At 58.6% G+C, this 57,159-nt stretch carries 52 protein-coding genes (2 of these 52 running past the window's edge); 21 read left to right on the top strand and 31 right to left on the bottom strand.

Features of this window, described 5'->3' with window-relative positions:
• A protein-coding gene (gene queA, locus SOM48_RS15580) for a tRNA preQ1(34) S-adenosylmethionine ribosyltransferase-isomerase QueA (RefSeq protein WP_320512287.1) crosses the window boundary here: on the bottom strand, nt 1-754 show its 5' portion. The gene continues 311 nt to the left of window position 1, outside the view; only the first 754 of its 1,065 coding nucleotides appear in the window; its start codon is at nt 752-754; its stop codon lies off the left edge, out of view.
• Nucleotides 755-847: 93 nt separating this feature from the next.
• Here queA and acpH point away from each other — a divergent pair, with 93 nt between their 5' ends.
• Nucleotides 848-1,429, top strand: coding sequence for an ACP phosphodiesterase (acpH, locus tag SOM48_RS15575; RefSeq protein WP_128483529.1), 582 nt, complete (start codon nt 848-850; stop codon nt 1,427-1,429).
• Between the two features lie 237 nt (nt 1,430-1,666).
• Here acpH and SOM48_RS15570 read toward each other — a convergent pair whose 3' ends face one another.
• From SOM48_RS15570 to phoB, 7 genes are all read right to left on the bottom strand, one after another.
• On the bottom strand, nt 1,667-3,034 hold the full coding sequence (locus tag SOM48_RS15570) for a DUF3999 domain-containing protein (protein WP_320512286.1): 1,368 nt from the start codon (nt 3,032-3,034) through the stop codon (nt 1,667-1,669).
• Nucleotides 3,031-5,739 carry a DUF2339 domain-containing protein gene (locus SOM48_RS15565; RefSeq protein WP_320512285.1) on the bottom strand — a complete coding sequence of 903 codons (2,709 nt, stop codon included), beginning with the start codon at nt 5,737-5,739 and terminating at the stop codon, nt 3,031-3,033. The genes SOM48_RS15570 and SOM48_RS15565 overlap by 4 nt, the downstream gene beginning before the upstream one ends.
• Before the next feature lie 55 nt (nt 5,740-5,794).
• The gene (gene malZ / locus SOM48_RS15560; RefSeq protein ID WP_320512284.1) at nt 5,795-7,612 is read right to left on the bottom strand and encodes a maltodextrin glucosidase; all 1,818 of its coding nucleotides are present in this window, start codon (nt 7,610-7,612) and stop codon (nt 5,795-5,797) included.
• Nucleotides 7,613-7,956: 344 nt separating this feature from the next.
• A complete protein-coding gene (proY, locus tag SOM48_RS15555; protein ID WP_094419484.1) occupies nt 7,957-9,306 on the bottom strand; it encodes a proline-specific permease ProY in 1,350 nt (449 codons plus the stop codon).
• A gap of 85 nt (nt 9,307-9,391) precedes the next feature.
• Nucleotides 9,392-10,711, bottom strand: coding sequence for a branched-chain amino acid transporter carrier protein BrnQ (gene brnQ / locus SOM48_RS15550; protein ID WP_054804601.1), 1,320 nt, complete (start codon nt 10,709-10,711; stop codon nt 9,392-9,394).
• A 407-nt stretch (nt 10,712-11,118) separates the two neighbouring features.
• On the bottom strand, nt 11,119-12,417 hold the full coding sequence (gene phoR, locus SOM48_RS15545) for a phosphate regulon sensor histidine kinase PhoR (RefSeq protein ID WP_139965539.1): 1,299 nt from the start codon (nt 12,415-12,417) through the stop codon (nt 11,119-11,121).
• A 21-nt stretch (nt 12,418-12,438) separates the two neighbouring features.
• Nucleotides 12,439-13,128, bottom strand: coding sequence for a phosphate response regulator transcription factor PhoB (gene phoB / locus SOM48_RS15540; RefSeq protein ID WP_023481914.1), 690 nt, complete (start codon nt 13,126-13,128; stop codon nt 12,439-12,441).
• A 197-nt stretch (nt 13,129-13,325) separates the two neighbouring features.
• On the opposite strand from phoB, the gene sbcD reads away from it, so the two are divergent.
• Both sbcD and sbcC read left to right on the top strand, forming a co-directional pair.
• Nucleotides 13,326-14,528: an exonuclease subunit SbcD gene (gene sbcD, locus SOM48_RS15535; RefSeq protein WP_320512283.1), complete on the top strand. Its 1,203-nt coding sequence runs from the start codon at nt 13,326-13,328 to the stop codon at nt 14,526-14,528.
• Entirely contained in the window at nt 14,525-17,665 is a 3,141-nt protein-coding gene (sbcC, locus tag SOM48_RS15530; RefSeq protein WP_320512282.1) for an exonuclease subunit SbcC, read from the top strand. The genes sbcD and sbcC overlap by 4 nt, the downstream gene beginning before the upstream one ends.
• Before the next feature lie 616 nt (nt 17,666-18,281).
• Here sbcC and mak read toward each other — a convergent pair.
• A complete protein-coding gene (gene mak / locus SOM48_RS15525; RefSeq protein ID WP_094419482.1) occupies nt 18,282-19,190 on the bottom strand; it encodes a fructokinase in 909 nt (302 codons plus the stop codon).
• Nucleotides 19,191-19,289: 99 nt separating this feature from the next.
• Between mak and rdgC the strand changes: the two genes are divergently transcribed.
• Complete coding sequence (gene rdgC / locus SOM48_RS15520; protein ID WP_023478948.1) at nt 19,290-20,201, top strand: recombination-associated protein RdgC; 912 nt, start codon at nt 19,290-19,292, stop codon at nt 20,199-20,201.
• 76 nt (nt 20,202-20,277) lie between these two features.
• Here rdgC and ppnP read toward each other — a convergent pair whose 3' ends face one another.
• From ppnP to SOM48_RS15495, 5 genes are all read right to left on the bottom strand, one after another.
• Entirely contained in the window at nt 20,278-20,562 is a 285-nt protein-coding gene (ppnP, locus tag SOM48_RS15515) for a pyrimidine/purine nucleoside phosphorylase (protein WP_054804570.1), read from the bottom strand.
• Nucleotides 20,563-20,648: 86 nt separating this feature from the next.
• Entirely contained in the window at nt 20,649-21,329 is a 681-nt protein-coding gene (locus tag SOM48_RS15510; protein WP_034812323.1) for an AroM family protein, read from the bottom strand.
• A 224-nt stretch (nt 21,330-21,553) separates the two neighbouring features.
• A complete protein-coding gene (gene yaiA / locus SOM48_RS15505; protein WP_034812321.1) occupies nt 21,554-21,745 on the bottom strand; it encodes a protein YaiA in 192 nt (63 codons plus the stop codon).
• 50 nt (nt 21,746-21,795) lie between these two features.
• Nucleotides 21,796-22,320 (bottom strand): shikimate kinase AroL, encoded by a 525-nt coding sequence (aroL, locus tag SOM48_RS15500; RefSeq protein WP_034812317.1) that lies wholly within the window; start codon nt 22,318-22,320, stop codon nt 21,796-21,798.
• Between the two features lie 214 nt (nt 22,321-22,534).
• The gene (locus SOM48_RS15495) at nt 22,535-22,996 is read right to left on the bottom strand and encodes a YaiI/YqxD family protein (protein WP_320512281.1); all 462 of its coding nucleotides are present in this window, start codon (nt 22,994-22,996) and stop codon (nt 22,535-22,537) included.
• Between the two features lie 130 nt (nt 22,997-23,126).
• Here SOM48_RS15495 and proC point away from each other — a divergent pair, with 130 nt between their 5' ends.
• Nucleotides 23,127-23,933: a pyrroline-5-carboxylate reductase gene (gene proC, locus SOM48_RS15490; RefSeq protein ID WP_042712193.1), complete on the top strand. Its 807-nt coding sequence runs from the start codon at nt 23,127-23,129 to the stop codon at nt 23,931-23,933.
• A gap of 37 nt (nt 23,934-23,970) precedes the next feature.
• Here proC and SOM48_RS15485 read toward each other — a convergent pair whose 3' ends face one another.
• The 6 genes from SOM48_RS15485 to SOM48_RS15460 all read right to left on the bottom strand — a co-directional run bounded on the left by SOM48_RS15485 (nt 23,971) and on the right by SOM48_RS15460 (nt 30,103).
• Nucleotides 23,971-25,494: an FAD-dependent oxidoreductase gene (locus tag SOM48_RS15485; protein WP_128483536.1), complete on the bottom strand. Its 1,524-nt coding sequence runs from the start codon at nt 25,492-25,494 to the stop codon at nt 23,971-23,973.
• A gap of 178 nt (nt 25,495-25,672) precedes the next feature.
• Entirely contained in the window at nt 25,673-25,993 is a 321-nt protein-coding gene (psiF, locus tag SOM48_RS15480) for a phosphate starvation-inducible protein PsiF (RefSeq protein ID WP_042712197.1), read from the bottom strand.
• A gap of 90 nt (nt 25,994-26,083) precedes the next feature.
• Complete coding sequence (gene phoA, locus SOM48_RS15475; protein WP_320512280.1) at nt 26,084-27,499, bottom strand: alkaline phosphatase; 1,416 nt, start codon at nt 27,497-27,499, stop codon at nt 26,084-26,086.
• Between the two features lie 101 nt (nt 27,500-27,600).
• Nucleotides 27,601-27,861 (bottom strand): anti-adapter protein IraP, encoded by a 261-nt coding sequence (iraP, locus tag SOM48_RS15470; RefSeq protein WP_076769455.1) that lies wholly within the window; start codon nt 27,859-27,861, stop codon nt 27,601-27,603.
• Between the two features lie 191 nt (nt 27,862-28,052).
• Entirely contained in the window at nt 28,053-29,249 is a 1,197-nt protein-coding gene (locus tag SOM48_RS15465; protein ID WP_076769454.1) for a multidrug efflux MFS transporter, read from the bottom strand.
• 170 nt (nt 29,250-29,419) lie between these two features.
• Nucleotides 29,420-30,103 carry an extensin-like domain-containing protein gene (locus SOM48_RS15460; RefSeq protein ID WP_054804563.1) on the bottom strand — a complete coding sequence of 228 codons (684 nt, stop codon included), beginning with the start codon at nt 30,101-30,103 and terminating at the stop codon, nt 29,420-29,422.
• Between the two features lie 105 nt (nt 30,104-30,208).
• On the opposite strand from SOM48_RS15460, the gene ddlA reads away from it, so the two are divergent.
• The gene (gene ddlA, locus SOM48_RS15455; protein ID WP_320512279.1) at nt 30,209-31,309 is read left to right on the top strand and encodes a D-alanine--D-alanine ligase; all 1,101 of its coding nucleotides are present in this window, start codon (nt 30,209-30,211) and stop codon (nt 31,307-31,309) included.
• Between the two features lie 3 nt (nt 31,310-31,312).
• Here ddlA and SOM48_RS15450 read toward each other — a convergent pair whose 3' ends face one another.
• The gene (locus SOM48_RS15450) at nt 31,313-31,531 is read right to left on the bottom strand and encodes a DUF2754 family protein (RefSeq protein ID WP_042712209.1); all 219 of its coding nucleotides are present in this window, start codon (nt 31,529-31,531) and stop codon (nt 31,313-31,315) included.
• Nucleotides 31,532-31,799: 268 nt separating this feature from the next.
• Here SOM48_RS15450 and SOM48_RS15445 point away from each other — a divergent pair, with 268 nt between their 5' ends.
• Entirely contained in the window at nt 31,800-32,111 is a 312-nt protein-coding gene (locus tag SOM48_RS15445; protein WP_320512278.1) for a DUF2755 family protein, read from the top strand.
• Here SOM48_RS15445 and SOM48_RS15440 read toward each other — a convergent pair.
• The 3 genes from SOM48_RS15440 to SOM48_RS15430 all read right to left on the bottom strand — a co-directional run bounded on the left by SOM48_RS15440 (nt 32,108) and on the right by SOM48_RS15430 (nt 35,104).
• The gene (locus SOM48_RS15440; RefSeq protein WP_320512277.1) at nt 32,108-33,217 is read right to left on the bottom strand and encodes a DUF1615 domain-containing protein; all 1,110 of its coding nucleotides are present in this window, start codon (nt 33,215-33,217) and stop codon (nt 32,108-32,110) included. The two genes, SOM48_RS15445 and SOM48_RS15440, sit on opposite strands and share 4 nt — an antisense overlap.
• Nucleotides 33,218-33,229: 12 nt before the next feature.
• Nucleotides 33,230-34,450 carry a peptide antibiotic transporter SbmA gene (gene sbmA / locus SOM48_RS15435; RefSeq protein ID WP_139965549.1) on the bottom strand — a complete coding sequence of 407 codons (1,221 nt, stop codon included), beginning with the start codon at nt 34,448-34,450 and terminating at the stop codon, nt 33,230-33,232.
• Nucleotides 34,451-34,570: 120 nt separating this feature from the next.
• On the bottom strand, nt 34,571-35,104 hold the full coding sequence (locus tag SOM48_RS15430) for an isochorismatase family protein (protein ID WP_320512276.1): 534 nt from the start codon (nt 35,102-35,104) through the stop codon (nt 34,571-34,573).
• Nucleotides 35,105-35,294: 190 nt separating this feature from the next.
• Between SOM48_RS15430 and ampH the strand changes: the two genes are divergently transcribed.
• The 9 genes from ampH (at nt 35,295) to SOM48_RS15385 (ending at nt 45,453) form a co-directional block, all read left to right on the top strand.
• Entirely contained in the window at nt 35,295-36,452 is a 1,158-nt protein-coding gene (ampH, locus tag SOM48_RS15425; protein ID WP_320512275.1) for a D-alanyl-D-alanine-carboxypeptidase/endopeptidase AmpH, read from the top strand.
• Nucleotides 36,453-36,570: 118 nt separating this feature from the next.
• Complete coding sequence (hemB, locus tag SOM48_RS15420; protein WP_034812298.1) at nt 36,571-37,542, top strand: porphobilinogen synthase; 972 nt, start codon at nt 36,571-36,573, stop codon at nt 37,540-37,542.
• Nucleotides 37,543-38,198: 656 nt separating this feature from the next.
• Nucleotides 38,199-39,917 (top strand): bifunctional ornithine lipid synthase OlsF, encoded by a 1,719-nt coding sequence (gene olsF / locus SOM48_RS15415; RefSeq protein WP_320512274.1) that lies wholly within the window; start codon nt 38,199-38,201, stop codon nt 39,915-39,917.
• 611 nt (nt 39,918-40,528) lie between these two features.
• On the top strand, nt 40,529-41,029 hold the full coding sequence (locus SOM48_RS15410) for a hypothetical protein (protein WP_054804673.1): 501 nt from the start codon (nt 40,529-40,531) through the stop codon (nt 41,027-41,029).
• Nucleotides 41,030-41,039: 10 nt separating this feature from the next.
• Nucleotides 41,040-41,489 carry a DUF421 domain-containing protein gene (locus SOM48_RS15405; RefSeq protein ID WP_023478242.1) on the top strand — a complete coding sequence of 150 codons (450 nt, stop codon included), beginning with the start codon at nt 41,040-41,042 and terminating at the stop codon, nt 41,487-41,489.
• A gap of 57 nt (nt 41,490-41,546) precedes the next feature.
• Nucleotides 41,547-42,083, top strand: coding sequence for a 2-oxo-tetronate isomerase (locus SOM48_RS15400; protein ID WP_320512273.1), 537 nt, complete (start codon nt 41,547-41,549; stop codon nt 42,081-42,083).
• A gap of 85 nt (nt 42,084-42,168) precedes the next feature.
• Nucleotides 42,169-43,125 carry a D-2-hydroxyacid dehydrogenase gene (locus SOM48_RS15395; RefSeq protein WP_320512272.1) on the top strand — a complete coding sequence of 319 codons (957 nt, stop codon included), beginning with the start codon at nt 42,169-42,171 and terminating at the stop codon, nt 43,123-43,125.
• Nucleotides 43,126-43,234: 109 nt separating this feature from the next.
• Entirely contained in the window at nt 43,235-44,617 is a 1,383-nt protein-coding gene (locus SOM48_RS15390; RefSeq protein WP_076769449.1) for a D-arabinono-1,4-lactone oxidase, read from the top strand.
• Entirely contained in the window at nt 44,614-45,453 is an 840-nt protein-coding gene (locus tag SOM48_RS15385; RefSeq protein WP_320512271.1) for a glycosyltransferase family 8 protein, read from the top strand. Before SOM48_RS15390 ends, SOM48_RS15385 begins: the two co-directional genes overlap by 4 nt.
• A gap of 623 nt (nt 45,454-46,076) precedes the next feature.
• On the opposite strand, the gene SOM48_RS15380 is transcribed toward SOM48_RS15385, so the two are convergent.
• From SOM48_RS15380 to SOM48_RS15360, 5 genes are all read right to left on the bottom strand, one after another.
• The gene (locus SOM48_RS15380; protein WP_320512270.1) at nt 46,077-46,856 is read right to left on the bottom strand and encodes a heme ABC transporter ATP-binding protein; all 780 of its coding nucleotides are present in this window, start codon (nt 46,854-46,856) and stop codon (nt 46,077-46,079) included.
• Nucleotides 46,849-47,844 carry a FecCD family ABC transporter permease gene (locus SOM48_RS15375; protein WP_320512332.1) on the bottom strand — a complete coding sequence of 332 codons (996 nt, stop codon included), beginning with the start codon at nt 47,842-47,844 and terminating at the stop codon, nt 46,849-46,851. Before SOM48_RS15375 ends, SOM48_RS15380 begins: the two co-directional genes overlap by 8 nt.
• Entirely contained in the window at nt 47,844-48,662 is an 819-nt protein-coding gene (locus SOM48_RS15370) for a heme/hemin ABC transporter substrate-binding protein (RefSeq protein ID WP_054804075.1), read from the bottom strand. The genes SOM48_RS15375 and SOM48_RS15370 overlap by 1 nt, the downstream gene beginning before the upstream one ends.
• The gene (locus tag SOM48_RS15365; protein ID WP_128483548.1) at nt 48,659-49,711 is read right to left on the bottom strand and encodes a hemin-degrading factor; all 1,053 of its coding nucleotides are present in this window, start codon (nt 49,709-49,711) and stop codon (nt 48,659-48,661) included. The genes SOM48_RS15370 and SOM48_RS15365 overlap by 4 nt, the downstream gene beginning before the upstream one ends.
• Nucleotides 49,712-49,776: 65 nt before the next feature.
• A complete protein-coding gene (locus tag SOM48_RS15360; RefSeq protein WP_320512269.1) occupies nt 49,777-52,131 on the bottom strand; it encodes a TonB-dependent receptor domain-containing protein in 2,355 nt (784 codons plus the stop codon).
• 205 nt (nt 52,132-52,336) lie between these two features.
• On the opposite strand from SOM48_RS15360, the gene SOM48_RS15355 reads away from it, so the two are divergent.
• Complete coding sequence (locus tag SOM48_RS15355; protein ID WP_320512268.1) at nt 52,337-52,624, top strand: Rdx family protein; 288 nt, start codon at nt 52,337-52,339, stop codon at nt 52,622-52,624.
• Between the two features lies 1 nt (nt 52,625).
• Here SOM48_RS15355 and hutX read toward each other — a convergent pair whose 3' ends face one another.
• Together hutX and SOM48_RS15345 are read right to left on the bottom strand one after the other, a co-directional pair.
• Nucleotides 52,626-53,114 (bottom strand): heme utilization cystosolic carrier protein HutX, encoded by a 489-nt coding sequence (gene hutX, locus SOM48_RS15350; protein WP_054804074.1) that lies wholly within the window; start codon nt 53,112-53,114, stop codon nt 52,626-52,628.
• 697 nt (nt 53,115-53,811) lie between these two features.
• Entirely contained in the window at nt 53,812-53,985 is a 174-nt protein-coding gene (locus SOM48_RS15345) for a con-10 family general stress protein (protein WP_023478999.1), read from the bottom strand.
• A gap of 346 nt (nt 53,986-54,331) precedes the next feature.
• On the opposite strand from SOM48_RS15345, the gene zinT reads away from it, so the two are divergent.
• The 4 genes from zinT to SOM48_RS15325 all read left to right on the top strand — a co-directional run.
• On the top strand, nt 54,332-54,970 hold the full coding sequence (gene zinT / locus SOM48_RS15340) for a metal-binding protein ZinT (protein WP_320512331.1): 639 nt from the start codon (nt 54,332-54,334) through the stop codon (nt 54,968-54,970).
• Nucleotides 54,971-55,303: 333 nt separating this feature from the next.
• Complete coding sequence (locus tag SOM48_RS15335; RefSeq protein ID WP_320512267.1) at nt 55,304-55,975, top strand: hypothetical protein; 672 nt, start codon at nt 55,304-55,306, stop codon at nt 55,973-55,975.
• Between the two features lie 292 nt (nt 55,976-56,267).
• Nucleotides 56,268-56,822, top strand: a complete 555-nt coding sequence (gene paoA / locus SOM48_RS15330) for an aldehyde dehydrogenase iron-sulfur subunit PaoA (protein ID WP_414672793.1) — start codon at nt 56,268-56,270, stop codon at nt 56,820-56,822.
• Nucleotides 56,819-57,159: the start of an FAD binding domain-containing protein gene (locus SOM48_RS15325; RefSeq protein ID WP_320512266.1), read on the top strand. It continues 610 nt past the right edge of the window; the window shows 341 of its 951 coding nt (coding positions 1-341); the start codon lies at nt 56,819-56,821; its stop codon lies off the right edge, out of view. Before paoA ends, SOM48_RS15325 begins: the two co-directional genes overlap by 4 nt.

Here is a 57,159-nt window from a genome sequence, read left to right as displayed (position 1 = left end):
CCACGACGCGGTTGCCGCGCGCTTTTGCCGCCAGCACCGCATCAACCACCTCTTGCGGCACTTCGGCATATTCGGAGTGCATGATGTGATCTTCGATGCTATCAACGCGCACCGGCTGGAAGGTGCCGGCACCGACGTGCAGCGTGACAAAAGCCATTTCAATGCCTTTCTTGCGCAGGCGCTCAAGCAGCGGCTCATCAAAGTGCAGGCCTGCGGTCGGCGCGGCAACGGCACCAGGCTTCTGGCTATAGACCGTTTGATAGAGTTCGCGGTCGGCGTCTTCATCCGGGCGATCGATATAGGGCGGCAGCGGCATATGGCCGATGGTGTTGAGAATATCGAGCACCGGGCGCTCATCGTGGAATTCCACTTCAAACAGCGCGTCGTGGCGGGCGACCATGGTAGCCTGAATATCTTCCGCGTCGCCCAGCAGCAGCTCGGCACCCGGCTTCGGCGCTTTTGAGGCGCGAATATGTGCCAGAATACGTTTATCGTCGAGCATGCGCTCAACCAGCACTTCAATCTTGCCGCCGCTGGCTTTACGCCCGAACAGACGCGCCGGAATAACGCGGGTGTTGTTGAACACCAGCAGGTCGCCCGGGTTGAGCTTATCGAGCAGATCGGTGAAAGTACCGTGCGTCAGCGCGCCTGTTGGGCCATCCAGCGACAGTAAGCGACAGCTGCTGCGCTCAGGCTGTGGATAGTGGGCAATCAGGGATTCGGGTAACTCAAAGGAGAAATCGGTAACGCGCATGACACTGACTCGAGACATAAAATAAGAGGCGGGTAGTCTAGTGCCCACGCCCCTTCGCTGCAACCGTTAGCCGCTTTTGGATAAATAATAGAGATGAATTTTTTAGCACACCTGCACCTTGCCCACCTGGCGAACAGCTCCCTTGCCGGTAACCTGCTGGCGGATTTTGTTCGCGGCAACCCGGAAAACCTCTATGCACCGGAGGTAGTGGCGGGGATCCATATGCATCGCCGTATTGATGTGCTGACCGACAATCTGCCGGAGGTGAAGGTCGCCCGCGAGTGGTTTCGCCCCGAAACCCGGCGGGTTGCACCGATTACGCTTGATGTGATGTGGGACCACTTCCTCTCGCGCCACTGGGCAAAGGTTTCGCCCGATATCGAACTGGTGGATTTTATCCGCTACGCCCATTCGCAGGTGGCAACTATTCTGCCCGATTCGCCGCCGCGTTTTATCAATCTGAACAATTACTTATGGTCGGAGCGCTGGATGGAGCGCTACGGCGAAATGGCGTTTATCCAGAATGTGCTCAACGGCATGGCGAGCCGCCGTCCGCGGCTGGAGGCGTTGCGTGACTCATGGCTGGATCTTGATGCCAATTATCACGCGCTGGAAACGCAGTTCTGGACGTTTTACCCACGCATGATGGCGCAGGCGCAGGCGGGGACGTTGTAAACATCGTCACGTTTGGCATGGCATTGCCGGATGGCGGCTTACGTCTTATCCGGCCTACGGGTTGGGTGCGATCTGCATCGCCGGATGGCGGCTCGCGCCTTATCCGGCCTACGGGTTAAGTGCGGTCTGCATTGCCGGATGGCGGCTTACGCCTTATCCGGCCTACAAGATGGTGCAACGCAGGTTTTGTAGGCCGGATAAGCGCAGCGCCATCCGGCACTTTATCGGTGTCACACCTTAGCGGCTCTGCGCTTCGCGCCAGATGCGGATCGCCATCCACGCCAGCACCGCGACGCCCAGCACTAAAGCCCCCCACACCAGCAACGTTTTCCACATCCCCTGCTGTTCGGTGACGGAGGTCGCCGTCATGCGCGCCTCTCCACCCAGCTTGACGTTTTCTCCCACAAACGCATCAGGAATCGACGCGGGATCGAGCTGCTTACGCAGATCCGGCGGGATCAGCGTATCCGGCGTGACGGCGGCAGGCTGTGCCGCTTTATTTCCCCACGCCAGCATAAACGGCCCTTTCCCCTGGGCGTTAAACACCAGCGCCAGCCGATCGCGGCTGCCGGAGACCTCAGGAAGCGTATCAGGCAATCGCGCGTCCAGCGTGGTGATGCGCACCGCCTGTACCGTCTCGCCCGCCAGTTCCACCGGTGCGGATCGCTGCCCGTTACGTTGCCAGAGCACGGTTTTGGTCAGCGGCTGCCACGGTGAGGTAGCTGTGCGGCGAATGGCAATCTCTGCCGGCAACACCGCATCGTCGTTAAAGCCAACCGAGAGTGAGCGGAACGGCTGTGGCTGCGGCCATTGATATTGCGCCTCGGTCGGTGAAATCTGCCGCCCGTTGCCGGTCATCTCCATTTTCTCTAGCGGTGCAGGCTGGTGGCCAGGCATGGCTGTCGCCTCGGAGATGGTGACCGGCAGGTTTGGCGTATCAAACACCAGCAGCAGATAATGGCTGCCATCGGGTAACTGCATTTTCGGGAGCTGTATACGATCGAGCCTGAGCTTGTCGTTCCCGCTCGCCAGCGCCATCACCGGAGCATCATCCTGCAACGTATCCCAGCTGCGCATATCGCGGCTCACCAGGACGGAGACTTTGCTGCGCCAGTTCTGGCCGTTTTCCTGCCAGCCGAGTTTGATCTCGCCAAGAGTAAACGTGTTGGGCAGAGTAGAAGGCAGCACCAACAAATAGCTCTTCCCGACCGGTTTTGAGGCGTCACCTTCAATACGGATCTCTACCCCGGACGGCGCCTGGAGGCGCACAACATTCTCCTCCTGTGCCGCGCCGCCTGCGGGCGACGCATCCAGCGGAAAGACGCGCAGCGGCACCGCTTCAGGAGTCGTGGTTTTGGTACTTTGCGTTTCAAGAGCGAACGGTACCCGCTCACCGTCCTGGTTAAACACCCGCACATCGCGCAGATCTGGCCATGCGCTATGGGCATAGACCTCCTGGGGCAGATCGACGCGATACCATGAGGAGGGCTGCGGCACATCCAGCATTACGCCACGGGCATAATCCTGCGGTTTTTCAGGGAGATCTGCAGCGCCCGCCGGGGTGCAAAGCAGCGTACTTAACAGTAATCCGTACAGCCTTTTCATTGTCCTTCTCCCTCGTTCTCTGCCCGCGCCGCTTTGGGCGGCAGGGGTGAAAAATAGCCCACAATCAGCACCAGCACCGCGACGCCGATAAAGGCGATGGCGCGCGCCAGCCCGCCGCCGCCCGCGCTGTCGACCAGCATCAGTTTCAACAGCACAACGCCCAGTAACCCTCCACCAACCAGCCACTGCTGGCGGGCCTGCCGACGCGTCGCGCGGATCATCACCACCAGCGCAATCAGCATCCAGAAGAGAGCAAACGTCGTCTGGATAAGCCGCGACGCCCACAGGCTTTCCGCACTCCACGTCACCTCGCCATAACAGGAGAGCGCGCGCAGCAGGATGCCATTCAGCCACCAGAAAGCCAGCGCAGCGAGCGCCCACGGGCGGGCGCTCCAGAGATCGGGCGCGAAATGGGGATAGTGTTTCCAGGCGAACTGGGTATAGAGCCACACGCCGAGCAGCGCGAACGCCGCGCCCTCTTCCATCGGATTGAGCAGCGGCAGGTACGGCATGCCCATCACCTTGCCGTCGTTCAGGTTGGCAAACAGCAAGGCGATGATGAGCAGCGGCACCAGCGGTGCCAGCGCCTGCGCGCCATAAAGCGCAGGCCAGACGCGGAACGGCCACAGATTACGGCGCACCGCCGCCAGCGTCAGCATAATCACCGCGCCGCCCGCCGCCATCGGCAGCCCCCAGCGCCACGGCGCGTTACCCCACGGCAGCGCGTCTACAAACCACCACAACTCGCTACCAGCCGCGATCAACAGTAGCCAGAAAAGGGAGATGTGCAGCCCTTGCGACAGGCGCGGTAACAGCGCGCTGCCCGCTTTACGCAGCAGTAATAGCGCGGAAGGCAGCGCCACGCACCAGACCAGGTTTTGCCAGCCAGAGGCCAGCAGGTGCCCCTGAGCAACCAGACGCTCGCCGATTAACAGCGCCATCGCTGGCCACAGTAACCACTGGGCAAGCCCAAGCTCCGGCCAGGCAAAACGCAGGCTGCCTGCACGCCATAGCCATACAGAGAGCGCCACCAGTAGCAGCAGACCAAAGCCCACCTGCATCGACTGCGGCAGTATCAGCTCTGCCGCGCCCGCCAGTGCGACAATCCAGAAGAGGATACCGCCCGCCAGCAGCAGCCGGCTCCCCTCGCGGCGAAGAGTGCGCCACAGCCACGCGCCAATCAGCCAGCTTGCGCTGAGTACGGCAAAGATCATCAGCGTCGAGAGCGCATTGATGCCGTCAGCGGCGGCCCACAGCGCACTAAAGAGCGCCAGCAGTAACAATGCAGTGCCGCTGTAGCTCATGCGGCGCTGCTGTTGCTGCACACCGAGCCACAGCACGCCCAGCCCCTCAAGTGACCAGGCCATCGCCGTCCAGCGCGCGGACAATGCCAGCGGAATAGCGAGCGTAGCGAACGCGCCGCCCAGCGCCAGCGCGGCGAGCACCAGCGGTTTACCGGCAGCCGGGAAGCGTTTAAGGGCAACGGCGGCCAGCGTCAGGTAGAAGAGACCAAACCCAAGGGCGCTGAACGCCGGGCCGTAGGTCCAGTGCTGGGTCATGGCGTACTGCATGCCAAAACCCGCCAGCGGCGGTGCAAACAGCAGCACACCGTCAATAATGCGTTCGCCCCGGCGCTGGGCGCGCAGGGAAAGGCCGACGCTGAAGACGCCGAAAATCAGCAGATTAGCGATCAGGAAGAGCTGGCAGCTGAGGTAATCTTCCGGGCGATAGCTGGCAATGCCCCACAGGGCGGCCACGCCAAAAGTGAAGAACATGCCGAGGATATTCAGCTCGCGCCAGTGCTGCCATACGCTGATGGCGAGAATACCGACGGAGAGCAGAAGATAGAACGAGAAGAGCGCGATATGGCTCCCGCCGCCGGTTGAGAGCAGGATCGGCGCGAGATAGCCGCCGAGGCTTGCCAGCAGCGCCAGGCTCAGCGCGCGTTGCAGCACCGCAAGCCCGACGCTCGCGGCGCAGATCACAATCAGCAGCGCAAAGGCGAGCGTCATCGGCAGCATCTGCCAGAGGCGAAACGCGCCAAACACCGTGAGATAGAGTGCGCCGACCGCCCCGCCCTGCAGAATAAGGGCAAAGACCGTCTGTTTATGCCGCAATCGCCAGCCGAGAACCAGCAGCACCAGCGCGACAACCGCCACGGCGACAAGCCGTAACTCCAGCGGGAAGAGCGCATATTCGACGCTGTAACGCAGCAGGAAAGAGAGACCGATAAAGAGCAGCACCACGCCAAGTTTCGCCAACGGGTTGCCTTGCATAAACCAGCGCACCAGCGCGGTAACCACGCCCCAGGATTCGCCATCCGATGCTTTCGCCTCTTCACGTTCGCGCACCACAGGTGCAGGCGTCGGCTCTGCCGTCGCGACTTTGCGTCCCCAGACATTGGGTGCGGGTTGCGGCTGTGCAGGGGTGATTTCGCTTGCCGCAATCGGCTGCGGCTCAGGAGGTGGCGGTGGCGGTGGCACCTCAGGCGCTGCGCTTACCGGCTCGTTTATCGGCTCAACGGCCGGCTCCTCGCTTGCCGCAGGCACAATTGCCCGTTGTTCGAGTATGCTGACGCGCTGGCGCAGCAGTTGCAGTTCGACCTGCGTGGCAAGGCTGCGCCGCCAGGCGACAATCGCCATTATCGGCACCACGACCAGCGCCAGAATCAGCACGATGACACCGAATATCAGAAGACCATCCATGTACTTTCGCCTTCGCTAAAGGGGAGACGTTACGCCCGCCTCCCCGCACGCAGGCTCAGGAGGCAGACCAGACAGAAGCGCTGATAGCTGAAAGCGTCAGCACGCCGTCCTGTAGGTTACCTGTACCTTCCAGAAGCCGCCACTGTTTCGCTTGCAGCAGCGGTGAATCTTCCAGCACTACGTCACACGCCTCGCCACGGTTGATGGCAATCAGCACCCGCTGCTGGCGATAAACGCGCAGAAAAACCAGCACATCCTGCCGGGCATAGACCACCAGACAGCCACCGTGACGCAGCGCCTGGCTGCGGGCGCGCAGCTTCGTCATCCGCTGGTAGAGCGCCAGCAGGTGGCTATCCTGCTGCGTTTTATCCCACGGGAAGGGCTTGCGGCAGAAGGGATCGTTCGCGCCATCCAGCCCCACTTCATCACCGTAGTAGATGCACGGCGTACCGGGCCAGCAGAAGAGCCACACCACCGCCAGCGGCAGGCGGGCGATATCCTTGCCAAGAATGGTTTTGAAGCGCGGCGTATCGTGGCTATCGAGCTGGTTAAACATCCGTAGCTGCTGCTGATGCGAAAGCGCAGCGCGGTAGTTATCCATCCACGCGGCGCAGGTCTGGGCATCGATACTCTGCGGATCGAGGGAGATATCGGTATTGGCGAGAAACGCCCACACCGGCAGCGTAAAGCCGCGGTAGTTCATCGCCGCATCTTCCGCATCCGCCTGCAGCCACTGGCGCGCGTCACCAAAGTGTTCGCCCACTACATAGGCCTGCGGCTGGGTCTCTTTCGCCGCCCGGGTGATGCCGCTTACATGATGCAGGTTATTTCGCGCCCCGCCGTTTTCACCCAGCATATGCACCACGTCAAGCCGCCAGCCGTCCATATTCCACGGCGCTTTCAGCCAGTGGCGCACAATGCTCTCCTCACCCTGATAGATCTCCTCAATCAGCGACGAAGAGCGGTAGTCGAGTTTCGGCAGGCTGGCGTAGCCCAGCCAGTCATGGGCGTAGCCATTCTCATCAAAGTTGTACCAACTGCGCCAGCGCGAATCGGGGTTATGGCAGGCCCCGCCGGTGGCGCGGTTATGGCGGTCAAACCAGGCATGGGAGTCGCCGGTGTGGTTAAAGACGCCGTCGAGGATCAGGCGTATGCCGTTCTCCTGGGTGTTATGGCGCAGACGCAGCAGCGCCTCGTCGCCGCCAAACTGCGGGTCGACGTGGCGGTAATCTTCGGTGTCATATTTATGCACGCTGGGCGCGACAAACACCGGGTTGAGGTAGAGCGCGGTGACGCCGAGCTTTTTCAGGTACGGCAGCTTTTCGCTGATACCGTCCAGATCGCCGCCGTAAAAGGTCGACCCGCCCGCCTCGCCGGTAAGCGGCTCATCCCAGTCACAAAAACGAATTTCGCGCCCTGCGGCATGGTGCCAGTAACGCTGGTCCTGCTGTGCGGTGCGTGCTTCGCTACGGGCAAAGCGATCCGGGAAGATTTGGTAGAAGACCTGATCGGCGACCCACGTCGGGCCTTCATCGGGCGCATCGATGGCAAACTGCTCAAGCCTGGCGGGCGGGAAGCGGCTAAAGCCCTGCGGGGTAAACCAGAGCTGGCGATCGTCCCACAGCAGCTTAAAACTGTAGCGGCGGCGCGGCTGGCCGTTGCTGATATCAATGGCGGCGCGCCAGAGGGTGACGCCATTATTGGCGGTGTTGCGCGCGCGGTGCATTGCAACCGGCGTCTCTTCGTTATCGATCTCAATTCGCAGCGTGACGCGCGACGGTAAATCCGTGCCGCGCAGCCAGAGGTTAATGATTAATTGCTGCTGGTGCGCTTTGACAAACGGCGCGACGGGCAGGTGCCATGCATTCAACATCAACGATCCCCTTTACGTAATCAGGATCACTGTAGCCAACGTTCGGCCCGGCACGCCTCCTTCTTTCAAATTTTTTAAGGGGTTGAGAGACGGGGCGCAGAGATAAGACGGAAAAAATGGGGGAGAAATCGTAGGCCTGATAAGCGCAGCGCCATCAGGCACAGCGCCGGGTGGCGGCTACGCCTTACCCGGCCTACAAGGGCGAAACAATAACGCCAGAGAATTTACGTCAGCGTTTAAATGCGCAGAGATCGTAGGCCTGATAAGCGTAGCGCCATCAGGCACAGCGCCGGGTGGCGGCTGCGCCTTACCCGGCCTACGAAGGAAAACGACGCTACCGGAGATTACGTCCGGCGCTTAAACGCCCAGCCAATCAGCAGCAGTACAATCCATGCAAAGCCGACATAGAGCGAAATGCGGGTTTCCGGGTGCCAGCCAATCAGCGCGATGATAAACACCAGGAAGATCAGCCCGGCAACGGTAGTCGCCACGCCGCCCGGCACTTTAAACTTCAGCGCTTTCACTTCATCCACCGAGAGGCGACGGCGGAAACCAATCTGCGACAGCAGGATCATAATCCACACCCATACCGTCGCGAAGGTCGCCAGCGAGGCAATCACCAGGAAGACATTCTCCGGCATGATGTAGTTGAGATAGACCGCCATCAGCAGCGCCAGCGTCATCACCAGCACCGTTACCCACGGAATGCCGCGGCGGGAGGTTTTGGCGAACATTTTCGGCGCACTGCCCTGCTCCGCCATGCCGTGCAGCATACGCCCGACACCAAACACATCGCTGTTGATCGCCGACAGGGAAGCGGTCAGCACGACAAAGTTCAGGATGCTGGCGGCAAAGGTGATGCCCATATGCTGGAAGGTCAGCACAAACGGGCTACCGTTGGTGCCCACCTGGTTCCACGGGTAGATCGACATAATCACGAACAGCGTGCCGACATAAAACACCAGAATACGCATCGGCACCGAGTTGATGGCGCGCGGAATCGACTTCTCCGGCTCTTCCGCTTCACCGGCGGTGATACCGATGATTTCGATGCCGCCGTAGGCGAACATCACCATTTGCAGCGCCATTACCGTGCCCAGCCAGCCGTTACTGAAGAAGCCACCGTGGCTCCAGAGATTGCTGATGCCGGTCGGCTGCCCGCCGTTGCCGATACCCCAGATGATGATGCCGAAACCGGCGGCGATCATGATGATAATGGTGGCGACTTTAAAGAAGGAGAACCAGAACTCCAGCTCGCCGAAGACTTTTACGCTCATCAGGTTGATAGCGCAGATCAGCAGCACCACGCTCAACACCCAGATCCAGTGCGGCACCGTCGGGAACCAGACGCCCATATAGATGCCGAAGGCGGTGACGTCGGCGATGGCGACAATCAGAATTTCAAAGCAGTAGGTCCAGCCAGTGATATAACCGGCCAGCGGGCCGAGGTTTTCCTGCGCATAGCGTGAGAAGGAGCTGGCGGAGGGGTTGTGCACGGACATCTCGCCCAGCGCACGCATAATGATATACGCCGCGACCCCGCCGATAATGTAGGCCAGCAACACGCTGGGCCCGGCCATTTTGATGGCGTCCGCGGAGCCGTAAAACAGCCCGGTGCCGATCGCTGAACCCAGCGCCATAAAGCGAATGTGGCGGGTGCTTAGCCCACGCTTCAGCTTATTCGTACTTTCCATCGTTTCCACTGCCGTTATTCATCACAAAAAATAAAAAACCACGGAGTGCGCTACCCCGTGGTTCAACAAACCGTGCTTGCTGCTGTTAATGCGCGCTGGAAGTCACCTGACGTCCCGCCGCGCGATCCCAGATAGCGGCCAGAACCACCATCACCAGGCTCGGCAACAGCCAGGCCAGGCCCTGCTCCGCCAGCGGTAAGCGCTGTGTCCAGAGCGGAAGGTGCTCAGCAAACGCGGAGGCTTTCACGCCGTCAAGGATACCAAAAAGCAGGCTGATAAACATGGTCGGCGCAATTACGCGGGTGGAACAATGCCAGAAAGAGCGGGTAAAGCTCAAGACCACCAGCACGATACACGGCGGATAGATCATGGTCAGCACCGGAATCGAAATCTGGATCAGGTGGCTCAGACCGAGGTTTGAGACCGCCATTGAGAAGATGCCGAGGATAAAGACCAGCGCACGATAAGAGAGCGGCAGGTACTGGGCGAAGAACTCTGCGCAGGCGCAGGTCAGGCCAACCGCCGTCACCAGGCAGGCGATGAAGATCAGCGCCGCCAGCAGGAAGCTGCCCGCACCACCAAAGGTGTGCTGGACGTAGGCATGCAGAATCGCCGCGCCGTTAACAGACTGATCGACCAGCGTCGCGCTGTCGGAGCCGAGGCGGAAGAGCGCCAGGTAGAGCAGCGTCAGGCCAACACCGGCCATCAGGCCCGCCCAGACGGTGTAGCGGGTCAACAGACGCGCTTCGGTTACGCCGCGCGAACGGGCGGCATTAACGATAACAATCCCGAAGACCATCGCGCCGAGGGTGTCCATCGTCAGGTAGCCATTGACGAAACCGTTAGAGAACGGCGCGGTCTGGTAGGCTTCCAGCGCGTGGCTGATCGGGCCGGCTGGCCACACAAGCGCGGCGATTGCCAGAATCGTCAGGGCGATGATTTTCAGCGGTGCGAGAAAATTGCCAACGGTATCAAGCAGTTTGCCCGGATAGAGAGAGACCAGGATCACCAGCGCAAAGTAGACCAGGCTGTAGATCAGCAGCGCCATAGAGCCGTCGCCGGTCAGCGGCGCGATGCCCACTTCAAACGAAACGGTTGCGGTACGCGGCGTGGCGAACAGCGGCCCCACGGCCAGATAGCAGACCGTTGCCAGCAGCACGCCGGCGACTTTGCCAATCGGGGTGCTAAGGCTATCAATACCGCCGCCCACTTTCGCCAGCGCAACTACCGTTAGCACCGGCAGGCCTACTGCAGTAATCAGGAAGCCCAGCGCCGCCGTCCAGACGAATTCACCCGCCTGTAAGCCGACCATGGGAGGAAAAATAATGTTACCTGCACCAACAAACAGTGCGAAGGTCATAAAGCCCAGCGCGATGATGTCACGCGGTTTTAAGTGATGGGTCATAATGTTTACTGCCTGTGGATGTGGTGTCGTAAATATGTTGAATAATTAGCCTCTCCGCACCGGACAATAACGCATCATTAACGCGTTAAATCAGCGGGAAATGCTTAATGCACTGCGTGGCGAAGAATAGTTTTTCGGTTTACCACGCAAACACAGTCGGTCTGACAATGCATGGGGCGCAATTTAAACGCTTATAACGTTTGAAGGCAAGTCGGGATCGCAAAACCAGATAGTTATACTAAACAGTAGAATCCAGCCAGTGAAAAACTCTATTTATCAGAAAAACACGTGGCTGATCGTGCGAACAAAAAAGCAACAACCGTACAAACTACGTTGCAGGCGCGGGATGAGGCGAGGCAGAGCGGCTCGCCGTCACGAGCCGCCGGAAAGATAAGCTGACAAGGTGGTTATAGGTGGGCGTTTTTGGCAATCAGGCGTTCCGGCAGGACAAAGCTAAAACGCGTCCCTTTGCCCGGCGTGCTGCTGATATCAAGGCGGCTGTCGTGGTGATTAACCGCATGTTTGACTATCGCCAGCCCAAGCCCGCTACCGCCGGTCTGGCGCGAGCGCGCTTTATCCACGCGGTAGAAACGCTCGGTGAGGCGTGGAATATGCTCGGCGGCGATCCCCGGCCCATTATCCTCAACGCTGAACTCAGCGCCGTGCGCCACCGGCTGCCAGCGCACGATAATGTGCGTCCCGGCGGGGGTGTGATTCACCGCGTTGTAGACCAGGTTTGAGATGGCGCTGCGCAGTTGCTCTTCACTGCCCAGAACTTTCAACTGGCTGTCGATTTCAAAGCTAAAGCTCTGTTTCTGCTGGCTGAGGGTTTGCGCTTCCCGCTCCACCACGCGCAGCATCATCGGCACATCAATCACTTCGTTTGCGCCGTGCGTCGGCGCCGCTTCGATTTTTGACAGGGTCAGAAGCTGGCGCACCAGCCCCTCCATCCGCGAGGTTTGCTCGCGCATGGTGTGTAACGCTTTTTCACGCGGCGCGCCTTCCAGCGTCTGCTCCTGCATCATCTCAAGGTAGCCCTGCAACACCGTCAGCGGTGTGCGCAGCTCATGGCTGACGTTAGCGAAGAAGTTGCGTCTGGCCCCTTCCAGCTGGTGCATCTGCGTGACATCACGCGCCACCATCAGCAGTTGTTGTTCGCTGTAGGGCATTACGCGGATCTCCAGGTGGCGACCGTTGTTAAGCACCAGATTGAGCGGTTTGCTGAAGGACTGGCTTTTCAGGTATTGGGTAAATTCGGGGTAGCGCAGCAGGTTGAGGATGTTCTGCCCGTTATCATCGGGCCAGCGCAGCCCCAGCAGCTGTTGCGCAAGGCCGTTACACCAGAAGATCATCCCCTCTTCCGTGGTCAATACCACCGCATCCGGCAGCGACTCGGCGCCGCTGCGAAAGCGTTTGATCAGGTTGCCCAACTCGCGGCGGCGCTTTTTATTGCGCATCTGCATCTGGTGCAGGCCGTAGAGCAGCGGCTCCCAGCTGCCGGTGCCGGGCGGCGGCGTCATGCTTTTATCGACCCATAGCCACCAGGAGAGACGCAGCAGATTCCAGAAGTGCCAGATCAGAAGCCCGGTCACTGCCGCCAGCAAAAACCACGGCAGATAGCCGAACATCGCGCCCAGAATAAAGGCGGGGATACAACAAAGGAGGAGCTCCAGCACCAGCCTTTTCCATGACAGCCTTTCCAGCACGCGTCACACTCCTGTCAAATTTCAGAAACGGGTCGAAAAACGATATCCCGTGCCGCGTACCGTCTGCACCATCCGGTCGTGTCCACTCCCTTCCAGCGCTTTACGCAGACGACGAATATGCACGTCTACGGTTCTGTCTTCAACATAGACATTGGTGCCCCAGACGTGGTTCAGCAGCTGTTCGCGGCTGTAAACGCGCTCCGGGTGAGTCATAAAGAAGTGTAAGAGTTTAAATTCGGTGGGGCCCATATCGAGGGGGTTTTCGCCGGTCATAACGCGATGGGAGGAGGGATCAAGGCTTAAGCCCTGCATCTCAATCACCTCTTCCACCGCCATTGGCGAAATGCGGCGCATCACGGCTTTAATGCGCGCCACCAGCTCTTTCGGCGAGAAGGGCTTGGTGATGTAGTCATCAGCGCCCGTCTCAAGGCCACGAACGCGATCTTCCTCTTCACCGCGCGCGGTGAGCATCATCACCGGAATATCGCGGGTCATCGCTTCGCGCTTCAGGTGCTTGATAAATTGAATGCCGGACCCGCCGGGTAACATCCAGTCCAGCAGCACCAGATCCGGCCAGGGTTCATTAAGCTGGTTTACCGCGCTGTCAAAATCTTCAGCTTCAACCGGCTGAAAACCATTTTGTTCGAGCACAAAGCACACCATTTCACGGATCGGTGCTTCGTCTTCCACGACCAGAATTCGTCTCGCCATCATTCGCCCTGTATTAATTAGTCTGCAGTATAAATAGCGTCGCCATTATGCGTCAGTTTTATGACAGATTTATGAATAACATGACCGCTATATGACCCAGCCCGCGCGATTGTGACAACGCAAATTTGCGCCAGGCGATGTCCCTGACCCGCTTAATGTTTATAATCGCCGTTATGCTTTTTTGCCACGGGACCACTATGCGCATTCTTCACACATCGGACTGGCATCTCGGCCAAAACTTTTACAGCAAAAGCCGCGCCGCCGAGCACAGCGCTTTTCTGGACTGGCTGTTAACCACGGCCGAGCAGCAGCAGGTCGACGCTATCGTGGTGGCGGGCGACATTTTCGATACCGGATCGCCACCAAGTTACGCCCGCGAACTCTATAACCGCTTTGTGGTCAATTTGCAGCGCACCGGCTGCCAGCTAATCGTGCTGGCAGGCAACCATGACTCTGTGGCGACCCTCAATGAATCAAAAGAGATCCTCGCTTATCTCAACACCACCGTGGTTGCCAGCGCAGGCGTTGCGCCGTTTCTACTCTATCGCCGCGACGGCGAACCCGGCGCGGTCTTCTGCCCGGTGCCCTTTCTGCGCCCGCGCGACATTACCGTCAGCCAGGCGGGGATGTCCGGGCAGCAAAAACAGCAGCACCTGCTGGCAGCCATCACCGACTACTACCAGCAGCAGTATCAGGCCGCCTGCGACCTGCGCGGCGATAAGCCGTTACCGATTATCGCCAGCGGCCATTTGACTACCGTCGGCGCCAGTAAAAGTGACGCGGTGCGTGATATTTATATCGGCACGCTGGATGCTTTCCCTGCACAAAACTTTCCCCCGGCGGATTACATCGCGCTCGGCCATATCCATCGCGCGCAGAAAATCGGCGGCACGGAGCATATTCGCTACTGCGGCTCGCCGATTCCCCTCAGCTTTGATGAGACCGGAAAAAGTAAAGGCGTCAATCTGGTGACATTTGCTGACGGCAAGCTGGCAGAGGTGACCACGCTTGACGTGCCCGCCACTCAGCCGCTGGCGGTGATTAAGGGCGAGTTTGCCGATATCTGCCGTCAGCTTGAGCAGTGGCGCGATGCGCCCAGCACGCCGCCAGTGTGGCTCGATATTGAGATTGTCAGCAGCGATTATCTGGTCGATATGCAGCGCAAAATCCAGCAGGTGACGGAAGATCTGCCGGTCGAAGTGCTGCTGGTGCGCCGCAGCCGCGAACTGCGCGACCGTCTGCTCGCCGGTGAGCTGCGTGAAACATTGAGCGAGTTAAAAGTGGAAGAGGTTTTTGACCGCAGGCTGGCGCAGGAGGAGCTCGACGCGATGCAGAGTGCGCGCTTACATACGCTGTTCAGCGAGACCCGCCAGGCACTGGATGAGGAGAACGACGCATGAAGATCCTCAGTTTACGGCTGAAAAATATCAACTCGTTGAAAGGCGAGTGGAAAATCGACTTTACCGAAGAGCCCTTCGCCAGCAACGGGCTGTTCGCCATTACCGGTGCCACCGGGGCCGGGAAAACCACCCTGCTGGATGCCATCTGCCTCGCTCTCTATCACGAAACGCCGCGCCTCAGCACCCTGTCACAGTCGCAAAACGACCTGATGACCCGCGATACCGCCGAGTGTCTGGCGGAGGTGGAGTTTGAAGTCAAAGGGGTGGCCTATCGCGCCTTCTGGAGCCAGACGCGCGCCCGCGGGCTGGCGGATGGCAATTTGCAGGCCCCGCGCGTCGAGCTGGCGCTCTGCGAAACGGGGAAGATCCTCGCCGATAAGGTCAAAGATAAGCTCGATCTCACCGCCTCCCTCACCGGGCTGGATTATGGTCGTTTCACCCGCTCCATGCTGCTCTCGCAGGGGCAGTTCGCCGCATTCCTCAATGCCAAACCGCGCGAGCGCGCCGAACTGCTCGAGGAGTTGACCGGCACCGAGATCTACGGGCAGATTTCGGCGATGGTGTTTGAGAAGCATAAAAGCGCCAAAGGCGAGCTGGAACAGCTGCGCGCGCAGGCCGAGGGCGTCGTACTGCTGGATACCGAGCAGCGAGCGCAGCTTGAGCAACGTTTGCAAGTACTGACTGACGAAGAGCAGACGCTGCTGAGCGCCCAGCGCAGTGCGCAGGCGCAGGCGCAGTGGCTCAGCCGCGAAGCGGAGCTACAAGCGGCGCGCGGGCGGGCGAAAGCGACGCTGGCGCAGGCGCTGCAGGCGCGTAATGACGCCAGGCCGCAGCTTGCGGCTCTTGAACTGGCGCAACCGGCGCAGCAGCTTCGCCCGCTGTGGGAGCGGCTTGAAGAGCAGCGTAAAACCCTGACGCGTACCCGCACGCAGAGCGAGGAAGTGAATACTCGCTTACAGGCCAGCCTGTTACAGCGCGCGCAGATACGCGCCAGCGCCGCGCAGCAGCAAGCCTCGCTGCTTGCGTCGCGGCAACCCCTGGAGACGTGGTTAAACGAGCATGCCCGCTTCCAGCGCTGGCAGAGTGAATTAACCGGCTGGCGAGCGCTCTTCAGCCAGCTGGCGGAGGAGAAAAAGCAGTGGCTCGCGGCGCAGCAGCGGGTGCAGAGTCAGCAGGAGCGCCTGCGCACGTTGCCACTCTCCACCCTTGAGATGAGCCTTGAGGAGACGGCGGCGGCGATGGCGCTCTGCGCGCAGAACCGCCCGCTGCGCCAGCAGCTTACCGCCCTGCACGCCCGCTACGCGCCGCTGCGCAAGCAGTTGAGCCAGCGCCAGCAGAGCCTGCTGGATCTGAAAGCGGAGCAGGAGAAACTGACCGCCGAGCTGGCGCGCAAACGCGAGCTCTATAAAGAGAAGAATCAGTTACTGAGCGAGGTGCGCACCATTTGCGAGCTGGAGAGCCGGATTAAGGATCTCGAAAGCGAGCGCGCGCGCCTCCAGCCTGGCCACCCCTGCCCGCTGTGTGGCGCAACGGAGCATCCGGCGGTCGCCCACTATCAGGCTATCGAGCCGGGCGTAAACCAGACGCGCTTTAATGCTCTCGATCTGGAAGTGCGCACGATGAAGGAGGCGGGCGTGGCGCTCGGTGAGCGGCTAAAAGGCCTCGCCGAGCGTTACGAGAAAGATGAGCGCGAAGCGAAACTGCTCGAGGAAGAGGAGCGCAGCTGGCTTGAGGCGTGGGCAAAGGCCTGCGCCGCGCTGAACGTTACCCTTGAGCCGCAGCGCGATCTCAACAGCTGGCAAAGCGCGCAGGATGCCTACGAACATCAGCTTTATCTGCTCAATCAGCGCCTCACGCTGCAACAGCAGATCAATGAGCTGCGCCAGCAGAGCGAGCAGTATCAGCAGGCGGTTGAGCGCCGCCGCGAAAGCCTGGCCGCCACCCTTGCAGCACTCGACCTGGCGCTGCCCGCCGAAGATGACGAAGCGTCGTGGCTGGCCGCGCGCGTCGATGAAGCGCAGCAGTGGCAGGCGCATCAGCAGCAGCTGACCGCGTTGCAGGAGCAGCTGGCGCAGTTGGCGCCAATCCTCGACACCCTGCCCGAAGACGATATCGCCGTTGGCGAAGCACGCGTGGCGCTGGAGGGGTGGCGCAAAGTGCACGATGCCTGCCTGGCGCTGCAAAGCCAGTGGCAAACCCTGCATCAGCAACTGGCGCAGGTGGCGGAGAGCGAGCGTCAATCTGAGCAGGCATTTAACGATGCGCTGGCGGCGAGCATTTTTGACGATCGCGACGCCTTCCTCCGCGCCCTGCTTGATGATGGCGAACATCAACGCCTTGCGCAGCTGCGCCAGACGCTGGAGAGTGATTGCCAGCAGAAACAGGCGCTGGCGGCAAGCGCAGAGCAGGCGCTCACTGACCATCAGCAGCAGCGCCCCGCCGGTCTTGCGGCGGATGCCAGCGTGGAGAGCACCGCACCTGCGCTGGAGCAGCTTGCACGACAGCTGCGCGAGAACACCACCGGCCAGGGCGAAGTGCGCCAGCAGCTGAAACAGGATACGGATAACCGCAAACGCCAGCAGACGGTGCTACAGCAGATTGAGCATGCCACCGCCCGCTGCGATGACTGGGGCCATCTCAATGCGCTGATTGGCTCCAAAGAGGGGGATAAGTTCCGTAAGTTCGCCCAGGGACTGACGCTGGATAACCTGGTCTGGCTGGCAAATAACCAGCTGACCCGCCTGCACGGGCGCTATCTGCTCAAACGCAAAGTGAGCGACGCGCTGGAGCTGGAGGTGGTCGATACCTGGCAGGCGGATGCGGTGCGCGATACCCGCACGCTCTCCGGCGGCGAAAGCTTCCTGGTGAGCCTTGCGCTGGCGCTGGCGCTCTCTGACCTGGTGAGCCACAAAACGCGTATTGATTCGCTGTTCCTCGATGAGGGCTTCGGCACGCTGGATAGTGAAACGCTGGATACGGCACTGGATGCGCTCGATGCGTTAAATGCCACCGGCAAAACCATCGGCGTGATAAGCCACGTCGAGGCGATGAAGGAGCGAATTCCGGTGCAGATTAAGGTGAAGAAGATAAACGGGCTTGGCTACAGCAAGCTGGATGGGAAGTATGCGGTGCAGTAGACCGGATAAGGCGTAGCCGCCATCCGGCAATGGGTGCGGCATGTTGCACTGGTGGAATGGTTCCGTTCACCAGGCGTTCGGGAGTTTCATTAATCTCTTATGCGGTGAACGGGACAAGGGAAGCGGCCGCGCTCCCCTTGTCAATCCCCGCGGCCCCGCGAGGAAATCGGTGCTGCGCACTGCGCTCACCTCCCGCGTGCCTGACTGCGGCCGGCTCGACTCGACTTGCTCGCCCGTTTCGGGACTCGCTCCCTGTCTCGGTTCGCCTCTGTCCGCCATCCATGGCGTCCAGACCTTGTCATTCACGCTTCGGTTCGCCGATTTCAGCGGGGACACAACCCCTCGCTGTGAAATTTGAGCTAAAAAAAGCATCGATGCAGCTGTAGGCGCGTTTTTGTAGGCCGGATAAGGCGAAGCCGCCATCCGGCAATCGATGCCGTGGTGATAATGCCGGATGGCGCGTAAACGCTTATCCGGCCTACGCGGTTTCAGCGGCCTGGTTACCGTAGGCCGGATAAGGCGGAGCCGCCATCCGGCAATGGTGCCGCGGTAATAATGCCGGATGGCGCGTAAACGCTTATCCGGCCTACTCCGTTTCAGCGGATCAATGGGCGCATTATTCCCCCTGCGGCCAGAGCCATGCCGCGCCGCGCACGCCGCTGGAATCCCCGTGCAACGCTTTGCGGATTGGCGTTTCACACTCGCCGCCAAAAACCCACTTCTGCATCAAACCCGGTACCGTCTGGTACAGACGATCGACATTACTCATCCCGCCGCCCAGCACGATTACATCGGGATCGAGGATATTCACCACATGCGCCAGCGACTTCGCCAGCCGCATCTCATAACGGCTCAGCGCCAGCTCGGCAACCGCGTCCTGCTCGTTCACCAGGCGAATAATCTCGTTGCCCTTCAACGCCTGGCCGCTCAGTCGCTGGTAATCGGTGCCAAACCCGGTGCCGGAGATAAAGGTCTCAATGCACCCCTGCTTACCGCAATAGCAGGGCACTTCATTACGGTAACGTAGCTCATCCTCATCCATCCACGGCAGCGGATTGTGCCCCCACTCACCCGCCGTACCGTTAGCGCCGATATGCGAATGGCCATTGAGCGCAATGCCGGAGCCGCAGCCGGTGCCGATAATCACCGCAAACACCGTCTGCGCGCCCGCTGCCGCGCCGTCGACCGCTTCCGACACCGCCAGGCAGTTGGCATCGTTCGCAAGGCGCACTTCACGATTAAGGCGCTGGCTTAAATCTTTATCAAAGGGTTTACCGTTGAGCCACGTGGAGTTGGCGTTCTTCACCACCCCGGTATAGGGCGAGATAGAGCCCGGAATACCCATGCCAACCGTGCCGCGCTGGCCGGTCTCTTTTTCCGCTAAGTCGACCAGCGAAGCGATAAGCTCAATGGTCTGCTGATAGTCGCGCGGCGTCGGCTGCCGATGGCGGAACAGCGTCTCGCCGCTCTCGTCCAGCGCAATAATCTCTGTCTTTGTACCACCCAAATCGATACCGATACGCACATCAAACTCCTCGTAGTGGACCACGCATTAGCAATGCAAGCGCGGCGACAATTCGCTATTATGCCCGCTGCATTTAACGACAAGGCCGTGGAAAAAATCATGCTGTGGTTCAAAAATTTAATGGTATACCGTCTCAGCCGCGATGTGGCGCTCCGTGCGGAAGAGATGGAAAAACAGCTCGCCCCGCTCTCGTTTACGCCATGCGGTAGTCAGGATATGGCGAAAACCGGTTGGGTTCCACCGATGGGCTCACACAGCGAAGCGCTGACCCACACCAACAACGGTCAGATTATTATCTGCGCGCGCAAAGAAGAGAAAATCCTGCCGACGCCGGTGGTGAAACAGGCGCTGGAAGCGAAAATCGCCCGCCTTGAAGCCGAGCAGGCGCGCAAACTGAAAAAAACCGAAAAAGATGCGCTGAAAGATGAAGTGCTGCACTCGCTGCTGCCGCGCGCCTTCAGCCGCTACAGCCAGACGATGATGTGGATCGACACCGTCAACGGCCTGATTATGGTCGACTGCGCCAGCGCAAAAAAAGCGGAAGATACGCTGGCGCTGCTGCGTAAAAGCCTCGGCTCTCTCCCGGTCGTACCGCTGACGATGGAAAACCCGATTGAGCTGACGCTGACCGAGTGGGTACGCTCCGGCACCGTCGCGCAAGGGTTCCAGTTGCTGGACGAAGCCGAGCTGAAAGCGATGCTGGAAGATGGCGGCGTGATCCGCGCGAAAAAGCAGGATCTGGTGAGTGACGAAATCGCCGTGCACATTGAAGCCGGCAAAGTGGTGACCAAGCTGGCCCTCGACTGGCAGCAGCGCATCCAGTTTATGATCTGTGATGATGGCTCGGTAAAACGCCTGAAGTTCAGCGATGAGCTGCGCGATCAGAATGAAGATATCGACCGGGAAGATTATGCCCAGCGTTTCGATGCCGATTTTATTCTGATGACCGGCGAGCTGGCAGCACTGATTCAAAATCTGGTGGAAGGCCTGGGCGGCGAAGCCCAGCGCTAACGATTTAGCGACTCACTTTCACAGGCCCGGTCAGCGCAGCGCTACCGGGCTTTTTTGTCGCCGGAAGGCGCAAGCGTTACAGATAGCGGCAGAGATAGGCACTCGGCTCGGCGACCTGCAGATGGAATTCGCTGTGACCCGGGACATTGAACACTTCGCCGGCGGCATGCGTTTTCCATTCGGTTTCGCCTGGCAACAGCACGTTCAGCGCGCCGCTGACCACCGTCATCTCTTCCGGCTGCGCGGTGGAGAAGGTGTACTCCCCTTCCATCATCACGCCGACGCTGGCGCGGCCGGTGCTGCTGCTGGTAAACCCAATGGACTTCACTTTACCGGAAAAGTATTCATTACTTTGAAGCATAAACAGGCCCTTATAGAGAAATGACTGGAAAACCACTATAGAGGCCGGGCTTAAGTGATGTCACGCGAAATTGCGCCGTTCTGCGGCTATACCAGCAGTTCTGAGGCCAGGCGTGCCACCAGCACATTGGAGAGTAAAACAGGGACATCCAGCGCTTTTTGCAGCAGATCGCGATGCAGCTGATGGAAGCCAAGACAGTCGAGCATCAGTACATCGGCACCGCGTTCCAGCAGCGCTCTTCCGGCATCAATCAGCTCTGTCTCGCTCGCCTGGTAGGGGTGACAGAGCTCATACAGCGGCTCTTTTTCCAGCACCTGCCACTTCTTCTTCTGCGGTGCCATCAGTTCAGGTACCGGCACAATCACGCCGACCTGGTGACCATCAACAATCGAGGCAACCAGCGGGGGAATGATGCGCTGCGGTTCAATCAGAATGGCATTTCGCGCGTTTAAGCCGCGGATATCGGCGGTGCTCATCAGCAGAATGACGTCATAGGTCCCCTGGTTATCGAGCACTTCGATCACGCTTTGCAGATCGCGCTCCACCTTCTGGCGCGAAACCATGCCGAGGCTGTCATCGCTCAGACGTGTCGGGATGGCGGTCTCGCCGGGATCAACGCAATAATCGATACGAACTTGTGCCGGGTCCATCTTCCCCAGCAGGCTGACATGGGTGATTTGATCTTCTGAAACATGCTCTGCCAGAAGCGGCAGGATCTCTTTTACCGGCACCACACCTATGGTGAGGATCGCCAACGTCGCACTCATCTTTGCTTACCGCCTTTCAAAACTGCTTTTAGTTATGATTCTCTACACAACAACCGACGGAGGATGGATCACCGCCGCCGTGTAAAGAGAATGTGCCACTCCTGTGTTCTAATAAATTCCAGTAATAATGAATATAAACAGTGACTGGCATTAAGCCAGTCAAAAAATGTGATGCAAGCGACTTTCTGAAAGGTTCAGGAAATCATACTGGCGGGATCGCCGGGTTAGCTTTTATCGGGATCCTCGTAACGCTTTTTCGCATCCAGCGCTTCCTGCTCCGAGGGGTGTTCGCTGATCAATGAGTCCGGCTTCGGATGATCCGCGCGCAGTTCATACCAGGTGACAGTCGCGTCGCTGGGTCCCTTCTCAACAGCTACAACACGGGCTTCACGCGGATAGGGCGGTTTAGTCGGCATAGCTTATTCTCCTTTTGTGGTTAGAGAGATAAGTATAGTCAAACGTTTCGCTAACTGGCGCGCGCCAGCCGTAAAGCCGCCTCAATTTCTGCCACCACCGCCAGCGGCGGCTGCGCGGCATCCACCACAAAGTGTGCCGCATCGCGGTAAAGCGCATCGCGGGTGGCGAGCACTTCGCTCACCTCTTCGCTGATCGGCTTGCCGGTCAGCGTCGGGCGCAGCCCCTCTTGCGGAAAGGCTTCCAGCCGCCCTGCCAGCACATCGACCGGCGCGCAGAGGTAAATCACGCGCCCGTGCTCGCGCATAAAACGGCGGTTATAGTCGCTGAGAATAATGCCGCCGCCGGTGGCGACGACCAGAGCGGGTTCGGTCACGGCTTCAAGCGCTGCCGTTTCGCGGGCACGAAAACCGGCCCACCCCTCCTGCTCTACGATTTGCGCAACGGTCTGTTGCGCCTCTTCCTGCAACCAGCTATCGGTATCGATAAACTGGAAGCCCTGTGACAGCGCCAGCGCCCGGCCAACAGTGGTTTTACCGCAGCCGCGTGCGCCGATGAGAAAGATGGGTAGCGTCATGAGCAGGTTGTTCCTCCAGGCCCCCGGTTGGGGGACAACAATAAGATGGCGATGATAGCACTAAACCAACGGCGCGTGCTGCGTAAGAGTAACGTTACACACTCCCAATTTTGCGCATGAGAACGTTCTGGCGCAGCCATTGAGGCTGTAAAGTTTCTGTGGCATCACCTGTAGCGGCAACCTTACTGGAAGTGATAAAAACTGACAAGCCCGGTTATGGTGTCTGGCGGCGCTGGCGCTCAAGCAGCCACTTATCGAGCTGCGCGGCGAACTGCTGGCGATCGCGCTGCGAAAGGGAGTCCGGGCCGCCGGTCTGGATGCCGCTGGCGCGCAGCGTATCCATAAAATCGCGCATGGTCAGCCGCTCGCGGATGGTCGCTTCCGTGTAGCGCTCACCGCGCGGGTTAAGCGCTGCCGCCCCTTTTGCTATCACTTCCGCCGCCAGCGGAATATCGGCGGTGATCACCAGATCATCCGGCGAGCAGAGGCGTACGATTTCGTTATCGGCAACGTCAAAGCCTGCCGGCACCCTGAGCGCGCGGATCACCTTAGAGGGCGGCACGCGCAGATTCTGGTTAGCGACCAGCGTTAACGGCGTCTGTGTCCGCTCCGCGGCGCGAAATAAAATCTCTTTAATCACATTCGGACAGGCGTCCGCATCAACCCATATCGCCATGGTGACTCCTTTTTGTTTCGGCGCATTGTCCCTTTAATTGCCCGCCGGGGAAAGCAGAGATCCTTTCGCCCTCGCCGGAAAAGCGCGTTAAGCTATGAATCACATGCAATAACAAGCAGAGAGGGACGTGATGGAAAAGAAAATCGGTTTTATCGGCTGCGGTAACATGGGTAAGGCGATCCTCGGCGGGCTGATCGCCAGCGGCGAGGTGAAACCGGGGCAGATTTGGGTTTACACGCCAACGCCTGATAAGGTCGCCGCCCTGCAACAGGAGTATGGCATTAACGCCGCGCAGAGCGCGCAGGAAGTCGCGCAGATCGCCGATATTGTCTTTGGCGCCGTGAAGCCGAACATCATGGTGAAAGTGCTTAGCGATATCGCCTCCAGCCTGAACAAAGAGACGCTGGTGGTCTCCATCGCGGCGGGCGTAACGCTCGATCAGCTGGCGCGCGCGCTGGGCCACGACCGCAAAATTATCCGCGTGATGCCGAACACCCCCGCGCTGGTTAACGCCGGGATGACCTCCATCACGCCGAACGCGCTGGTGACGTCTGAAGATACCGCCGATGTGCTGACCATTTTCCGCTGCTTTGGCGAAGCGGAAGTGATTGCCGAAGGGATGATCCACCCGGTAGTCGGCGTCAGCGGCTCGGCTCCGGCGTATGTGTTTATGTTTATCGAAGCGATGGCCGATGCCGCCGTGCTGGGCGGTATGCCGCGCGCGCAGGCCTATAAATTTGCCGCACAGGCGGTGATGGGCTCGGCGAAGATGGTGCTGGAAACGGGTAAACACCCTGCCGAACTGAAAGATATGGTCTGCTCGCCGGGCGGCACTACCATCGAAGCGGTGAAAGTGCTGGAAGATAAGGGTTTTCGCGCTGCGGTGATGGACGCGATGGCCGCTTGTATGGCGAAGTCGGAAAAACTGAGCGCGTAAATGGCAGCGCCACGGCGATAAGACCGTGGCGCGAACGTTACGAGAGGAGTTCGCTGGCCGCACGCATGGTCAGCGGCTCCTGCATTTTCAGCACCAGCTCCGCCGTGGCAGTGTTCTCGCCGCAGCTCAGCACCGCTTTCAGCATCCCTTCCTGGCCGTAGAGCACGGCAAAACGTTTATTCTCAAACGAGCCTAACATCTTCATGCTGTCCCACTCGCGGGCATAGCCGAGGTATTCAAAACGCGTCCCGAAGTGGGTAGTCCAGAAAAAGGGCACCCGATCGAATGGCTGCGACTCCCCGAGCATATTCAGCGCCGCAATGCGCCCCTGCTGCTGCGCAACGCGCCAGTGCTCAATGCGTCGAGGCCCTTCCGGTGCCGGATAGGTGGCGATATCGCCCACCGCCCAGATATCGGGCGCGGCGCGCAGATACTCATCCACCGTCAGGCTGCCATCCTCTTCGTGGGGCAGATCGCCCACCAGATCGGTCGAAGGCTCTACGCCGGTGGCAAACACCACCACATGCGCCGGAATGGTACGACCATCTTTCAATGCCACGCGCTGCACGTGCTTATCACCCTGCAACTCCGCAGGCTCGCCGGTCACAAACTTGACGCCATTCTGCTTATGCAGCTGCATAAAGTGGCGGCCAATCTCTTCGCCAAACTGCGGCACAAACGGCAGCGCGTGGCGTGACAGGACGGTGACATCGACATCCTGGTTACGCAGCGCCGCCGCCAGCTCCATGGCGATAAAGCTGTTACCAACAATCACCAGTTGCTGCTCATCTTCCACTTCACTGAGCAGCGTCTGCGCCTGGTGGATATCACGCAGCACATGCACGCCCGCCAGCTGGTTGCCGCTAATCTCCGGCCAGACGGGGCGTCCACCGGTCGCCAGCAGCAGTTTATCGAAGGTAATTTCGCGCCCGTCGGCGAGCGTTAGCTGATGCGCTTCGGCATCAAGCTTTGTCACCTCTTGATCAATGTTTTCCACCCCCGGCTGGGCATAGAACGCCTTATCCAGCAGTTGCGGCACTTCGCTGATCTTCATCTTGCCTGACGGCACAAACTTGCTTAGCGCCGTGCGGTCGTAGGGCGCTTCGCTCTCTTTATCGATCAGCATCAGATGGCCGTTAAACCCGGCGTCGCGCAGCGTCACTGCCGCCGAGCTACCGGCCGCGCCGGTTCCGAGGATCACCACCGTTTGCGGGCCATCGCCACGAATGGTGTTGTGGGTAGTCGGCGAGAGCGGACGCGGGTTAACCAGTACGCGGTTCTGCTCAATATGCACCGGATACTGCTTCAGGTTTTGCAGCGCCAGCGGCTCGCACCACTCGCCGTTAGTGATATCGAAGTTGGCTTTATGCCACGGGCAGACCAGCCGCCCGTCGCATACCGCGCCCTGCTCAAGCGGCGCACCGGCATGGGGACAGCGGCTCTGGAACGCGCGAACCTGGGTTAAGGTGCGGATGAGGATAAGCGAGGTGCCATCGACATCGAATTTCACCGGCTGGTTTTCCGGCAGATCGTTCAGGTCGGTAACATATTGATAATTCATTACTCTTGCTCCCGTATTGGTGTGGCAAAACGGGCGTAACGTCTGGCGACGTACACTCGCAAAGGAAAAAAAGACAACACAGCTCACAAATTAAGCCTGGCAGAGATTAAGCGGGGAGCAACACAGCGGCAGAAACGCCTTGAGTATGCGGGCGCGATGTACGCCCGCGCGGGGAGGATTACGCCGCTTTTTTCAGGCAGGCGCTCATAAATTTACTGCGGTCATCGCCTTTCAGGGATTGCTGCGTCGCCTGGGCATTGCATTCGCGCATCCGCTGCTGCTGCGGTGTCAGGCTCTTTTGCCCCGGTTCGGTTTTGGTGCTCTTCAGGCAGTCGCTCATGTAGCTCTTGCGCGCATCGCCGCCAAGGTTCTGCGCCTTAGCCTGCTGGTTGCAGAGCGTCATACGTTGTTGTTGCGGGGTCAGTGTTTTCTCGGCGGCGCTTAACGCCGTCATAAACAGCACACCGAAGATAAGAGTAACGAGGAGTGTGATTTTCATAGCGCCATCCTTCTGTCAATGAACCCTTTAAGGATGGTCCTAATTGGCGAAAAAACCACCCGGCAGCAAAGATTTACCGCCGGGCGGCCCTTACTTGAGGCTCAGCGCCGCTTTCATGGTGTAGAAGAGATCGGTCTGATCCGTCAGCCCCACCACGTTCGCCGCATGCGGGCCGTAAGCCGCAATGCGCACCTGCGTGCCGGTATGCTCCATCGACTCCTCTTCCGAGTTGCCGTAGGTCATCGCCATTACCGCGCCATCTTTGGTGGTCAGCGCCTGGCTCAGGCCCGGTGCTTTGGTATCTGCCGGGATGATCTGGCTGGCATGGGCGTGGTCTGCGGTGACGATCACCAGCGTATTGCCATCTTTACGCGCAAATTCCAGCGCTTTCTGTACTGCTTCGTCGAGATCGACGGTTTCACCAATCTGGCCGCACGGGTTCGCCGCGTGATCCTGTTTATCAATCGAAGCCCCTTCCACCTGCAGGAAGAAGCCCTTCTCATTTTTGCTCAGCAGCTCAATCGCTTTTTCCGTCATCGCCGCCAGCGTGGGCACGCTGTCGGTGCGTTTCGGGTTTGGCGTACAGGTCACGGCAGGCTTATCCAGGTTGCCATGCAGGGAGGCTTTCGGTCCCTCCCAGCGCACCGGCATATTACCGTCGGCGAAGAGACCGAGCAGCGGTTTATCCTGATTGGCTGTACTGATTGCCGCAAGCGATGCGGCATCGTTCACCAGTTGGTAGCCGCGCGCCTGCGCCTGCTCGCGCAGGGTTTTGCCCTGCCACTCACCGGCGGTGGCGGTTTCACTGAAGGTTTTTGCCCCGCCGCCGAGCGTCACGTCCGGGCGCGCGTTCAGCAGCTGTTCGGTAATTGAGCCTTTGCCGCCCTTCTCCAGCGCGTTAAGCGCGCACTTCTCGCTGGTCACCGTCGGGCCGTAGCAGCGGCGGGAGATAACATGGGAGACCAGTGCGGCAGGCGTCGCATCCTGCAATTCAGCAGTGGAGACGTCGCCCGTCGCCAGACCGGCGGCTTTTGCCATCTCAAGGATGGTCATATGATCGTTGTCGTGGATATCGACGCCGAGCGCACCGTTATAGGTTTTTACGCCGGCGCTCCACGCTGTCGCCGAGGCGGCAGAGTCGGTGACGTAATCGGGCTTACCGCTTTTTTTGTCCAGCGAGTAGTGGGTGTACTGGCCGGTCAGCGGCAGCGCATCAATACCTTTAAAGAAACCGCCCGCCCCTTCGGCATAATTTCGCGCGGCGGTAATTTCGGAATCGCCCATGCCGTCGCCAATCAGCAGAATAATATTTTTGGCTGGCTTGTCATTCAGGGAATCACGCAGGGCGGCAGTCTGGTCGCCCGTCAAACGGCGTGCGCCACCGGGCGCGGAAATATCGCCGTGAGCTGCGCGGCTTTCAAGAACCGGCGCTACAGATGATTCTGCATAAATAGCAGGCGAGGCAAGCAGGGATAATAGTGCAAGATATAACGCGCTCTGTTTCACTTAATATTCTCCATGTACAAATACTTAAAGAAAATAAAACAGAGCGACTATAGGCAGCCCAGATGACAGTGAGATGACAGATGTTACATGCTAACGCGGGCTCAACTGCGAGGGTGCCTTAAAAGCTTTTTTACGTATTCTTGCAGCAGCTCTGAGTCTCTGGATAAAGGCTGATCGTCCGGCAGAGCCTCTGCCAGCGCGCCTTCAACGCTTAAAATGAGCGACTGTTGTTCGGCGGCCGCCATCTGGCGCAGCAGCGCGGTGACGACAATTTCCAGCGCTTCAACCTGGGCGACCAGCTCCTTCGACTCCTCTTCCTTCTCCGCAAGCTTGACCAATAACTCAGCAATGAGATTTTTCATGGCGCTATTTCCTTTTGAGATGTTGCATGAAGTTAGCACTCGATTTAGTAGTTGCAAAGGAGATGCATCTATTATTTTTGCGCTTTAATTCACACTGTTAGTAAGGTCATTGGGGAAATAACGGCGTCGCGGGTTGGGAAGTATATAAAGAACCAGGAGGCGCAGGCCGGAGATCTATTTCCGGCCTGCGTTTAGCGTGGTTGCCGCACGCGGCGAAATGCCCGTGCCAGCTGTATCAGGTTAATCAGCACCACCACCGCCGTGGCGGCGAAGACCCAGCGAAAGCCAGCCATCGCCGAGACCGAGGCACCCATCAGCGGGCCAGCAACATTGCCAAGATACATAAAGGATTGGTTATAACCAAAGATGCGCCCGGTGACCTGCTCGCTGGAGTACTTCAGCAGCAGCGTCTGCACGGCGGGCAGCATCGCGCCATCGGCAAAGCCGAGCAGAAAGCGCAGAATGCCAAGCTGCAATGGTGAGGTAACAAACGACATGGCGAAGAAGAGCACAATCGCGCAGGCGAGCGTCGCTAACAGAATGCGCGAGGTGCCGATGCGATCGCCCAGTTTGCCAAGCCTGGGTGCCGAGAGCAGCGCCGACACGCCGGGAACCGCGGCGATAAGCCCGCTAAGAAAGGCGATATTGGCGGTATCGGGCGACAGTGACTGGACAAACAGTGCGAGGATCGGGCCAATCGAGCCGTTACAGAGCTGGATCACCATGGTGGTGACAAAGAGGCTGATCACCAGCGCCGGATAGGGCAGCGTCGAGAAGACTGCTTTACCGCTGAGGCGCTCGCCCTTCTTCACCTTCGGCCTGCCCCCCTCTTTAATCAGGAACAGCGTTACCAGGAAGCTCACCATCAGCAGCATCGCGGTGATGATAAAAACCGTGCGCAGGCCTAAGTGGTCAGCGAGAAAACCGCCCATCAGCGGGCCGCCGATCACGCCGCTGATCTGCGCCGTGGAGAGCGTACTGAGCGCCCAGCCGCTGCGCTCGCGCGGCACCTGCGAGGCGACCAGCGCCATCGCGTTAGGAATATAACCGGAGGTCAGCCCCATTACGCCGCGCAGCAGAAGCAACTGCCAGACGTTGGTGGCGAAGGCCTGTAGCAGAATGGCGATCGCCATCCCCAGCGAAGCGCGCAGCAGCATCAGCTTGCGCCCTTTGCGGTCCGCCAGGCTGCCCCACATCGGCGAGACAATCGCCGAGATGAGAAAAGTGATGCTGAAGGTTAGCCCTGACCACATCGACAGCGCCTCGTGCGAGGTCACACCCAGTTGCGCCACGTAGAGCGGCAGAAACGGCAAAATCTGGCTGATGGCAAGCCCGGTAAAAAAGCAGCCGAACCACACCGAGATAAGATTGACCTTCCAGGATTCCATAAATACGCGTAATCACTCAGGTTTAAAAAAACGGCGCATAGGGTAGCAAGAATGCGCCAGCGATAAGTTACCAGATATGCGCTTAGCCGCACTTTGGAGTTTTATCTCTCAACCCACGCCTAATGGCGCAGGCGCGCGGAGAAAAACCGTAAATGCTAAGCGCGATATGCTTAGCGACAGAGGCCGTAGCCGCGCATGCCGAGATGGAAATGATCCGCGTGCGCGGCGTTATACTCCGGCCCGAGGCCATTACCGTAATAACCGCAGCTGGCGCTAAGCATCGCGCGCAGCCAGGGTTGCGTACGCGTCTGCCGCCAGCCGCGCAGGACAGAAACCTGCTCGCCATTCGCCAGCCTGAAAGCGCTGATATCGAGCGCTTCCGCGCTGGCATGTTCGCTGCGCCGCGCATCCGCACGGTTGTAGATATTGCGGCAGGCGTAGCTGCCGACATGATCGATGCGCGTTAAGGCGCTGCCCATCATCGTTTGGCTTAGTGGCCGCGCCTGCTGCTCGACAAACAGCGCCGAGCTGAGCGCCAGCGGGCAACTTGCCAGAAAGCTGCTGCTCAGCTTCACGGCACCGAAATCTTTTACCCGCACTACGTTGGTTAATGGGCAGTCGCCGCCGCTGTCCGCCACCGCGACGGAGGAGATAAGCCGCTGCTGATTCGCCTGCTTCAGCAGCGCGGCGCACGCTTCAGGCGTTAAGCGCCGCAGTTTGAACTGGGTGATGCGCCCCGGCGGATCGCTCAGCTGAAGCGGGGCAAAAGGGTTGTACCACGCTGGCAGCGCGCGGTAGCCCGCATAGGCGCCGCCGATAAGAATAGCGATTACGATCAGGCTCTTCCCGCTCACCTCTCCTCCTCTTTTTTTCTCCAGACATTATGGCAGAAGGCCGCCAATCGTGCGTTTTGACGTGATATCGTATGGGTTTTCTCATCAGTGTGAGTGATTGTTGAAATGGCAAAACTGCGGGTAGGGGTCGTCTTCGGCGGCAAATCGGCGGAGCATGAAGTGTCGTTACAGTCGGCGAAGAATATTGTCGATGCGATGGATACATCGCGCTTTGAAGTGGTGCTGCTGGGTATTGATAAATCAGGGCAGTGGCATATTAGCGATGCGCAGAACTATCTGCAAAACGCCAGCGATCCGGCGCGTATCGCGCTGAATCCGTCGGACAACAGCATCGCGCTGGTGCCGGGCGTCGCCGAACAACAACTGATTGCGGCAGATAACCGCTCGCCGCTGCCGAATGTTGATGTCATTTTCCCGATTGTTCACGGCACGCTCGGCGAAGATGGCTCCCTGCAGGGGATGCTGCGCCTCGCCAACCTGCCCTTTGTCGGCTCCGATGTGCTCGCGTCCGCAGCCTGCATGGATAAAGACATCACCAAGCGCCTGCTGCGCGACGCCGGTCTGGCCATCGCGCCGTTTATCACCCTGACGCGCGCCAACCGCGACAGCTTCAGCTTTAGCGACGTGACCGCGCAACTCGGCCTGCCGCTGTTTGTTAAACCCGCCAACCAGGGCTCATCCGTCGGCGTCAGCAAAGTAACCAATGAAGCGCAGTATGTTGACGCGCTGCGTCTGGCCTTTGCTTTCGACAAAAAAGTGGTAGTAGAGAAAGGGATCGTCGGGCGCGAGATCGAGTGCGCGGTGCTGGGCAATGATGAGCCGCAGGCCAGCACCTGCGGTGAAATTGTGCTGAACAGCGAGTTCTACGCTTACGACACCAAATACATTGACGATCAGGGCGCGCAGGTTGTGGTGCCGGCCGCCATCGATCCCGAGACCAACGAGAAGATCCGCGCGATCGCCATTGAAGCGTATAAAACGCTGGGCTGCGAAGGGATGGCGCGGGTGGATGTGTTCCTGACGCCGGACAACGACGTGGTGATCAATGAGATCAACACTCTGCCCGGTTTTACCAATATCAGCATGTACCCGAAACTGTGGCAGGCGAGCGGCATCAGCTATAGCGCGCTGATCACCCGCCTGATTGAGCTGGCGCTGGAGCGCCACCAGCAAAGCAGCGCGCTGAAGATCTCTATGAACGATTAAGCGTTACTCGGTACTTTCCGTCGCCTCATTTTGCGCGGGGCGGCGGATAATCAGCCCCGACAGCCAGAACCCCACCAGCCAGGTCACCAGCCCGACGGCATAGGTTTGCCACCCTTTTGCTTCAAATCCCAGCAGCCCGACCACGCCATTGAGAATAAAGATCAGGCCGATCGCGAACGCGTAGTAGTGCCAGTCACGGCGAATTTTCTCAGGCAGCTTCATGACAACTCCAGCAGGTAAAGGGCGCATCATCGCACAGCGCGCGGACTGAGAGTGTGTGCTGTGCGGTAATTCCGAAATGTTACTGAAATAATTAATACGTTACAAAAATGTGATGACTCACAAAAAACGCTTCCCTGGGATCCTTCCCGCTCCGAAATTATCACCATTCTGATGTTGACAAAGCGGGACTGGTGCCAAACTAACCAGGAGTTACGGCTCTGAGCCTATCTTCCCTGAGCGTTTAAAAGTAACGAGTACCGGAGGTCTTATGGCTGATTTTACCCTATCCAAACCCTTTACTAAGGGCGCGAAAAAACGAGACACCTCCAGACCGGGTAATATTGCTTACGCCGTCTTCGTACTGCTCTGCTTCTGGGCAGGCGCGCAGTTGCTTAATCTGCTGGTGCACGCGCCTGGCGTGTTTGAACACCTGATGCAGACGCAGGACGTCTCCCGTCCCCACGTTGAGATGGGTATGGGCGTAGGCACGATTTTCGGTCTTGTGCCGTTTATCGCCGGCAGCGTGTTTCTGGGCGTGATCTTCCTCGTCCTGCGCTGGCGTAGCCACAATCTGCGCTAATTGCGCGCCATGCAAGCGGCCCGACGATCGTCAACGCGTTTCGCAAACCACACCGTGGTTAAGTTACGCGTGATTTTCGGGCTCTCTAACTGAATCCCCGGTAGCATCTCGCGCGGCAGCGTTTTTCCGCTGCGCTTGTCCGCCAGGCGATAAATCTCCCGATAGAGCTTCGTCTCTTCAAACTCCTGGCTGTCGCCACGCTCAAGCTGGCGGCGAATATCCCGATCGCTCATCGCAAGCTGCGCGCCCAGCGTCTGTACTGCACGCTCGGTGGTGCCCGCTTCGCGGCTGCCATAAAGGATCAGATCGCCATCCAGCGCCAGTTTAATGCCCGTCACTTTGCTCACTGCGTTCTGGAACGCCGCGTTACGGCTGGCGTAGAAGCCGGCGTTGTAATCGGCGAAGCGGTAGATAGGCGCGCTGTAGCTGGCCGGGTAGTTAAGCAGATGATAGGTGCCGAACCACAATCCGCCGCGGCGGCTGAAGACCTCCTGGCGCACGGTGCCGGACATCTCCCACGGGTAGCCGTCAGTGTGCTGCTCGGCAAAGGAGACGCTCACCTGCATCGGCCCGCCGGTGTGCACCGGGTTATAAGAGCCAAACAGCGTCTGCCCCATCGGCACCATATTGATCATGTCGTCGAAGATCGCGCTCAGCTCGCGTTCGGTGCGTACCTTATCAAGCCGCTCGCTGTAACTTTTGCCGTTGGGCGACGGGATTTTCAGCGCCGTGTGCACCAGCAGCGCTGGGATGTGCAACTGCCCGGCGCGCTTGTCGATCTCTTTCCAGGCAATCTTATTGAGCCCCGGCACCACCGGATCGGACTGGTAGTTGGACTCCTGCTGCGCCACCGCTAATACGGAGCAGATATTCTCCAGCGTCGGCGGCAGTTTCTGGCTTTTAAAGGTAGTCGCCAGATCTTCAGCCCAGCCGTCGCGATCTTTAACGCTCGCGGGAATGGTGTTACGCACCACGCTTGCGACATCCAGCGCCTTCGCCTTTTTAGGCTCCTTCGATGCCTCTTTATCAGAGAGCGAGCCCTGCGAACTACACCCGGCGACAATCAGCGCCGCCAGCAACCAGCTAAAACGGGGTACGTAAGACATAACCTTCCTTTGTTAATGGCCGTGAGAGGCGACAGGAACGAACTCCTGATTATCGACCTCACGCTCAAAACTGCGCAAACGTTTATAGATAGACATCAACTCCACCAGCGTCGTCCATGAGGTGATCAAATACTGGAACGAGCTGCGCACCTGTTCAAAGACGTTCGTGATCTGCTGCATCAACCCGAAGGTAATCGCCCCGGCTGCCAGCGTCGGGAAGAGCATAACCAGGCCAAACACCGCGTCAACCTGGAGATAGAGAATGCGCACGACGTTGAAATAGGTGTAGTGGAAATAGAGCCGAAAGTAGTTGCGGCGCACGGCGCTAAACAACTCCACCACCGTATGCGGCCGCGCACGTTCAGCATCATCTTCACCATAGACCAGCTCTTTGCGGTACGCCGCTTCGACGCGCTGATTTTTAAATTGCAGGCCGGGCAGCTTGATGCCCACCACGCCGAGCACCAGCGTGCCAAACAGCGCCCAGCCGATGGCGGCAAACACCAGCCCGTAAGGAACATGCCCAATAAGCGGCAGCTCCGGCACGTGAGGCGAGAGCGCAATCAGCACCGGCAGAAAGGCAAAGAGAGTCATAATGGCGTTGATAAAGCTGGTGCCCATATCCTCCAGCGTGCTGGCAAAGCGCATGGTGTCTTCCTGCACGCGCTGCGCGGCGCCCTCAATATGGCGCAGCTGCTGCCAGTGCGCCATATAGTATTCGTTCATCGCCGTGCGCCAGCGGAAAACATAGTGGCTGACGAAGAAGTTATTCAGCACCGCCACCGTCACACCAATCAGCGCGATGCCCAAAAAGACGCCGCTGCCGCTGTAAAACTTCTCCAGCGGCACGGTATTGGGCGCGGTAAGCGCCTTTTGGATCAGATCAAAAAAGGGCTGATACCAGGCGTTGATGGCGACGCTCACCTCCACCTGAAACCAGGTGACGAAGATAATCAGCGCGGTGCCGAGAATCGACCACCGCTGCCAGCGATGGGGCGAGTAGATATACCAGAAAGCGGCGAAGAGGCCGACGCAGAGCGCGTAGTAGGCGTAGAAGAGCAGAAAGTTGGGGCTCCAGAAGCGCGCGGCGCTGATTGGCACCTCGCTTGATATGCCGGTCAGGTGTAATAACCAGCGTTCGCCGCCTGCCAGCCAGAAAACGATGGCGAGAAGCGTCCAGATAAACGCCGAGGCAAAAAAGGGTGTCGGCCGGGGGAAAAAGGAACGAAACATAGTGCTCTCCTGGGTCTTTCTTATTCTTTACGACGTGTGCTGTGTCATGCTCGCGGCCAGCGACAAAAAAGCGCCGCGGGTGCGGCGCTGGCTCGTTTAATCAGACCTCAGGTTAACCGTTTAGTGGCTTTGCCAGTCATAAACAATTGTATCGACACTTTTCACCTGCACCGGGTTGTCCGGCACGATGAGCGTGCGCCACACCTCGTTGTAGTGGTCAATAAGCGTTGTCGCCTTCGCCGCCGCGCGGTCAGCAGTGGTGTGAGCATCTTCCGCAACGGTAATCGCGAAGCCTTTGCTGGCACCGTTTTTCAGCGTGGTATCGACACAGTAATCCGTTGCACAGCCGCAGATAACAAAGCTTTCAATCGCCCATTCACGCAGCAGCGCCTCCAGCCCGGTTTTATAGAAGGCGTCGCAGGCGGTTTTGGTGACGTAAAAGGCGCTCGCTGGCTGGGTCAACTCCGGCAGCAGCGCAAAGCCTTCACTCCCCTCCTCCAGCCCGCCCGCTTCGGCATGCTGGATAAAGATCACGGTCTCTGCCACCGCCGTCAGCTGATTGATCCGCGCGACGCACTGCGCGCGCTGATGACGCGGCGTGGCGAACACGCCGTTTTGCATATCGACCACCATCACTACCCGTTGAGCAACCATTGCCTGCCTCCTGTTTGGCGAAAAACGGAGCTTACCACAGCCCGCGGCGGCGGCGGTCGGCAGAAAAAAATGCTCTTATTTACCTGGCGTTACGGATTAGGGCGAAACATTCCGCTTTTCGCCCCTTTGCAACGGCACGCAAGTAGTATAAATACGCTCTATCTTTCCCCGTGATTAATGGATCCTTTCGTTGAAACGTTGTCTGCTTCTCTGTGCGATGTGGTGTGCGCTGGGCCTGACCAGCGTCCGGGCGGCGCAGCAATCCCCCGACCCGGTGTTTGCTTCTGAAATTGTCGATCGTTATGCCAACCATATCTTCTATGGCAGCGGCGCAACCGGCATGGCAATGGTGGTGATTGACGGCAACCAGCGCGTCTTTCGCAGTTTCGGCGAAACCCGTCCCGGCAACAATGTGCGCCCGCAGCTCGACTCGGTGGTGCGCATCGCCTCGCTCTCCAAGCTGATGACCAGTGAGATGCTGGTGAAGCTGCTCGATCAGGGCCGCGTGCGCCTTGACGATCCGTTAAGTAAATATGCCCCGCCCGGCGCGCGCGTACCGACTTACCAGGGCACGCCGATCACGCTGGTTAACCTGGCGACGCACACCAGCGCCCTGCCGCGCGAACAGCCCGGCGGCGCAGCGGTGCGCCCGGTGTTTGTCTGGCCAACGCGCGAGCAGCGCTGGAACTGGCTTGCCACCGCCAAACTGAAAACCGCGCCGGGCACCCAGGCGGCGTATTCCAACCTGGCCTTTGATCTGCTGGCAGATGCGCTGGCGCGCGCGGCGGGAAAACCCTATCCGCAGCTGTTTGAAGAGCAGATCACCCGCCCGCTGGGCATGAAAGACACCACCTTTACCCCGTCGCCGGATCAGTGCAAACGGCTGATGGTGGCGGAAAAAGGGGCCAGCCCGTGTAATAACACGCTGGCGGCGATTGGCAGCGGCGGCGTCTACTCCACGCCCGGCGATATGATGCGCTGGATGCAGCAGTTCCTCTCCTCCGACTTCTACCACCGCGATACGCAGGCCGACCGGATGCAGACGCTGATCTACCCGCGCGAACGCCTGACGAAAGTAGTGGGAATGGATGTACCGGGTAAAGCCGACGCCCTCGGCCTCGGCTGGGTCTATATGGCCCCGAAAGAGGGCCATCCGGGGATTATTCAGAAGACCGGCGGCGGCGGTGGGTTTATCACCTATATGGCGATGGTGCCGCAGCATAACGTTGGCGTGTTCGTGGTGATCACCCGTTCACCGTTGACCAAATTCACCAATATGAGCGACGGCGTGAACGATCTGGTGAGCGAGCTGAGCAACAATAAACCGGTGGCGATCCCCGCCTCCTGATGAAGTAACAGGCAGGCGCATTGCCGCCTGCCTGTGGCTTAACGGCGATTTTGGTAAAACGGGGGATTATATTTTCGGCTACAATGCCGCCATCTGTTCCATAAATCTTAGGCATATCATGACCGATTTAATCACCCGTCCTCGCCGCCTGCGTAAAACCCCTGCGCTGCGCGCCCTGTTTGAAGAGACAACACTGAGCAAAAACGACCTGGTGCTGCCGATCTTTGTTGAAGAAGAGCTGAATGATTACCAGGCGATCTCCGCCATGCCCGGCGTGATGCGCATTCCGGAAAAGTATCTCGCCCGTGAAATTGAACGTATCGCTAAAGCGGGTATCCGCTCGGTGATGACCTTTGGTATTTCACACCATACCGACGACACCGGCAGCGATGCCTGGCAGGAGAACGGCCTGGTGGCGCGCATGTCGCGCATCTGTAAAGAGACGGTACCGGAGATGATCGTGATGTCCGATACCTGTTTTTGTGAATACACCTCCCACGGCCACTGCGGCGTGCTGTGCGAACACGGCGTCGATAACGACGCAACCCTGCTGAACCTCGGTAAGCAGGCGGTGGTTGCTGCGGCAGCCGGGGCGGATTTTATCGCGCCATCGGCGGCGATGGATGGCCAGGTGCAGGCGATTCGCCAGGCGCTGGACGCGGCGGGCTTTAAAGATACCGCCATCATGTCCTACTCCACCAAGTTCGCCTCCTCCTTCTACGGCCCGTTCCGTGAAGCGGCCGGTACCGCGCTGAAAGGCGATCGTAAAACCTATCAGATGAACCCGCTGAACCGCCGCGAAGCGATCCGCGAATCGCTGATCGACGAAGCGCAGGGCGCCGACTGCCTGATGGTGAAACCGGCGGGGGCCTACCTCGATATTCTGCGTGATATTCGTGAGCGCACCGAACTGCCGCTGGGTGCATACCAGGTGAGCGGTGAGTACGCGATGATCAAGTTTGCCGCCCAGGCGGGTGCGATCGATGAAGATAAAGTGGTGATGGAGAGCCTCGGCGCCATCAAACGCGCAGGCGCGGATCTGATCTTCAGCTATTTCGCCCTCGATCTCGCCGAACGCGGCCTGATTTAATTTTCCCGCTCTGCCTTCTGCAATGCCGGATGGCGGCTTGCGCCTTATCCGGCCTACATAATTCGTGGCCCGCTTTACCTTATGTTCGCCTGCCCTGCCTTTGTAGGCCGGATAAGCGCAGCGCCATCCGGCATTTCACAGCGCGCCCCCCTGCCGGATGGCGGCTTGCGCCTTATCCGGCCTACACGATTCGTGGCCCGCTTTACCGTATGTTCGTCTGTCCTGCCTTTGTAGGCCGGATAAGCGCAGCGCCAACCGGCATTTCACCGCACTCCCCCCTGCCGGATGGCGGCTTGCGCCTTATCCGGCCTACACGATCCGTGGCCCGCTTTACCGTATGTTCACCTGCCCTGCCTTTGTAGGCCGGATAAGCGTAGCGCCATCCGGCATTTCACCGCACGCCCCCCTGCCGGATGGCGGCTTGCGCCTTATCCGGCCTACACGATTCGTGGCCCGCTTTACTGTATGTTCGTCTGTCCTGCCTTTGTAGGCCGGATAAGCGCAGCGCCATCCGGCATTTCATCGCACGTACCACTGCCGGATGGCGGCTTGCGCCTTATCCGGCCTACAATAAATGCTCATAACGTCATTGTAATGAAATGTAAGCGTCATCTTCTCCCGCTACTGTCAGCGGCAAGACGGGAGGAGAAATCGCCATGTTTAGTCTCGACAATGTACTTGAGGATCTCTGGCCGCAGGCCAGACCGGCACCCTGGCAAAAGAACCTGCTCAGGCGCCTGCTTTACGAACAGGAGTTCCAGCAATTCGCCGCCCAGCACCGCCACCTGAAAGGGCTGGATATGGTGGAACATGTCCTCGACCATCTGCAAATTCGCTGTACCATCCCCGCTCACTGCCTCGAACAAATCCCCGAACATGGCCCGCTGGTGATTATCGCCAACCACCCGACCGGTACGCTGGATGGGCTGGCGCTGATGTATGCCGTCTCGCGCGTGCGCCGCGATGTCAAAGTGGTCACTAACCGCCTGCTGAGCCATCTCGAACCCTTAAGCTCGCTCTTTATCGCAGTGGACAATATCGGCGGTCGCACCACCAAATCGGCCCTACAACAGATGGAGAGCCAGCTGCAATCCGGCGGCGTGCTGATCTTTTTCCCGGCGGGCGAAGTGTCGCGCCTGACCCGCAAAGGGATTCGCGATAAACGCTGGCACGCCGGGTTTATCAAGCTGGCGAACAAGTTCCGCGCCCCGCTGCTGCCAGCGTGGATCGATGCCCGCAACAGCGCGCTGTTTTACGCCAGCGCCCTGCTCTCAGACACCCTGCCGCTGCTGCTGTTGATGCAGCAGATGTTTCGCCGCCGCAACAGCAGCCTGCCGATCACCCTCGGTCAGCGCATTCCCTGGGAGAACTGGCACACTACCGCCCTCGCGCCGCGCGAGCTGGCCGAGAAGTGTCGCCAGCATCTTCTGCGTCTCGGCAAGGGAGTGCCCGGCACGTTCAAAACCGAATGCGCCATCGCCCGGCCGGAAGACAGAGCCACCCTGCGCCGCGAACTGAGCCGCGCCGAGTGCCTTGGCCGCACGCCGGACGGCAAAACAATCTATCTCTGGCAGCGCAACGGCCAGGAGGATGCACCGCTGCTGCGTGAACTGGGGCGACTGCGTGAGATCGCTTTTCGCGCCGTGGGTGAAGGGAGCGGCAAACGGCGCGATACGGATCGCTACGATGATCACTACCTGCACCTGATCCTCTGGGATGATGCCGATCTGGAGATCGTCGGCGCCTACCGCTTTATGCCGACGGCGCAGCTTATCGCCGAGCAGGGGCCGGAGGGGCTCTATAGCCATAGCCTGTTTCACTACGACGCACGTATGGCGGAGGTGCTGCGCGAAGGGCTTGAACTGGGGCGCAGCTTTATTCAGCCGCGCTACTGGGGACGCCGCGGGCTCGATTATCTCTGGTCGGGCATTGGCGCTTATCTGGCGCGCTACCCGCAGTATCGCTATCTCTTTGGCCCGGTCTCTATCTCCGGCGGCCTGCCGCCTGCGGCGCGCGATCTGCTGATCGCTTTCTATCGCCTCTGGTTCCCCGCCGCATGGCCGCTGGCGTCCTCGCGCCGCCCCTGCCCCGCCACGCTGCCCGAGGTGCTGGCGCAGTTTACCGGCGAGGATTACACCGAAGATCTGACGCGGCTGAAATCGCTGCTTGGTAATCTCGGCTGCGGCATTCCCCCGCTTTATAAACAGTATTCCGAGCTTGGCGAGCCCGGCGGCGTGCAGTTTATCGACTTCGGCAGCGATCCCGATTTCAGTAACTGCGTCGATGGCCTGGTGCTGGTGGATTTGACGCGCCTGAAGGCGAACCGCTACGAACGCTATATTGGTGTGCATCAGGTGCAGCAGAAAGCGGGGTAAGTTCCTCGCAGATTGCCGGATGGCGCTGGCGCTTATCCGGCCTACAAAACCACATCCGCTGAAACCGCGTAGGCCGGATAAGGCGTAGCCGCCATCCGGCAATTGGGCCGCGGTGATATGCCGGATGGCGCGTACGCTTATCCGGCCTACCAAAACGCGCTTTCAGCGACACCGACTTTGTTTTTAGCTCAGATTTCACAGCGAGGGGTTGTGTCCCCGCTGAAATCGGCGAACCGAAGCGGGAATGACAAGGTCTGGACGCCATGGATGGCGGACAGAGGCGAACCGAGACAGGATGTCGAGTCGAGCCGGCCGCAGTCAGGCACGCGGGAGGTGAGTGCAGTGCGCAGCACCGATTTCCTCGCGGGGCCGCGGGGATTGACAAGGGGGGAGCGGTCCCCCCCTTGTCCCGTTCACCGCATAAGAGATTAATGAAACTCCCCAGCGCCTGGTGAACGGAACCATTCCCCCCATCAGGCATGAGTGCCCCCCCATTGCCGGATGGCGCTACGCTTATCCGGCCTACGGGATCGGAGCGGCTTCGTTACCGCATGGCCCCCGCCTCATCTACACTCTCTTTACGTGGTTTCCACCGACACCGTGGAGGAGAGATGGAGAAGAAATCGCACCGCTATCCGGTGGCTGACAGCCCGTTCTGGCTGCATGTTGAAACAAAGGTGCAGCGCATTGGCTCCGTAATATTGTTTGCGGTAGTGATCGCCGGGCTGCTCGGTCTCTTTTCCCAGGGGTGGCTCAGCGCGCGAAGCGCCCATAGCATTGATGGCAAACTGACGGTGCAGTATGACCGCTACGCCCGCCTGCAAAGCGATATCGATATGCAACTCACCGCCCACGCCTCAAACGAACGCCGCACCGTTTTTATCCTCGGCGGCAACTTTATGCAGGATTTTGAGATCCGCACCCTGCAACCGCAGCCGGAAAAAATGACCAGCCAGAACGGCGAGCTGGTGCTGGAGTATGCCCGCCCTCATCCCGACCAGCCCTTTACCGTCTGGCTCGGGCTGACGCCGCAAACCCCTGGCAGCAGCGAATTGCGACTTTCGTTAAATGACACCACCCAGCTGGCGGTGAAACAGTTTATCTGGCCCTGAGGAGACGGCGATGGATATGGTGTTACGCGCGGTAGCGATCTATCTGGTATTAATGGTGGTATTCAAAATCGCCGGTCGGCGAGCCTTGTTGCAGATGACCTCCTTCGATCTCATTTTGTTGCTGATCATCAGTGAAGCGACGCAGCAGGCGCTGCTCGGCAACGATTTTTCCGTCACCGGCGCGGCGCTGACCATCATCACGCTGGTGGTGGTGGATATTCTGTTTGGCAAGCTGAAGAAGTATGTCAAAGGGGCAGAAAACTTTATCGACGGCACACCGGTGGTGCTGGTCGAGAATGGTGAAATGCTGCCGGAGAAGATGCGCGAGGCGGATATCTCCCGCGCCGATATTATGCTCTCGGCGCGCAATAACCAGGGCATTGTTGACCTCGCAGAGATTAAATTCGCCATCCTTGAGCGCAATGGTCATATCTCGATCATTCCGAAAAATTCGCCTTAAAAGTGCGCTGCTATACTTTTGCCAGGCAGAATTTTCTTTCGGATGGAAGGGAGTGATATGAACAGTGAAACCACCACATTACAAAGTGAGCGCGTCGCGCCGCTGTTAAAGCTTGAGATCAGCGACCTGGCCGACCGGCTCGGCACGCTGTTGTGCGATAAGAAACTGCGCGTCACCACCGCCGAGTCCTGCACCGGCGGGCAGATCGCCACCGCCCTCTGCGCCTGCGAAAGCACGCCGGAGTTTTACGGCAGCGGGTTTATCACCTTTACCGATGAAGCGAAACAGACGCTGTTGCAGGTGAAAAAAGAGACGCTGGCGCGCTGGACGGCGGTTAGCCAGCAGACGGCTTTCGAAATGGCGCAAGGTGCCTGCGATGCCAGCCACGAGCCGGTCAGCATTGCCGTGACCGGCTACACCGGCCCCGATGGCGGCGAAGATGGCACTCCCGCTGGCACTGTGTGGTTTGGCTGGGGCCTGCCGGATAGCGAACCAGTCACCGTCAAATGCCTCTTTGAGGGCGATACCAAAGAGGTGATTGAGCAGGCGGTGAAATATGCCCTCGCAGGCGTGATTACGCTATTAAGTGATTGATTGCAATTTGCTTCTTGTGTGCGAATGCCGGACGATAGGGTCCGGCTTTTTTATGGCATCACTTTCATGACCGAATGGGGAAAAGATGAAAATAGTTGTGCTGGATGGCGGTCTGCTTAACCCTGGCGATCTCAGCTGGGAGCCCCTGCATGCGTTGGGCGAAGTAACGGTTTATGACACCACCCCGGCCGATAAAGCCGCGCAGCGCCTGCGCGATGCGGATATCGCCATTACCAACAAAGTGGCGTTTAGCGAAGACCTGCTCGCCTACTGCCCGCGGCTGAAATGTATCGCTGTGACCGCCACCGGCTACAACATTATCGATCTTGAGGCTGTCCGCGCCCGACAAATTGTCGTTACCAATGTGCCAACGTACGGCACCGCCACGGTGGCGCAATTTACCACCGCGCTGCTGCTGGCGCTCTGCAACCGCGTCGGCGAACACGACGCCGATGTGCACGCTGGCGGCTGGAGCAAGTCACAAAGCTGGTGTTACTGGCTGCAACCGATGATCGAGCTGGCGGGGAAACGCGTCGGTATCATCGGCTATGGCCGCATCGGCCAGGCGTTTGGTGCCATCGCCCAGGCGATGGGCATGACGGTGCTCGCCCACTCTACCCGTTCGCGCCCGCTGCCGGAGAGCGCGCAGCTCCGCTATGTGGATCTCGACACCCTTTACGCCGAGGCGGATGTTATCAGCCTGCACTGCCCGCTGACGCCGCAGACCAAGGGGATGATCAACCGCGAGGCGCTGGCGAAGATGAAGCGCAGCGCGCTGCTGCTGAACGCCTCACGCGGGGATCTGATTAACGAGGCGGATCTCGCCGCCGCCCTTAACGAAGGGCGCATTGCCGGGGCCGCGGTGGATGTGCTGAGCAGTGAACCGCCTGGCGCGGACAACCCGCTGCTGAGTGCGAAAAACTGCATTATCACGCCGCATATCGCCTGGGCTTCCGTCGATGCGCGCGGGCGCATTCTCGCCACCACGGTGGAAAACGTACAGTCGTTTATCAACGGCGAACCACAAAATCGTGTCGATTAGTCGCATCAGGATGGCCAGATCGCACGAAAATAAGCGACGTGCGTCACACTTTTACATGATGAGCTACGCTTGATAAATCATTACAAAAATATTGCGCAAGGAGATGCCAATGACAACGCTACAGGCTCTTTTTCCACCTCGCCTGCCACAGCAAACCTCTGATGAAAACGTCGTTGTAAACTGGGCGAAAAACGCCACGCTGGCCCCCGCTCAGGCCGTTGCAACACCGGAAAACGAAGCGCAGTTGCAGCAGATGATTGCTGCTGCAAAGGGGCGCATACGCGTGATGGGCAGCCGCATGTCGCCGGGCAGAATGCTGAAATTAAGCGAGCCGGGCGATACGCTGATTGACCTCTCGCGCCTGCGCGGCGTGCTGGCGGTGAGCGACGAGAGCGTCACCTTTGCCGCCGGAACCGTGCTGCATGAGGTGTTTGAGACCCTCACCAGCATGAACCGCATGCTGCACGCCTCACCGGGCGTGATCGATTCACAAACCCTCGCGGGCGCGGTATCGACCGGCACCCACGGCCAGGGCATGGGGCAGAGCTCGCTGGCTGACGAAGCGCTCAGCATTCGCCTGATTGATGCCCACGGTGAAGCACACGATATTGAGCGGGACGATGCGGCCTTTGACGCCGCACAGCAGGCGCTCGGCACCCTCGGCGTGATCACCGCCGTGACGCTGCGCACCCGCCCTTCCACGCTCTATACCTGCTTTAAGAGCGCGGGCAACGCCGATAACCTGGCGGAGGATCTGATCGCCTGGAACGACGAGTGGACCTTCAGCAAAGCGTGGTGGTTCCCGGATGAGAACAAGGTTCACACCTGGAACGCGCGCGAAGCGACCGCCGAGGAGCAGGCGCTGTGGCGTGATAACCACGGCGAGCTGGTCGAAATGGAGGAGACCGACGAGCAGATGAACGCCACGGTGGATAAAACCCTCGCGCAGATGCGCGATGACACCCGCATTGTCGATGAGAATGGCAAACCGTTTCGCACCGTTACGCGCTTTAAAGATTTCACGGATGTGATCGGCGATATCTACCAGGTCTTCTGTCGCGGCATCGCCACCCCGCAGATCAATATTGAGATCGGCATTCCCATGTCTCGCGTTGCGGCAGTGATTGCGCGCATGAAAGCGTGGCACAGCGAGTCGCAGCCGCATATGCACTACCCGATTATTCTGCGCTGCACCGGTGCCTCCAGCGCCTGGCTTAGCCCGGCCGGCGGGGAACCGACCTGCTTCTTCGGTTTTGTCGTCTACTACGCTGAAGATGGCTCCCTCTCCGCAGAGGGAACGGCTTTTTTACGCGCCGCAGAACAGCTGCTCGCCGAAGAGGGCGGCAGACCGCACTGGGGCAAATATTTTGACCCGTCGCTCTACAACTGGCCCGCGCTCTATCCGCAGTTTGAGGCGTTTAAAGCCGTGCGCCGCCGCTTCGATCCTGACGGTAAGTTTATGAACCGCTTTATGGCGGAGGTGCTGTCATGAGCGCCGCGTTTGCCTGGGTCACGCTGTTAACGCAGCCGGGCTACCTTCCCGGGGTGGAAGCATTGCAGCAGTCGCTGCGCGACTGCGGTTCACCGTGGCCGCTGGTGGTGATGGTGACGGAGACTATCGACGCCGCCACGCGCCAGCAGCTGCAGGCGCAGGGGTGTGAAGTGCGCGAAGTGCCGATCGTCGGCCCGAACCCTGCCCTTGCCCACCGCTACGCCAACGCCCGTTTCGCCGAAGTGTGGAGCAAGCTGGCGGTCTGGACGCTGACGGAGTATCAGCGCGTCGCGTTTCTTGATGCCGATATGCTGGTGGTGCAGAACATGGATGAGGTGTTCGAACTGCCGCTCGCCAAAGGGACGATTGCCGCCTGCCACGCCTGCCGCTGCAATCCGAACCACATTGCTACCTATCCCGATAGCTGGCAGCCGGATAACTGCTACTACAGCTGGGTTGAGGATGTGCAGATGAACGCCGCGCCGCCCGCCTCGGTCGATAACTACCTGAACGGTGGTTTTCTGGTGCTGACGCCGGATCGCGACGTTTATGACGCGATGATGGCGAAGCTGGCGGCGAAAGAGGATATCGCCGAGTGGGTTTTCGCCGAGCAGGATTTCCTCAACGAGGTGTTCCGCGACCGCTGGCTGCCGCTGCATTATGGTTATAACGCCCTGAAAACCCTGCCGAAGCAGCACCCGCAGATGTGGGATCTTTCACGGGTGAAGAATATCCATTACATCATCGACAAACCGTGGGACAAATACCCCGAACCGGGCGATAAATATTACGATCTGCACAAAATGTGGTGGCAACATGCCCACGTTGAAGCGTAATTATTGAGAAATCTCCAGGCTGGATAAGCGTTACGCGCCATCCGGCATTATCGCCGCGGCACCATTGCCGGATGGCGGCTGCGCCTTATCCGGCCTACAAAAACAGAGCCCGCTGAAACGGCCCAGGCCGGATAAGCGCCAGCGCCATCCGGCATTATCACCGCGGCACCGATTGCCGGATGGCGGCTGCGCCTTATCCGGCCTACAAAAACGCGCCTACAGCTACATCGATGCTTTTTTTCGCTCAAATTTCACAGCGAGGGGTTGTGTCCCCGCTGAAATCGGCGAACCGGAGCGTGAATGACAAGGTCTGGACGCCATGGATGGCGGACAGAGGCGAACCGAGACAGGGACTCGTTCCAGAATGGAACGAGTAGTCGAGTCGAGCCGACCGCCGTCAGGCACGCGGGAGGTGAGCGCAGTGCGCAGCACCGATTTCCTCGCGGGGCCGCGGGGATTGACAAGGGGGGAGCGGTCCCCCCCTTGTCCCGTTCACCGCATAAGAGGTCAATGAAACACCACCATGCATGGTGAACGGAACCCTTCCACCCATCAAGCATAAGTGTCAACCCCATCGCCGGATGGCGCGTACCGCTTATCCGGCCTGGGCCGTTTCAGCCCCCCTAAACACAGAGAAACACCTGCGGCGTCTGCCCATCCGGATGCGTCGCCACATGCACCTGCGCGCCATACCACCGGGTGATAACCTCCGGTTGCAGCACCTGCTGCGGCGTCCCCTCCACCACCAATTTCCCCTTATGCAACAGCACAATGCGATCGGCCCACAGCGCCGCGAGGTTCAGATCGTGCAGCACCACGCAGACATGCAGCCTGGCACGCTGCGTCAAGGATTTAAGCAAACGCAGCAACTGCTGCTGATGGTAGAGATCGAGCGCCGAAGTCGGCTCATCCAGAAATAGCCACCCCTCCGGCGCGCCATTGCGCCAGAGCTGCGCCAGGCTACGCGCCAGCTGAACCCGCTGCTGCTCGCCGCCGGAAAGTGTGGCAAAGCGGCGTCCAATCAGCATTTCACAGCCGGTTAAACGCATCACTTTACGCACGATATCGCACGCATGCCTCTCTCCCCACGGCGCACGCCCCATCGCCACTACCGACTCCGCGGCCCACTCCACGCCGAGGGCGTGATGTTGCAGCATCACCGCCCGATAGCGCGACAGCGCCTGCGAAGGCCAGGCGGTAAGGGGTTTTCCCGCCAGGGAACAGACGCCGCGCGACGGCGTAAGAAACCCGGTCAGCAGGCGCAGCAGCGTCGATTTTCCCGCACCGTTCGGGCCAATCAGCGCCACCATTTCGCCAGGCGGCAGCGTGAGGGAGATATCATCCACCAGCCGCCGCTGGCCGACCGTGAACTGCACCTGGTGGGCAATAAAACCGTTATCCATAGAGCGCACTCCGCTGGCGGAAAATAAGCCATAAAAACCACGGCGCGCCGAGCAGGCTGGTCAGTAAGCCGACCGGCATCTCGGCAGGTGCCACCAGCGTGCGGGCGGCGGTATCTGCCAGCAGTAGCAGGCTCGCCCCCGCCAGCAGCGAGCCGGGGATCTGGTGTTGATGATCGGGGCCTAACACCATGCGTATCAGGTGCGGAACCACCAACCCGACAAAACCGATGATGCCGCTGATGGCAACAGAGGCCGCCACCAACAGCGCGCTACAGAGCAGCAGCCGCCGCTGTAAACGCCGCACATCCACGCCCAGATAGTGCGCCTCCTCCTCGCCCAGTTGCAGGAAGTTGAGCTGTTTCGCCACCCGCCAGATCCCGAGCATGGCGGGCAGGATCAGGGTCGCCGTAACGATGAGCGTCGGCCACTGCGCCTGCCCGAGGCTACCCATTCCCCACTGCGAAAGCTGGCGTAGCTGCGCATCGTTGCTGATCCACGCCAGCACGCCAACGCCTGCGCCGCACAGGGCGTTGATGGCGATCCCCACCAGCAGCAGCCGCGACAGCGCGCTCTCACCCGCTTTGCTAAGTAAAAAGATCACCACCATTACCGCCAGGCTACCGATAAAGGCGGCGACCAGCGGGGCATAGAGGGCAACCAGCACCGGCACCGACAGCGGCAGCACCAGCCAGCAGGCGACGACCAGCGCCGCGCCGCTGCTGATGCCAAGTAACCCCGGATCGGCAAGCGGATTGCGAAACAGCCCCTGCATAACGCAGCCGGAGAGCGCCAGCGCCGCGCCAATAAGCAGCGCCAGCAGCACGCGTGGCAGGCGAATGGTGAACCAAATCTGGCGCAGCACCTCATCATCGCCGTACCACAAGCTGGCAAGAGAGAGATCCATCGCCCCCTGCGTGGAGGCGAAGAGCGTGAGTGCCGCCGTCAGCAGCAAGAGTCCCCACAGGAGACGGGAAGCGGCTCGGGTTATCACGGTAGCTGCTCCGCTTTTTTACGCAGTTCCAGCAGCGCCTGCGGGGTGCGCAGACCAAAGCCCAGCAGCGCAGCCTCATCGACAATTAACAGCTGTTTATTGCGCCCGGCGGGGGTTTGTGCGAGGCCCGGCAAGTACCAGATGTTCTCCTCGCCGCCCAGATGCTTCACGCCTTCGGCTGAGATGAGCACCAGATCCGGCTGGCTGGCGATCACCCCCTCCTGCGACATCGCGCGGTAGTGGGAAAAACCCTGCATCGCATTATTAAGCCCCGCCGCCTGAATGGCGCCATCCGCCGCCGTCTCCCTTCCCGCCACCAGCGTGCCCATGCCGCCGTGGCTTAGGATATAGAGCACCTTTTTATCCAGCGGCGAGGTGGGCAGCGCGGCAATCTCCGTCGCCAGCTTTTTACGCAGCGCCAGGCTCTCTTCGTTTTTGCCGAGGGCGCGGGCGATCACCACCACTTTCTTATCGATCTCTGAGAGCGTATAGCCGCCCGGCACCGGCACCATGTAGACATCGTTATCCTGCACGCTTTTCAACACCAGCGAGGGCTGCGCCTGGCTGCCCGCCAGCACGATGGTAGGCCGCAGCGACAGAATGCCCTCCGCATTTAGCTGGCGAACATAGCCGACATTTGGCAGCTGCTTTACCTCGGCAGGCCAGGTGCTGGTGCTGTCGCGCCCCACCAGCTGATTCTGTGCGCCCAGGCCATAGACAATCTCTGTGACATCGCCGCCAAGGGCGACAACTTTTGGCTCGGCGGCCACCGCCAGTAGCGGTAGCGCCAGCAAGAGCATCACCACGCGTTTCATACCTCGTTCCTCCACGGCGTCAGGGCTTTAATCTGCGCGCGCCAGCAGGCCTGTTCGCGATCCCCTTCGCTGCGCTGACCATAAAGCTGAGCGATTTGCGTACCATCTTCGGCAAACAGCTCCAGGCTTGTGACATGCCCGTCCGCGGTCGGCTTGCGCGTCACCCAGCTTTCGTGGATCCCCGCCTCGCGCAGGTGCAGGGTAAAGATCTTATTCATCACCCGCAGCCAGTCGCCCACCGGCGCACACTTCTCCAGCGCACCGGTAAAAATCTGTATGCAGCCACGGTTGCCGACAAAGATCATGATTTCATTCCCCTCCTGCTGCACCTGCTGCAACAGAGCGGGCAGTGCGTCGTTGCTGACCTGGCAGGCGAGATCGTCGCCCACCAGCCGAAACGCCTGCTGACGTGAGACGTTATGCTTACGCAGCAGGTTGAAGAACTGGTGGACATCGGTCATCTCCCGCCAGTCGTGATCGACCGCCTCTGCATCGGGCGCTTCGTCGTAAAATTTGCTTTCGACCGCGTAGATGGAGAGCGGCACCTGACGCCGACTCGCGAAGCGCTCCACGATTTCATCCCACTGGCCGCCGTCGGTGTAGGGCGTGGCGTAGATTTTCAGTAGCCCATCGCCCTGATGATCGAAAAACTGAATACTGCGGCGCTCGCCTCTTGGCCCCTGCTCCCGCAGGTAGTAGGCGCAGGCCCACTGGCTCATAAAGAGGCGCAGATCGAGGCCGCGCGGGTTGAGCACTACCCCGGCGCGATCGCTGATATGTTGATTGGTGAAACGCCCGGTCATCTCATGAACCGCGTATTCATTGCGACAGATACTTTTGGCTTCGCCAACGCTCTCCAGCGCCTTGAAGATATGGCGCACCGCGCCATCCAGCCGCACCGCATCGTAGCCAACGCGCGCCTCGGCCAGCTCCGCTTCGCTTATCGCCAGCTGGAAAGCGATATCTCTGGCGCTTTTTGCCGGTTCAAGCGCTCTGATTAACTGATACTCCTGCCAGATGGCGGCATAATCCTTTGAAGATACAGGCATATTTTTCACGTCCTTTATGTGTCCTAACATCCCCGGCGCGCGCCGGGGGTAAAGAGGCTGCCGGATTAAAAATCAATATTGACGCCCAGCTGCCAGCTGCGTCCTGGCATCACGCTCAGCGCGTTGTCATAGCGATCCTGGAGGGTGCGCGTTTCCTGCGTCCGGCTGCTGAGGTAATCCCAATATTTGCGGTTGGTGAGGTTATAAACGCCGCCGTTCACCTTCACCTGCTTCGCCACCTGCCACCAGGCGCTCAGGTCGACAACCCCGTAACCGGGCACGCGCATATAGCTACTGCTGGCGGTGGCGACCGGTTCGCCGCTGTTCTGATAGGTTTCACGACCGGTCGCGGTGGCGCGCTTACCTTTGACAAAGGTGGCGGTCAGCGCGGTGCCGTAGCGTTTTGCCGGATCGTCCCAGCCGAGGCCGACAATCGCTTTCATCGGCGCGACACTGTCGAGATCGCGGTAGGCATCGCCCATATAGCGCGATTTGGCTTGCCCCTCGGCGTAGCCATAAGCGAGGGTTGCGCGCAGCCCTTCCGCCTGCTCAAACCAGCTACCGACATCGAACGTGGCGCTGATTTCGCCGCCGTAGATAAAGGCCTTATCGCGGTTTTCCGCCTGATAGCTGGTGTAGATATTCGACGGTACGTTGGCAAAGTTGCCGGGGTTGTCGGCGCGGCGATAGCGGGTGTAGGCGATAAAATTTTTGTAGCTGTTGTAGAACACCGCACTGCGCAGCGTGACGCCCTGCGCCACCTCGCCTTTCAATCCCCATTCGAGGTTATCGCTGGTTTCGGTTTTTATCGCCGCGTTGCCGATCAGCGCATACTGCGCGCGCCCGGCATAGTTAGAGCCAAGATTCCAGGAGCCGTAGCGCTGGCTGGCACTGGGGAACTGCGCCCCGCGGCGGTATTGCAGATAGCTCATCAGACGCGGCGTGATGTCGTACTGGAAAGTGAGCGATGGCAGCCACTCGGTATCGCTGTTTTTGTGGTACAGCGCGTTAACATCCGTGGTGTTCAGCACGTTGCTGGTGGTAGTCAGGCTGCCGAGGTTCTCCGGCTTCATTGACTGGTGCACCACGCGTAGGCCGGGAATGAGGGCAAAATCGTGCTCTCCGGCGGAGAAATTGATCTGATCCTGCACAAAAGCGCTGAGGATCTCGCGTTTGCTGTCCGCTTCAGGCTGCATGATCGCGCTACGTGCGTTCGGCATTGGCTGCTGGTGGAACGGGCGCTGCGTTTTGCTGGCGCTGGCATTGAAGCCAGCGCGCAGATCGTGGCGGCCGAAGCTCGTCGCCAGCGCATGCTGAATGCCTATCGTGTCGGTATCGTAACTGGAGTAGACGGTACCCGGAATGCCGGTGGTGCTGTCCGGCATCCACGTGGCATCGTGCGCCTGGGTGCGCTGTAAATAGATCTTTGTCGAAGCGCTATCGACCCACGCATCGACCGGTGTCCAGTCATCTTTCAGGCTGATGGCCCAGCGCCGGGAGTAGCTGCTCTGCTGGGCGTTGCCAATGATGTTACTGCCGTCACGGTTCCAGGCGTCAAAGTGGGTATGCGTCGTTTTGTTATAGTACTCCGCCGTATAGGTCCGTTTGTGCGCCTCAGAGGCTTGCAGGATCCCGGAGAGCAGCAGCGCATCGGAGTGCCAGTTAGCGGGGTAAGCCCCGACTCTGTCGCTGTTATTGCGCGTTTGCTGGCCGTCGCGGCGGCTGTAAACCACAATGCCGCGCACTCTCTCATCCCCTGCCGCGGCCGTTACGCCGTTGTGCCAGCTGCGATCGCTGGAGTCGTAATCGCTCTGGTAACCCGCGTAGTAATGCTTCGCCCCTTGCAGGTAGTCATTGGCAGATTTTGGCCGGAACGAGACATTACCGCCGATGGCGGTGTTGGCCTGTTCCGCAGACGTTGCGCCTGGCTGGATCGCTACGCTGCCGTAGAGGTAGGGGTCGATATAGTCGCGGCCGATACCGAAGGTGTTAAGCCCGGCGCGCCCGGCGTAGCTGCGCCCGGTGGCCTCCGGCTGGGGAATGCCATCAACATCAATGCCGACGCGGTTACTCTCAAGGCCACGAATGTTATAGCCGGTGTAACCACCGCGATCGAAGCCGCTCTTACCGTTGCCGGAACCGCCCCTTGCCCCGGTGGCACCAATCAGCGGTTCATACCGCATGATGGAGCCAAAATCATTCGCCCCGTTGCGTTGCAGAGTGTCAGCATTGATGGCGCGATCGCTCCCGGCTTTAAGCAATGGGGCTGGCGCGGTAATGACCATCTCTTCGGCACGTTCTTGTTCGTCGCGTGGTGCGGTTTCTGCCGCAAAGCTTGCGCTGGGTGTAAGCGTTGTCAGTAATGAGGTGACCAGCACGCGGTTTCTGAAGCGTAGCCGGCAAAAAGGTGTAGTCATCATAAGTGTGTGTGCCTTTGAATTATTATCATCGGGCTCACATCAACTCCCAGAACTCAGCGGAACCGTACACCAGCCGCACGGGCCAGGCATCAGCTCTCTGTTATGGTCAGGATAATAATGATAACCATTATCACTTGCAACGATTTCATAATCCCAACATTTTGCTTACACTTTGCGGACCCCTTTCCCTTCTGGTAACGAGAAGATGTCCACTAAACCTGTCATCACCCTGCACTACTGCGTACAGTGCAACTGGATGCTGCGCGCCAGCTGGATGGCGCAGGAGCTGCTCCATACGTTCAATACCGACTTAGGATCCGTGACGCTGATCCCCGGCACCGGCGGCATATTTGTCATCGAAGCCGATGGCAGCGTCATCTGGGATCGCAAGCAGGAGAGCGGCTTTCCCGATGCCGCAGAGTTAAAACGTCGTGTGCGCGACTGCTGCTTCCCGGAAAAACCGCTGGGTCATGTTGAAAAGCGCAGCGAGTAATCTACTGCGCGAAGGCCTGCCTCAGCGCGCGGAACGCCGCCAGCTGCTGTGGAATAAGCTGGTGGCGTTCGTCACGGGCAACGAAAATTTTTAGCATCGCGCTGCCTGCGGCGTTGAAAAAGAGGATGGTGGCGGCGTCCATCGCCATAAATTTGCGTTCAATAAACGCGATATGGTAGCAGTGGTCGGCTTTGATATGACCCGATACCTGCTCTTTGCCCTGCAGGTTGAAGTAACCGTGGCTGTAAAATCCCGGCGGCAGCGCGATACTGCACTCCAGGATCACATCTTCAGTGTGGATCAGGAGCAGCACCGTGCCCCAGGTGGTCACCTCTTGCCACACCTCGTCAAAGTGGGTGCCGGCAATCATCTTGCTGCCAGGCAGTTGGCGTACCACTTCAAGCAGCGTGGTTTGATAATGCCGGGCGACATGTTCAAGTATGCAATCCGGCTCGGTGTGCAGAAACTCCTGTAAGCTCTTCTCTGTCATCTCTCTCTCCTTTGACTTTCCCTTCGCCACCTCTCCACTGCAGCGATGAATGAGAATTACTATCATTTGCCTCGAAAAAAAACTGCGAGCTACCGCGCAATAAAAAAGGCCGCCGAAGCGACCTTGTAACTATTTTTTAACCGGTTGCGGTTTTTTGTCGCCGGATTCCGGCGCTTCGCGTGGATCGTCTTTTTCAATATTGAACACAAAACCTCCTTTTGCGAATGGATGTTTAGTAAATATAGCTAAGCCTTGCACTCTAAACCAGGCGGCAGAGGATTAAAAAAGCGCCATTGGCGGAGAATAATTAAGCTGAATCGGTTCAAAAAACCGTCGACATAGCTAAAAACGGCGTATTTTCAAATATTTATTCATGAAATAATTTATTCGTGAGCAGCGTAAAATTTCATTACAAATGCGGGTTTTAGCAGCTTATGCTGTTGCCCAATTGTGCATAGATCGCCAACTCATTGTTAGTAACGAAGATGCATTTGCATACCCTCAGGCGCAGATCGGATTTCCTGTACCTGAGGGATTTTTTTTGCCTTGAGTCGTTCAGGAAAATAATTAACCAAGGGAATTAATTTTATTTCTTTTGGGATTTAAAAAGCGTACAAATAATTAAGCGAGCCGTTTCCGACTCGCTATCGTTTAAAAATTGAATTTTAAACTTCAGGTTAAAACAGCAACGGCACCACTATTTTTTATTGCTGCTGTTGCTATTCTGTCCGCCTTTCTTACCGGCTTCGGACGCGCGCTCTGGGTCGTTTTTAAAGTTCCCACCGCTCTGCTGTCCGCCTTTACGCCCTGCTTCTGAGGCTTTTTCACGATCTTCAGCGAAATTACCGGAACCGCCTCTATGCTCGGCCATGTTATTTCTCCATCTGTCGTTTAAAATATAATCAATATGACATCAGCGTCATATCAATCGCCTTTCATGATTAAGTCTGGCCATAAACATAATTTATGTCAAAGCGCAGCCGTTAATTAATATCGCGTTTATGAAGTTCATATTTTTTATTTCAGCTATCCCACTGGTTAGCCGAGGAAAAATAGCGCAGCGGCAGGCTAAATTTATTTTACGGCTGCGTTTAGTGTACTAATCACACAGGTTGCCGCCAGCCTGTCGTGGCAGGCTCTGCCAGGGCTGGCATTTGCTTTTGTTATAATATAACATTTCAATTTATGACAAACGTAACCAGGGAGTGATCACGATGATGAAGAAAACGGCTTTTGCTTTGGCGATGGGCGCGCTGCTGATGAGCACGCAGGGCTTTGCCCATGGGCATCACCACGGCAAACCGCTGACGGAAGTGGAGCTTAAAGCGAGCGAAGGGATTATTGATGATAAAGATGTGAAAGATCGCCCGCTCTCGGACTGGGATGGCGTGTGGCAATCCATTAACCCTTACCTGCTGAGCGGCGATCTCGATCCAGTGCTGAAGAAAAAGGCGCAGCACGGCGATAAAACGGTCGAGGAGTACCGCGACTATTACAAAAAGGGCTACGCCACGGATGTCGATATGATCGGCATTGAAAACAACGTGATGGAGTTCCACTCCGGCAAAACCGTCAACAGCTGCCGCTATGATTACGCTGGCTACAAGATCCTGACCTACGTTTCGGGCAAAAAGGGCGTGCGCTATCTTTTTGAGTGTAAAGACGCAAACTCTAAAGCGCCGAAGTATGTGCAGTTCAGCGATCACACCATCGCCCCGCGCCAGTCCCAGCATTTCCACATTTACATGGGCAATGAGTCTCAGGAAGCCTTGCTGAAAGAGATGGATAACTGGCCAACTTACTACCCCTACAATATGACTAAAGCGCAGATCGTCGACGAGATACTACATCATTAAATGAATATAATAGCTTCGATAGATTGCGTAACGCGGCTATTGCCCACAATAGGCAATTATTAAATTAGGTTATTACTTATGCATAGCGGCTTTGAAGTTACCCTTCGAGCCGCTTTTATAAAATCCCCCATCAAACCTTAGCCCCAAGATAAAATGCTAACAAACCAGCAGAGTCGTTCTTCTTCTTTAAAAAAACTGATGAATATTCTTAAATGAAATCTTTTTCGGGTTACAACTCCCCATTATTGCTCTAATAAATCAGTATTAACCATCTATCACATTTTTTATCTCGCTGACGCTTAACACTACCGTCCGTCAAACAAAGGGGGAGATATGCGTATATTTGGCAAGAAGAAAAACACCGCCACGTCCTCAGCGAATGCCAACGATACTGAGCAGGATGCTGATAATAACACTGTTCAGCCCGGAGATTTAATATATGGCGTTCATTCAGAATTGGGGCGCAGATGGTACACCGAACACAAAGAACCCTTTAAATCCAAAACGTTAACCATTGATGAGCTAAAGATCCTGAAAAGTGACCCCTTTACTGATCAGCGTTACGCACAATTTGAGCAGGAGTTTCGTGGATTTTTACGGGGCAACCAGAAATATAAGAGTGCACTTGATTCCTCAGGAAACAATCAAGATATCCGCAGAAAGGCCAAGGCTGGCCTTATGTGGGCGGTTAATTCGGGTAGAAATGTCCATTTTGTACTGGACGATTTAAATATAGGGAATGTCATAAACAAACAACATAAAGGTAAAAACGCCGATGCGCCCGTCTCCGGCGGAAAACCCAAAAACAGAGCGATTACTGGCGCTGAGCTACGGTGGATTTACCGTAACAGGATGAGCGAAAATGTTAAAAACCATATATTCTTCTGGCTGGAGGGGAAATTAGTTTTAGCGCCTTGGGAAGATGATATTGTTCAATCAATAATACAAAACGGCAACATCACGGAAATAGTCAATGACCGCAAAAAATGGAGCGACTATAAATAATCTTTCCTGTCCTTTACGTCTAATACTTCTATTTGCTGGCTGAATACCTTATCAACCGAACTCAAGGGAATCGGTATAACATTTTAATGATAGATTTCAGTCAGCTATGGTGCTCTTCGCTGCCCACTATGAACTCGCTTTACGATCCTGCTCTCCCCCCGTTTTTCCCGCGCCGATGATTTAGGAGTAATCCTCTCCAGAGTGCCGTCTATGCTTAAGGCTTAAAAAAAAGATAACGCCGTTATAAGCACACCCTTTTTTATTCACCCGCATTGATGACTGGAGGCCTGGTATGAGCAACCAAGGCAACAACCCGGACGCACACCGCGCCCCGGAAATGATCCCGCTGTCCTTAACTGTTAACGGCGAGCGCCGACAGCTTGAGGTTGATACCCGTACCACGCTGCTGGATGCGCTGCGTGAAAGTTTACATCTCACCGGCACCAAGAAAGGGTGCGACCACGGCCAGTGTGGCGCCTGCACGGTGATCGTTAACGGGCGGCGCATCAACTCCTGCCTTACCCTGGCGGTAATGCAGCAGGATGCCGACGTCACCACCATTGAGGGCCTCGGCTCGCCGGACGATCTCCATCCGATGCAGGCGGCCTTTGTCAAACATGATGGCTACCAGTGCGGATACTGCACGCCGGGGCAGATCTGCTCCTCCGTCGCCATGTTGAAAGAGATTGAGCAGGGCATTCCCAGCCACGTCACCCTCGATCTCGTCTCCCCGCCCCAGATGACGTCAGATGAGATCCGTGAACGCATGAGCGGCAACCTCTGCCGCTGCGGCGCCTACGCCAACATGCTGGCAGCGATTGAAGAGACCGCCGGGGAGAAATCATGAAGACCTTTACCTATGAGCGGGTCACCACCCCTGCCGAAGCGGCTGCCAGCGCGCAGCGCACAGAGGGGGCGAAATTTATCGCGGGCGGCACTAACCTGCTTGATTTGATGAAGCTGGAGATTGAGACGCCGACCCATCTGATTGATGTCAATGGCCTGGCGCTGGATAGCATTGAAGTGACCGCTGAAGGCGGCCTGCGTATTGGCGCGCTGGTGCGCAACACCGATCTCGCCGCCGATGGGCGCGTGCGCCGCGATTATGGCGTCCTCTCCCGCGCCCTGCTTGCCGGTGCTTCTGGTCAGTTGCGTAACCAGGCAACGACCGCAGGCAACCTGCT

Origin of the sequence: Kosakonia sp. CFBP8986 (genome assembly GCF_034044935.1) — a bacterium.
Taxonomy (GTDB): domain Bacteria; phylum Pseudomonadota; class Gammaproteobacteria; order Enterobacterales; family Enterobacteriaceae; genus Kosakonia; species Kosakonia cowanii.
Note: the sequence above shows the minus strand (reverse complement) of the source record. Positions and strands in the feature narration are given on the sequence as shown.

What these genes read in the sequence shown, in the direction of transcription:
- acpH (WP_128483529.1), top strand. Translation starts at nt 848, where the DNA reads ATGAATTTTTTAGCACACCTGCACCTTGCCCACCTGGCGAACAGCTCC.
- SOM48_RS15570 (WP_320512286.1), bottom strand. Translation starts at nt 3,034, where the DNA reads ATGAAAAGGCTGTACGGATTACTGTTAAGTACGCTGCTTTGCACCCCG.
- SOM48_RS15565 (WP_320512285.1), bottom strand. Translation starts at nt 5,739, where the DNA reads ATGGATGGTCTTCTGATATTCGGTGTCATCGTGCTGATTCTGGCGCTG.
- malZ (WP_320512284.1), bottom strand. Translation starts at nt 7,612, where the DNA reads ATGTTGAATGCATGGCACCTGCCCGTCGCGCCGTTTGTCAAAGCGCAC.
- proY (WP_094419484.1), bottom strand. Translation starts at nt 9,306, where the DNA reads ATGGAAAGTACGAATAAGCTGAAGCGTGGGCTAAGCACCCGCCACATT.
- brnQ (WP_054804601.1), bottom strand. Translation starts at nt 10,711, where the DNA reads ATGACCCATCACTTAAAACCGCGTGACATCATCGCGCTGGGCTTTATG.
- phoB (WP_023481914.1), bottom strand. Translation starts at nt 13,128, where the DNA reads ATGGCGAGACGAATTCTGGTCGTGGAAGACGAAGCACCGATCCGTGAA.
- sbcD (WP_320512283.1), top strand. Translation starts at nt 13,326, where the DNA reads ATGCGCATTCTTCACACATCGGACTGGCATCTCGGCCAAAACTTTTAC.
- sbcC (WP_320512282.1), top strand. Translation starts at nt 14,525, where the DNA reads ATGAAGATCCTCAGTTTACGGCTGAAAAATATCAACTCGTTGAAAGGC.
- rdgC (WP_023478948.1), top strand. Translation starts at nt 19,290, where the DNA reads ATGCTGTGGTTCAAAAATTTAATGGTATACCGTCTCAGCCGCGATGTG.
- ppnP (WP_054804570.1), bottom strand. Translation starts at nt 20,562, where the DNA reads ATGCTTCAAAGTAATGAATACTTTTCCGGTAAAGTGAAGTCCATTGGG.
- SOM48_RS15510 (WP_034812323.1), bottom strand. Translation starts at nt 21,329, where the DNA reads ATGAGTGCGACGTTGGCGATCCTCACCATAGGTGTGGTGCCGGTAAAA.
- yaiA (WP_034812321.1), bottom strand. Translation starts at nt 21,745, where the DNA reads ATGCCGACTAAACCGCCCTATCCGCGTGAAGCCCGTGTTGTAGCTGTT.
- aroL (WP_034812317.1), bottom strand. Translation starts at nt 22,320, where the DNA reads ATGACGCTACCCATCTTTCTCATCGGCGCACGCGGCTGCGGTAAAACC.
- SOM48_RS15495 (WP_320512281.1), bottom strand. Translation starts at nt 22,996, where the DNA reads ATGGCGATATGGGTTGATGCGGACGCCTGTCCGAATGTGATTAAAGAG.
- proC (WP_042712193.1), top strand. Translation starts at nt 23,127, where the DNA reads ATGGAAAAGAAAATCGGTTTTATCGGCTGCGGTAACATGGGTAAGGCG.
- SOM48_RS15485 (WP_128483536.1), bottom strand. Translation starts at nt 25,494, where the DNA reads ATGAATTATCAATATGTTACCGACCTGAACGATCTGCCGGAAAACCAG.
- psiF (WP_042712197.1), bottom strand. Translation starts at nt 25,993, where the DNA reads ATGAAAATCACACTCCTCGTTACTCTTATCTTCGGTGTGCTGTTTATG.
- iraP (WP_076769455.1), bottom strand. Translation starts at nt 27,861, where the DNA reads ATGAAAAATCTCATTGCTGAGTTATTGGTCAAGCTTGCGGAGAAGGAA.
- SOM48_RS15465 (WP_076769454.1), bottom strand. Translation starts at nt 29,249, where the DNA reads ATGGAATCCTGGAAGGTCAATCTTATCTCGGTGTGGTTCGGCTGCTTT.
- ddlA (WP_320512279.1), top strand. Translation starts at nt 30,209, where the DNA reads ATGGCAAAACTGCGGGTAGGGGTCGTCTTCGGCGGCAAATCGGCGGAG.
- SOM48_RS15450 (WP_042712209.1), bottom strand. Translation starts at nt 31,531, where the DNA reads ATGAAGCTGCCTGAGAAAATTCGCCGTGACTGGCACTACTACGCGTTC.
- SOM48_RS15445 (WP_320512278.1), top strand. Translation starts at nt 31,800, where the DNA reads ATGGCTGATTTTACCCTATCCAAACCCTTTACTAAGGGCGCGAAAAAA.
- SOM48_RS15440 (WP_320512277.1), bottom strand. Translation starts at nt 33,217, where the DNA reads ATGTCTTACGTACCCCGTTTTAGCTGGTTGCTGGCGGCGCTGATTGTC.
- sbmA (WP_139965549.1), bottom strand. Translation starts at nt 34,450, where the DNA reads ATGTTTCGTTCCTTTTTCCCCCGGCCGACACCCTTTTTTGCCTCGGCG.
- SOM48_RS15430 (WP_320512276.1), bottom strand. Translation starts at nt 35,104, where the DNA reads ATGGTTGCTCAACGGGTAGTGATGGTGGTCGATATGCAAAACGGCGTG.
- hemB (WP_034812298.1), top strand. Translation starts at nt 36,571, where the DNA reads ATGACCGATTTAATCACCCGTCCTCGCCGCCTGCGTAAAACCCCTGCG.
- olsF (WP_320512274.1), top strand. Translation starts at nt 38,199, where the DNA reads ATGTTTAGTCTCGACAATGTACTTGAGGATCTCTGGCCGCAGGCCAGA.
- SOM48_RS15410 (WP_054804673.1), top strand. Translation starts at nt 40,529, where the DNA reads ATGGAGAAGAAATCGCACCGCTATCCGGTGGCTGACAGCCCGTTCTGG.
- SOM48_RS15405 (WP_023478242.1), top strand. Translation starts at nt 41,040, where the DNA reads ATGGATATGGTGTTACGCGCGGTAGCGATCTATCTGGTATTAATGGTG.
- SOM48_RS15400 (WP_320512273.1), top strand. Translation starts at nt 41,547, where the DNA reads ATGAACAGTGAAACCACCACATTACAAAGTGAGCGCGTCGCGCCGCTG.
- SOM48_RS15395 (WP_320512272.1), top strand. Translation starts at nt 42,169, where the DNA reads ATGAAAATAGTTGTGCTGGATGGCGGTCTGCTTAACCCTGGCGATCTC.
- SOM48_RS15390 (WP_076769449.1), top strand. Translation starts at nt 43,235, where the DNA reads ATGACAACGCTACAGGCTCTTTTTCCACCTCGCCTGCCACAGCAAACC.
- SOM48_RS15385 (WP_320512271.1), top strand. Translation starts at nt 44,614, where the DNA reads ATGAGCGCCGCGTTTGCCTGGGTCACGCTGTTAACGCAGCCGGGCTAC.
- SOM48_RS15380 (WP_320512270.1), bottom strand. Translation starts at nt 46,856, where the DNA reads ATGGATAACGGTTTTATTGCCCACCAGGTGCAGTTCACGGTCGGCCAG.
- SOM48_RS15370 (WP_054804075.1), bottom strand. Translation starts at nt 48,662, where the DNA reads ATGAAACGCGTGGTGATGCTCTTGCTGGCGCTACCGCTACTGGCGGTG.
- SOM48_RS15365 (WP_128483548.1), bottom strand. Translation starts at nt 49,711, where the DNA reads ATGCCTGTATCTTCAAAGGATTATGCCGCCATCTGGCAGGAGTATCAG.
- SOM48_RS15360 (WP_320512269.1), bottom strand. Translation starts at nt 52,131, where the DNA reads ATGATGACTACACCTTTTTGCCGGCTACGCTTCAGAAACCGCGTGCTG.
- SOM48_RS15355 (WP_320512268.1), top strand. Translation starts at nt 52,337, where the DNA reads ATGTCCACTAAACCTGTCATCACCCTGCACTACTGCGTACAGTGCAAC.
- hutX (WP_054804074.1), bottom strand. Translation starts at nt 53,114, where the DNA reads ATGACAGAGAAGAGCTTACAGGAGTTTCTGCACACCGAGCCGGATTGC.
- SOM48_RS15345 (WP_023478999.1), bottom strand. Translation starts at nt 53,985, where the DNA reads ATGGCCGAGCATAGAGGCGGTTCCGGTAATTTCGCTGAAGATCGTGAA.
- zinT (WP_320512331.1), top strand. Translation starts at nt 54,332, where the DNA reads ATGAAGAAAACGGCTTTTGCTTTGGCGATGGGCGCGCTGCTGATGAGC.
- SOM48_RS15335 (WP_320512267.1), top strand. Translation starts at nt 55,304, where the DNA reads ATGCGTATATTTGGCAAGAAGAAAAACACCGCCACGTCCTCAGCGAAT.
- paoA (WP_414672793.1), top strand. Translation starts at nt 56,268, where the DNA reads ATGAGCAACCAAGGCAACAACCCGGACGCACACCGCGCCCCGGAAATG.